Below are 57,671 nucleotides of genomic sequence, written 5' to 3'. Positions count from 1 at the left end.
ACCAAAGAAATCAAAGTCGATGTTCGAACTATCAGTGCAACAAACAGAGATCTCGAAAAGATGGTAACCACCAAAAAATTTCGCGAAGATCTTTTTTATCGCCTTAACGTTCTTTCGATTAACATACCACCGCTGCGTCACAGGATTGAAGACATTCCCTTATTGGCCAAACATTTTATTGCTCGCGCTGCACAGCAAATTAGATGCCAGGCTCCAAAAATTTCTCCTGAACTTCTTGAACTCCTCAATAGCTACGCTTGGCCGGGAAATATACGGCAAATGGAAAATCTTTTGTTTCGTGCCGTCTCTCTTTGTGATGATAACATCTTGCACCCCAGAGATCTTGAGCTACACGATCAGGAAAAAGAGACTATAGGAGCGGCAAAAAATAACTATCTGACTTCAGAAAAAATCTCAACACCAACCAATCCAAACACAGCGCCTCCTCATAGTTATAAAGAGGCTCTCGAAAACTTTGAGAAAAAGCTCTTCTCTGAACTCTACCCTCATTACCCTAGCAGTCGTAAACTCGCACACATCCTTAATGTTTCACACACAACCATTGCCGATAAACTTAGGAAGTATAAGATAAAACCTTCAGAATAAGGGCTAAATCTTCAATAAATTTCTCAACAACAACCATCGTCCGAGTTCTTCTTGTCTAACGTCGCGATTGGTACAACTAGTGATCATTCCTGCTACGCTGTATCAATCACCAAAAGCAAGCGTGTTTCTCCGGTCCCATCAATTGGTGGTGACCTGTGAACGATGTAAGGATAATCTGCTTTTGTCCACATTCTACCACGAAAAAACCCAACGTATCCAACAGGCAATTCTTCTATAGGATTTGGATCGTTGTCTGGCTGGAATACACCAAACTGAGTACCCCGACCACGGTATGTACAAAGCATTCGCGCCTTAACATTGTCGAGATGGAATTTCCGACAGGCATTACCGGTCACAACATCCAGCCGGATCTGAACCATATCTACCTCCATTACCCGTGCAAACATCGTTGCTAACGCCGCAATATCGCCTTCAAGCATACGTCGTCCAACTCCCCCGGGCATACCGATACTGTCAAATGAGATTTTAAGCGTACCTTTGACTGTCTCCGGTGACAAAATAACACGCATGTTCGGGAGATTTTGTGGTGGCAGTACATCAATCCAGTTCTGGAACCATGTACTAGGCCGCCGTTGCCAGATCGCTACCGCACAGTCAGGCGACAGAATTTCATTAAGAATTTCCGGTTCACTCCCCTCTACAACAGAACTGGTAATTTGCAATTTATTCGAGATGCCCACCATTATGCCACCTCCCGAATAGGATTCCAGCTTGGGAAAGGGTCTGGAAGGCTTTTCCAATCCGTGGGGACAAACTTTTCCTCGCCCTCAACTAACGCCGCATTCAAACTAGACGTAATGGCAGCCTTATCCATATCAGAACCAATAAATACCAATTCCTGCCGTCGATCCCCGAAAGGTTCTGCCCAATGACGTTCAAGGCAAGCGATAGCTTGGGGTTGATCTGGCCATAGCTCTTTCGGAACTGTAGCCCACCACTTACCCATCGGCTCTAGGCTGTACAAAGTTCCAGCAAGAGAAAATTCGGCAAGCCAATCAGGCCGGGTGGCTATCCATAAATGTCCTTTTGCTCGGATTACTCCATTCAAAGAACTGTTAAGAAAGTCGTGAATCAATTGCGGATGAAATGGACGGCGCGCCCGGTACACGAATGAAGAAACACCATATTCTTCGGTTTCTGGAATGTGATCAGCAAACCCATAAAGTTCTTTCGCCCATAAGGGGTGCTGATGTGCTGTTTCGAAGTTGAAGAGTCCGGTATCAAAAATTTTGTCATGTGGAACCTGACCAAAGTCCACCTCTATGATTTGAGCGTCCGAATTTAAGGATGTGATGATCTTTCGGGCTTCGACAAGTTTAGCCAAACCTGCATCACTGACCTTGTTAAGAACAATAACATCTGAGAACTCAATCTGATCGACGAGTAGATCCACAAGGGTTCGTTCATCTCCATCCCCCATAGTTTCACCTCGGTCTTTCAAAAAGTCATGGCTACTATAGTCATTAACAAGGTTTACCGTGTCTACGACAGTTACCATCGTATCAAGTCGCGCGACGTCTGCGAGGCTCTTCCCCTCCTCGTCACGGAACTCAAAAGTTGCTGCCACGGGTAAAGGCTCAGAAATACCTGTAGATTCGATAAGTAAATAATCGAAGCGTTTCTCCTCCGCCAGACGGGCAACCTCAATGAGGAGATCATCACGTAGCGTACAACAGATGCACCCGTTGGTCATCTCAACCAACTTTTCTTCTGTATGACTAAGTCCAGCACCTCCATCTCGAACGAGGTCAGCGTCAATATTCACCTCACTCATATCATTGACAATGACCGCTACCTTGAGACCATCACGATTGTTGAGTACATGGTTTAGAAGTGTCGTCTTCCCGGCCCCAAGAAAACCGGACAATACGGTAACAGGTAATTTTTTGATCATAGAAGTATAACCCAAAGATTGAGATTAACGCTCAGTACTGATGCACCCGAGCATGACATTGTTATTCGGTATGGCAGTGAAGGCTGAAAACAAGTCTAAAAAAGTTAAATAAATCTGTTTTAAGGCTTCAAATTTCTTTAACGAAATGTTATAACATAACATAATAAGATAAAATTATTAATCAAGTATAATTTTCTAATCCTTCAAAACATGATTTATTGTAAAGAACCGTTGACATAATTTTAGAATTAACATTTTTCGTAAGAAGTCAAAGTATCACTATTTTTAAGAGGCTGTTGACATTTATTCTCCCATCCTCATCTCTATTGATCACTCTTCTTACGTTCTCCCTTCGACCTAAATGTATTTTTCACCTTAAATTACGGAACTGCTCAATGGAAAAGATGCGCCTCATAATTGGCAATAAAAATTATTCTTCTTGGTCTTTGCGTCCATGGCTTGCCATGAAAGTTGCTGGTTTGGATTTTGATGAGGAAATCATCCCCTTATTTGAGCCCAACACAAAAACAAAACTATTAACATACTCACCCGTTGGTACCGTGCCTGTCTTAATGGACGGCGAACTCACAGTAAGCGACAGCCTCGCTATACTGGAGTATATTGCTGAAAAATACCCTGAAGCCCGACTTTTACCGCAAAACCCGTCTGATCGTGCCAAGCTGCGTTCGATTTGTTGTGAGATGCATTCAGGGTTCTTCCCCATGCGTGGCACTTTACATATGAATATGCGCAAGAAAATTCCCCTGAAAATCCCCGTAGATGTACAAGCCAATGTGGACCGCATTAAAAATCTATGGCAGACCTGTCGCTTAGAGAATGCAAGCAAGGGTCCTTTTCTTTTTGGACACTTCACCATTGCCGATGCCATGTACGCCCCCGTTGTGAGCCGTTTTAAAACCTATGGCATTGACCTAGGTGACATTTGCGAAGAATACAGCCGCACCATACTGAACCTACCCGAGATGCAAGCCTGGTATCAGGATGCGTTAAAAGAAACGTGGATCATTAAGCAAGCTGAGATCAATTAACAGCTCTAATCATCTATCTAAAATAGTAAAAAGGCTGCCTCGTATGGGCAGCCTTTTTACTATACTAAAGAATTTTGATATTAAGAAGTTGCCCTAAATACCTTTTTGCAACTGCATATCAGCAGGATCGATACCCGCAACTTCAACAGGTTTGGTCATTGCATCTCGGCGGAAAGGCTCTCCCAACTCCTGATTTAAAATGACCTCAATAAAGGTAGTAACGCCATCTTTCTGCGCTGCAGTTGCTTCTCTTAAAGTCACTGTTAATTCTGCCTGAGTATTAACAGTTACACCTTTAAGGCCACAACCCTCAGCAACTTTCGCATAACTCAAATGCGGGTCCAGCTCTGTACCAACAAAATTATTGTCATACCAAAGTGTCGTATTGCGCTTCTCTGCGCCCCATTGGTAATTACGGAAAATGACCATTGTGATAGCAGGCCACTCTTCACGACCAACAGAAGTCATTTCATTCATACTGATACCAAAAGCCCCATCCCCAGCAAAGCCAACAACTGGAACATCAGGACACCCAATTTTTGCACCAATAATAGACGGGAACCCGTACCCACAAGGACCAAATAAACCAGGAGCTAGATATTTACGCCCCTGTTCGAACGTTGGATAAGCATTACCAATGGCACAGTTGTTACCAATATCACTGGAGATAATTGCATCCTGGGGCAAACCTTCCTGTATCGCGCGCCACGCCATACGCGGAGACATTCTATCGGCATCACGGCTCCGGGAATCAGCATTCCATGTCGTTCCGGGATCATCATCTTCATGATCCATACTACTCAGAGTTTGTAACCAGGACGATTTGGTATGATGGATAAGTGCTTTCCGCTCTTCACGTCCATTATCACCAGCCGTCGAACTAAGCTGAGAGAGAATTTGCTGCGCAACCTGCTTTGCATCACCACAAATACCAACAGTAACTTTTTTCGTTAAGCCAATTCGATCCGCATTAATATCCACCTGAATAATACTTGCTTCTTTTGGCCAATAATCAATGCCATACCCCGGTAATGTCGAAAACGGATTAAGCCTTGTGCCAAGAGCCAAAACAACATCGGCCTTTGCAATCAATTCCATCGCAGCTTTGGAGCCATTATATCCCAACGGACCTGCGGCAAGAGGATGGCTTCCCGGAAAGCTATCATTGTGTTGATAACCGCTGGCAACAGGGGCATCCAGACGCTCAGCCAAAGCCTGACAATCTGGAATAGCACCACCGATAACAACACCTGCACCAGATAGAATAACCGGGAACGTTGCAGAAGACAAAAGCTCCGCTGCTTTTGAAATAGCATTGGCTCCACCAGACGGCAATTCAATATTTACCCGTTGCGGAATCTCAATATCAATTACCTGTGTCCACATATCGCGTGGTACGTTAATTTGCGCTGGAGCCGATCCACGAATAGCTTTTTGAATAACTCGGTTAAGGACTTCAGCCATCCGAGATGGATCACGAACCTCTTCCTGATAACAAACCATATCCTTAAACAGGGCCATCTGTTCAACTTCCTGGAAACCACCCTGCCCAATTGTTTTGTTTGCAGCTTGGGGAGTGACTAAAAGCATTGGTGTATGATTCCAGTAAGCGGTTTTTACTGGCGTAACAAAGCCTGTGATGCCCGGCCCATTTTGAGCAATGCACATGGCAATTTTGCCTGTGGTGCGCGTATAGCCATCACAAATCATCCCGCCGTTGGTTTCGTGAGCAACATCCCAAAACTTAATACCCGCTTTTGGGAACAAGTCTGAAATAGGCATAAAAGCAGAGCCGATAATCCCAAATCCATGTTCAATACCATGCATTTGCAGAACTTTTACAAAGGCTTCTTCTGTCGTCATTTTCATTTTAATTATTCCTTATTTCAAAAATTATCCCCTGCACGTAAAGAATGACAGCAGAGAAAATTCTTAAATGCCCAAATAAATTCTGGGTACAGATCCAGTTACTTTTTTGTCCGGCTTTTGCTTCTAAAGCCCTGACCAATCTCTCCAATTAACAAGCTTGAGAACCAGTCAAAGCGAATGCCCGTCCTGAAGTTAGAAAAGCAACAAATCGCGCGAGTTCATAGGTCCAGAAAAATTGATCAATGAGGCCAGATTTTCATCCCTGTACCATGCGTGCTTTACGATATTTTTTTTGTATTTTTAAATATTCGAAATTCCCAATAGCAGAAAAGTTTACCATATCTGGTAGGAAGAAAAACGGGCCCGACCCTTTAAGATCAGACCCGTTAGTCACAAGGAAAATATCGCTGAAGCTTTTTTTAAAATCCTTTTTGATAAAGCTCTTTGGTGAACCTTCTTTCTTGTAAAAGCTTACGAGCAAATTTTTGTCAAAGCATTATCAATAGCCGCAACAATTTCATCCAGCTCTACTTTCGAACAAATCAATGCCGGACTCAGACATAAAGTATTATTGAACTCTGTGAAGCTTCTGTTCGTGGCTCCGATAATTACGCCTTGGGACATACAATCCGCAACAATAGCTTGGGTAATGCTTTCATGAACAGGCTCTTTCGTGTCTCTATCCACAACAAGTTCCACGCCGCAAAACAACCCTTTACCTCGAACATCACCAACGATTTGGTGCTTATCTTTGAGCTCATAAAGCCGATCAATAAGATAGGCCCCCATTCGCGTCACATTTTCGAGAAGGTTTTCTTCCTCAATAATTCGCATATTTTCCAGCGCCGCAGCAGGCCCCGCCGTACAACCGCCAAACGTTGAAATATCACGAAAATAACTCATGGAATCAGAAGGATCGTTCTTGAAATGATTGAAGACCTCTTCAGTTGTTACTGTACAGGAAATCGCCGCATATCCAGACGCAACCCCCTTCGCCATTGTCACTATGTCTGGTTTGATCCCATAATGTTGATAACCAAACCACTTCCCCGTACGCCCAAGTCCACAAACGACTTCATCAATATGAAGTAAAATGTCGTATTTTTTGCATATTTCCTGAACCTTTTCCCAATATCCTTCTGGAGGTGTAATCACACCTCCACCTGCCGTTATTGGCTCAAGAACAATGGCTCCAACCGTATCCGGTCCTTCACAAAGAATGACTTCTTCAATGGCAAGTGCTGCTTTTATGCCATAGTCATCACATTCACCATACTGGGAACGGTACTCACAACAATGTGGAACCTCCACAAAACCCGGAGTAAAGGGCCCATATTGGGCTTTGCGTTGTAACTGCCCAGTAGAACTTAAAGCCGTGATGGTTGTGCCGTGATAATCACGATCACGGTACAAAATTTTGTGTTTCTTACCCCCGTATTTATTGTGAGCGATTTGACGGACAATCTTGTATGCCTTTTCATTCGCTTCCGATCCGGAGTTTGAATAATACACCCGGCTCATTCCCGGCATTTTATCAATCAGGCTCTTGGCAAAATTCGCGCCCGGAATAGATCCGGCTGAATTAGCAAAGTAATTCAATTTTACAAGCTGCTCACGAACCGCGTCAGCAATCGTCTCACGTCCATAGCCCACATTAACCGTCCAGACGCCACCAGACACCGCATCAAGGTACTTCTTGCCCTTGGCATCCCATACATTCATCCCCTTACCTTCGATAATCACCATAGGATCCACGGTTTCATATCGCTTGTGTTGACTTATATGGTGCCATACATGGGCGCGATCATTTTCGATGACTTCACTAAAGTCGTTTGTATGTTCTGTTAATGTCATGATTCACTTCCAACACAACAGGTTCCAGACAGTCTCAACGCCAAATGGCGTAAACACAAAAAGACTTTGTAAAACCTGAATATTTATTGATGGTTACTATTCGAAGTTTCACACAAGTTTTTAAAAATCGGATAGTTCCAGTTTGATCAAATTGATAAACCCACTTTAGATTTTAAAACTCAAAAGATCATTATTCTTGTTCACAAAAATTTAAATAATTTCAATATGATACATAGCATCAACAAAAAACAAACCCATCAACCAACTAACAGATGTAAGGCACACGGCAGATCCACAATGAATAATTTGGTGAGTCCAGTTTTCAGACACCTTGGTCGAAAGCACTCATACGTGATAAGATCGGCTGCTTATAAATATACGCCTTCCGAGATGTATCAGAGGCTTCTCTTTGATAGAGTTCACGAAAAAAATCTGTTTATGAATACTCATATCGTCCAACAAGAAATTTCCATCAACCGAAATGGGGACGAACGACTACAGAGGACGGATCCATGATGCCAACTACAGTACACAGTATCTCTAAATACACAGTTCAAATCCTTAACACCAAATCAACCCCAGATAATCCTAAAGCCCAAATTATAATCAGAATTATGAATGCAAAAGGCAAAGATTGTGGGTTCGCTGTATTTAAAGATTACGGTGATAAAAATGCTCAAAACCCTCATGGAGACCATAAAAAAGGTACTGCGACTGCCTATTTCGACATCAAATATTACCAACCATTTGTCGAAGTACTTAGGTTAGAAAAAGAACTATTTTGGAAAATCGCCTGGAAACAAACTGGACCAACAAAAACAGTTTCAGATGTCTCCCTAGATACTAAAGAAGAGATTATTGGTGATCATTTTGGAAATGGTGGAGCATAATTCCTCTTCCCAAATTAGTCCAAATCCAGAGCAAAACACATGTAAAAAAACGGCAATAGAGACTATCTCTACCGCCGTTTCATGTAATCTCTATAACAACCTGATAATCAGCTAAACTGGCGCCATTGCCTTATCAGCTAGATGTGCCGCACGTTTCGCGGCCTCAGCGGCCAGCTCATCTTTACGAACTTCTCTACGGCGATAAATTTCATGGAACGTAACACCCACTAAGGTGATACCAACAATAACAACAGCCAAAGCACTTAAAGAAGGATCAGTCCCCAACCGAGCTTTACTTGCCAATGCCGTTGTTAAAGTTTTTCCTTCTGTCATGGTAAAAACAGTCGTGTTGTAGTTTTCAAAACTTGTCAAAAAGGCCAACACCGCCGCAGAACCAATTGCTGGCTTTAAAAATGGTAACATTATTTTTTTGAAAACTTGAACATTTGTCGCTCCCAAATCCAATGCTGCTTCTTCCAATGTCCGATCAAATCTTTGCAATCGTGATAAGAAAATCAACATGCAATAGGCAGAAACAAAGGTCGATTGACCAACAATCGTTAGAAAGTAAGGATTATAGTAAAATGCTTCATAATCTTGTCCTTGAATTGTGCCAACCTTGTCCCAGAAAACCAGCGTAGATATACCAATAATAACGCCAGGTGTTAAAAGAGGTGAGACAACAATCGTATAGTAGATTGGTTGTACTTTTCTATGGACCTGAGACATCAGTAATGCTGCTGCCAAACCAATCGGCACAGACAAACAGATAACCCCTAATCCAACCAGCAAAGAATTCTGAAGTCCCTCAAGAATAGTCTTGTCATTAGCCAAGACAGTAAACCATTCAAGCGTACCTTCTTTAAAAGGTATAGCTGTTGGAAACTTTGGTGTATTAAATGCGGTTGTCCCCATAAGGATTAACGGGCCAAACAGATACAAAAAGAACATCGCAATATAAAATCGCACCATGTACTTTTGAATAAGATCAGAAGTCATTTAGCTAGCTCCCCTAAATTAACCTTGAAGAACTTCATGACTGTAAGGACAAACACAATACACGATAACAAGAATAAAAATGCGTATGCAGAGCCACGTGTCCAATCACCAAGATTAAACCAGTTCGTTATGATTTGCGTAAACCACAAGCTACTTGGTCCACCAAGGATTTGCGGTGCAGCCAAGGCCCCAGCCGTAAGCATAAAGACCATCGTACAGCCAGACGCAATACCCGGTTTAGCATAAGGCATTACAACCCGGTAATGAATGCGTGACCAAGAAGACCCAAGGTCTCTCGCCGCTTCAATTTGATTGTGATCCAAACTTTCAATCGCGTTATAGATCGGAAAAATCATCAGCAAAATATATGCATAACTCAAACCTGCATACATCGCGATATCGGCTTTTATGAAATCAAATGGCTCATCCATTATACCACTGCCGATCAAGACAGAGTTAATCACGCCACTGGATCCAAACAAAATTCGAAACGCAAAGGCTCTCAGGATTTCGTTCACCCAAAAAGGTAGCACCAGACATATTAAAAGTAACCGTACAGTCCCGCCTTTAGCAGTCTGAGCCATATAATAAGCAATAGGATAACAAAGCACAAAAGCGAGTAATGTAATACAAACTGACGCAATTATGGTTCTCAAAAAAACCTTTAAATGCAGTACATTAAACAGACTTTCATCACTACCACTCCCAAATATTACATAGCCATAATTATTAAGCGTGTAGGGAGTAAGTGAATAATCATAATTCACATCAGCAGCAACAGTGCCATCATGAAAAGAAAGCTCAACCATAAAGAATTGTGGCGCAACAATCATCACGACGACCCACAGTGAAACCGCAATCACAATATATGTTGAGACGACGATACCATTTCGCTCAATAAATTTAACTTGTTTTAGATAGTCCCAGGTGACGGATATCCCCCTTTGAGCTGGCGCTAGCACCAAGAGTGATGACAGAACAGCTAGGAAGAATGTCAAAAAGATAGCGAAATATGGGAGATCCAAATTTTGCAGTTGATCACTCATCAGCAAGATCTCCTTCCGGGAGCACAATCGCTCGATCTACATCAAAGCAAATCTTGGTGGTATCTCCAACCTGCATTTTAGACCCTGTACCATCATTGCTAATAGAAAGCGCGATCTTTTTTGCCGTTTCACCCTCGAGATGAATATGGATTGAATGACCTTCAAATTCTTCAGATAAAATTGTACTTTCGATTACATTTTCAGCTGGTTCATCTCCGCTTACAAGGGAAAGTGCTTCAGGACGAACGAAGAGGATAGCAGAATCTCCTTCACTTAAACCCTGAGTATTTCTACCGCGTAACAGCCCAAACTTATTTTGTATCTGCGCATAATTATCATCAGCTTTAACAACTTTGCCAAAGAAGGGATTATTTTCCCCTACAAAGGAAGCGACAAAAGCCGTTTCCGGTTCGTTGTAAATTGTACTGCCGTCACCAACTTGTTCGATAATACCAGCGGACATCACGGCGATACGATCCGACATGGTCAGCGCTTCGCCTTGATCGTGTGTGATGTAAATGAAGGTAATGCCGACGCGTTGCTGGATATTACGAAGTTCGCTGCGCATATGCTGGCGCAACTTCAAATCAAGTGCAGATAGGGGTTCATCAAGAAGTAATACTTCCGGCTCGACAGCAAGCGCTCTCGCAATCGCAACGCGCTGCTTCTGCCCACCGGAAAGTTCGGAAACCATTTTATCGCCCTGCCCCGAAAGCGCGATAAGATCTAACAATTCTTCGGCCCGACGGCGGCGTTCGACGTATTTCACGCCTTCAACCTCGAGACCAAAGGCAATATTATCAGCGACAGACATCAAAGGGAAAAGGGCAAGGTTTTGAAAAATCAATGCCGTCGGCCTTTTATTCGGCCCAATTCCCTGCATATCATTACCATTGATACGCACTGTTCCTTCTGTAGGCTCATTAAAGCCTGATACAGCCCGCAATATAGTTGTCTTTCCACAACCGGACGGACCCAGAAAACTAAAAAATTCACCTTTTTTAATTGACAAATTTGCATCGTCGACAGCGGTGAAATCCCCAAAACGAATTGTCACATGTTCTAAATCTACACCTGAGCTCATGACGACCCCACGACCACTCTCTCGGGCATCGAACTACCCGGTTTATTTAAGGAAGGTGAGGAGCACAGGCGAAAACCTGTGCTCCTATAATCGAGATCGACTACAGGCTATGCAGCGACAAATTTATCCCGGAACTCAGTACGAAGCTGAGCATACCAAGTTGGCTCTGCAGGCCACGCAAAAAGATTATCCAAGGCGTCACCAGGATAGGCTTCCGAGAAGTTTTTCTTCGATGCATCGGACAAGTGTGCATCTGCGCCAATAACAGCAGAATTATATCCTGTCAGATTGGCCGTTAAGCCACCATTTTCTGGGCGATAAGAAAACTCTAAGAATGCATAAATTTGATCGATATTTTTCGCACCTTTAGGCATAGCAAGGCCATCAACCCAAGCTAGCGCTCCTTCTTTTGGAGCCTGATATTGAACAGGATTACCTTCACCTTTAAGAGCAAGAATTGGGCCATCCCAAGTCTGTCCCATGATCACGTCTTCTTGCATCAGGCCATTCTTTTGACCATCAGCATCATTCCAGAATTTTTTGACGTTGGCTTTGCGATCGATACAAAATTTGGTAATTTTTGACCAAACATCTTTCATATCTTCTTCGCTTTTATAAGCGCGTTTGACATCACCGACAGCAAGTTCACCAATGGTTTCCATATAGAGACCAGCCCCCAACATCATCGAATGCGGACGTCCCATCATGGTATTCTCGCCACCATCTTTCCAAAGGTCCCCATAACTTGGAACACCGCCTTCTGGTGTCCATTTGTCAGTCCGCCAAGCAACAGCTTCCGTACCCCAAAGTTGAGGAAGCCAATGAGAGCCCTTACCTTCAAAGTTCCAGTCTGTTTCACCAACTTTTGCCATTGATGCATTCACACGATCAACATGCGCTTTGTTCATGTCAAATGGTTGCAACAAATTCAACGGCTCCCACTGTTGAGCACGCATGTTTGTTGGCGAGATTACATCAAATCCACGTCCACGAGTGGCACGTAACTTATTGATAATCTCTTCATTCGAGCCAATACCTGTATGATTGATAACAATACCGGTCTCTTTTGTGAATGCTTCTTTAAATTCTTCCGGCAGGTAATCAGACCACATCATAACGTTGAGTTCACCTGAAGAAGAAAGTGCGTTTTTGATAAACGCGGGTGCCGCTAAGGTAGATGCGCCAGCAATTGCAGCGCCTTTAAGAACTTTACGACGACTTAGTGATGTTGTTTTCAATATAGTCATATTTAATTCTCCCAAACTCCTTCACCTGTTCAATGAGGAGTGTCCCTATTTCACAGTCCATTTTACAGTTATCTGTAAGTAGGCTGTTTTGATTTTTGTTTGATATTTACTGACATTTTTTAGGACAAGTTGATCGAGACACCTCCCTGACTTGAAGTAATGATGAAACTGAACTGCTTAAACGGTCAGTTGCATTTACAAGTTACGTAAATTGGAATGGCATTGAATCAATTAAAACCTATTCCTACTCTAGTTACCTTTAAACGATTAATCCCAGGAGCAATAAAGCTCTATAAAACCAGGTATTTAAACGCTTCACTACGATTACATTTTCTTCAAGTATTTATTTTGAAAATCAAAATTAAAATTTCCTGATTTGAAAATTTTACAAGTAAACTTTGAAATTCAGCCTCTAAAATACATCATTTTAAGATTTTATCCTAATGCATTTAATATTCACGGAATACAAAATCTTATGCATATTAATAAAACCCCATAACTCCCAACAGATGATTGTAATATAAAAAACAAATTCAGAACAGTAATCAACATAGGCTTGATTTACATCAATTCATCAAAATCATCTGATAAGAATTTCTTACGAAAAATGAATGCAACTCCCCTAAATAAATACTTGAAGTAATACGGTAATCGAAATACAGATTGAATATAGTACCAACCAGAAAAACTCTATGAGTCCAATATGGTCATAAATACTGCCCCCACTTGAACAATCAACACGTAACTAAAGTTCCACTAAGGATTGTAAATTTTCAATATAAGCGATGATATCATTTGCGAATAACAGCCATAAACTCATCAACCTCTAAAGACAGAGATTCGAGATCATTTATTAACTGTTCAGAAGATGACAAAACGATACTGGCGGCTGCACCCGTCTCTTTCGATGCTTTCATTACATCTTGAATATTTTCTGACACACGGTTGGTGCCATCTGCAGCCAAGCGAACGTTTCGTGACATTTCTCCTGTCGCAGAGGATTGTTCTGTCACTGCAGCCGCAATACCTGCAGTAATCTCATCCATGTTACCTACGGCCTGAGTTACTTTTCGAATGGCTTCAGCCGCTTGCTGTACGGTACTTCTAATTGCAGAAACCTGTTCAGAGATATCGTCTGTAGCTGTCCCTGTCTGTGTCGCAAGGCTTTTAACCTCAGAGGCGACAACAGCAAAACCTTTGCCAGCATCTCCAGCCCTTGCTGCTTCAATTGTCGCATTTAAGGCGAGAAGATTCGTTTGATCAGCAATTTCACTGATAAGATCAACCACCGCGCCAATTTTTTCAGCCGCATCAGAAAGACTATCCACTGCTCGATTGGTCTCCTCGGCGTCCGTGCTAACTTCACGCGAAGCCGTTGCCGCCATTGAGGTTTGACGACTTATTTCTTCTATCGATGCAGATAGTTCTTCAGAAGCAGCAGCAACAGATTCAACGTTAAGAGAAACATCTGATGAAGCCTCAGATGCTAGTGAAGATTGGTTTTGTGCCTGAGTAGCAGAAGAGTTCATATCTTCGGCTGTGCCTCCCAGCTTGGAAACCGATGCTTGCACGGTTGAGACTATCCCCTTCACCCTTAAATTAAACTGGTCTGCAAGGGCAGCCATGTCCGATTTCCTTTGCTTCTCCGCGCTCTCTTTTGCTTCTTCACGCTCCTGCCTTAAACGTTCAACGTGTTGAGAATTCTCTTTAAAGATATTCAGAGCATCAGCCATTTCACCAATTTCATCTGACGGGCCAGTCTGCACCTCAATGGAGAGATCTCCTTCTGAAATTTGCTTCATAGCATCAGACAAAGAAACAAGACGCGTAATGATCATCTTTCCAACAACGAAGTACATAATCGCCGAGGCCAAAATTACAGAAAGGATTAAGATTACCAAAAGCCAAATTTCACCATCCGTGATCGCAGTGTTTGAGAGGATAACGGAAGAAACAGCTCCCTCTTCAGCCGTGACGGCAACCTTATTCACAAGATCTTTCAATTCTTGCGATAGTTCGGAATTCTTAAGAATTAAGCCTTTAGAAGTTTGTATTTCGGCAAGCGCCTGCTTTCTTAAAGAAAAGACTGTTGCATCCGCCGTTAATAATTCAGATATTTCCTTACCGAGGCCACGAATTTTAATCGCTTCTTGGGAAATATCATCATTAATTAAAGAAATATTCTCTTTATTTCTCTTGATCGCTTTAATGATTTCCTCTTCTGACGCAACGATCTGATCAACCTCAATAGCAGAAGTAACCTCTGCCAGTTGCGCAAAAATTAAGTTTGTATCCACCTGCATCGAAGAGGAAACTTGGCTACGAGTAACTGAAATAAGTATTTCAATAAGTTGGTTAGTCACATCAGAACTTCCAAACGCTTGATCAATCGTATCCTCAACAGCTCGCCTGGCTGCCTCTTGATAAGGAGTTACAACACTATCAAAATCGCGTTTTATAATCTGGAGGCCAGACATCATCTCCGCAGTACGTGTTTCAAGTTCCAGCTGAAGCGTTACCGAATTATTTAATTGCGATAGATTAGATTTAATTTCCGCTGAGACCTGCCCTAACCGATCGCTCGTAACTTGATCAAAATCACTGGAGCGAAGCGTTTCTGTCAATTTATCCAGACTAAGTTCTCGACTTTGCAATGACTGGTAAACTTTATTTTTCTCAACGATATCTTTGGCAGAAGTAAGGGCCGGAGCAGTCGCCGCAATTGAAGTGCCAATTTCTGAGAGCTCTAGGGCAATACTCATTTGAGGAATACTGTGGTTCGATATCTGATCGAAAGCCTTACTTACCCCTTCGAAAGACAAAAAACCCACAAGTCCAGCAAGTAAAGTTGTCGAGACAATACTCCCAACAGCAAGAAGTAACTTGGTTTTCACCCGAACTCCTTGCTTATCTTTTACAGAACCTTCTTTAATGCCCCCGAATTCCGTGGATAGATCCTTTTCCTGGGACGCCTTATCCATAAATACCTCTTCTGGAGTGTCGGCAATCGACGGATCAATTACATCGCCCTCGACCTTTATTGTGTTAACTTCGGTTTTAGACACAATCTTCTCCCACAGGATACTTACAACAACATCAATTAGTTTTCGCTATTATTTGAAGTCACCTCTCATCCATATAGGACCAACCTAATATAATGATGAGTCCAGTTGAGAAGCGTGTTATGCTTTTCCAAAAGATGTCATAGATTAACTACTAAAGATTAAAGCCCCGTAACCGTAAGGAAACACCCCTTTGGCAAGTGACATACTCTTCCACTTAGAGAAAAACAGTAGAGAATCTCTTCAAAGCCAACTGCGCCGCGCCATACTTAATGCAATATTGAATAGCACTCTACCTGCGGGTTTCAAGTTGCCATCCAGTCGAAAATTGGCGACCGATTTAGGAATATCAAGAAACACTGCAATCCTCGTATATCAAGGACTTACAGATGATGGGTACCTCGTCACGAGAGAGCGAAGTGGCATTTTTGTAAACGAAGATTTTGTGAATGGCATAGAACAATCTAAGCTTTCTTCTGATCGTGCACCTGCGCCAAAGCCAGACGATCTAGAAAGCCCCGACTGGAATAATCGATTATATCTTCGTCCTTCAGAACGTCATTATCTTAACCTTCCAAAAAATTGGAGAGACATCCCCTATCCTTTTGTATACGGGCAACCAGATAGGAGATTGTTTCCCTTAACGGCTTGGCGTGAATGTAGCCGACTGGCTTTGAGCACCCGAGATATGGCTGATTGGATACATGATGACAAAATCTACGATGACCCACAGTTGGTCGAACAAATAAGAACAAGATTATTACCCGCCCGCGGCATCCATGTTTCCAGTGATCAAATTCTCGTCACCTTGGGGGGACAAAACGCGCTTTTTTTACTCGCTGGACTTTTGGTTCGAAAACAAACACGAGTTGCCATCGAAAACCCCGGCTACCCCGATGCTAAAAACATCATGCAACTCTTTACTCAAAAACTAACTTCGATCCCTGTCGACGAAAAAGGGATGATTGTTGACGAACGCCTCAACAATTGTGATTACGCCTTTGTCACCCCCAGTCATCAATGTCCAACGACAATTACAATGCCGCTCACACGCAGAAGAAAACTTCTGGAAAAGGCTGAAGAGCAAGACTTCATTATCATTGAAGACGATTACGAAAACGAGATTAATTATTTCAAATCTGCCAGTCCGGCCCTCAAAGCACTCGATAATAATGACAGGGTGATTTACACCAGTAGCCTTTCCAAAACACTTTTCCCCGGCCTTCGGGTCGGTTACGTCGTTGCGGCCCCCGAATTGATCGAAGAACTGAAATTTTATCGCCGTCTTGTTGTGCGTTACACGCCGAGCAACAACCAACGGACAGTCGCGTTATTTCTCTCTCTTGGTTATTACGACAGCCTGATTTATAGCCTCAAAAGACGTTGGCATAATCGATGGAACGCCGTTCACAAGGCATTACGCACATATATTCCCGAGTGTAGTTATTCTCACTCCTCTGGTGGAACATCCTATTGGGTCAAAGTCCCAGAGGGAATAAGCGCGAACCGACTGGTCAAAGAAGCCTATAAAGATAGCGTTTTGATAGAGTCAGGGATGCCATTTTTTATGGAAACTCCGGCTCCCGACACTCACATCCGCATTGGCTTCACCTCTATCGAGAATGCAAAGATTGAACCTGGTATCAAACGCCTTGGCAAAACCATTGATCGAATGATGGAAGAACGCCCCGCCGTAGAATACGATCGGATTCCTGAAAAAACATAAATCTTCTATAATATTTTTGGACCCATCGAATGGGTCCAAATGGAGCTATGGATAAAAGCGTATACAGATAAACAATTACCTCACAACACATTTTCCTGAAACGGCTTTGTGTGCGCAATTGATCTTTAGAAAACCTCTATTGCTTTGGCGGACGCTTTGATGGGCCTAAACCAACGACAGGGAATTCTTTTTTTTGTGATCGAGGTATACGTTAATGTTGAGCCAACACCCGATTGAATGCCCCAATATGTTATTGGACATTGCTGCTCAATATTCTCCCGCTAGAACAGCTATCGTAAATGCAACAAGCTTGATCGCAATGGAAAGCGCATACCTTGCAGCCCGCGCCCATTTAATCGAACCAATTCTTGTTGGCGATCGCGGTATTATTACTCAGCTCGCCTCGGAACTTGACTGGGACATTGCCCATATAGAAATCCATAACGCGGACGATGAAAAAGCAGCAGCCTATCTGTCTGTTAACCTTGCCAGAACGGGACAAGTTAACGCCATCATGAAGGGGCAAATTCACACAGATACCTTCATGAGAGCTATCGTCGACAAAGAGGCGGGTTTGCGTACAGGACGAAGGTTGTCACATGCATTTTACATGTCAGTACCTGATTCTGATAGAGTAATGACAATTACGGACGCTGCAATTAATGTTGCGCCTGATCTTGAGACCAAAAAAGCTATTATCCATAACTCTGTCGATATGATGCATGCTTTAGGCATAAAAAAGCCAAAGGTTGCCGTTCTTTCAGCCACCGAAGAAGAAAACCCACAAATTCCATCTAGTGTTGAGGCCGCCGAACTTACCCGCTGGGCCATTAAAGAAGTAAACGAGGCCGATGTATTTGGCCCCATGGCTCTGGACAATGCTATTTCACCAGAGGCCGCAAGAATTAAGGACATTAAAAACCCTGTTGCAGGGCAAGCCGATATATTGGTCGTGCCAAACATCGAAACAGGAAATGCCATGTTTAAACAAATGGTGTACTGCGACAGCGCATGCGCAGCAGGGATTGTCCTCGGCGCCAGTGTACCCATTGTTCTCACCAGCCGTGCGGATCCTCCAGCGGCCAGATTAGCAAGCATGGCAATTGCTACCATCGTGGCTCATTCTGCTTAAAAATCAGTATATTGAATAAAATATAACAACATGTACTATTAAAAATAAAATCTAATAAAATAATAAGTTACATCAGGGTAGCGGTAAAATGGAGATGATGAATGGGCTTCTTTCCCACGTCCAAGCAAGAGGACATTGATACGTCCCCACATGTGTCGGACGAAGTTAAGACCACAACCTGTTATATGTGTGCTTGTCGTTGCGGCATCAAAGTGCACTTACGTGGCGATCAGATCCGTTACATCGAAGGCAATCCAGACCACCCGGTAAACAAAGGTGTCCTCTGCGCTAAAGGATCTGCTGGTATTATGCAGCATAATTCTCCCGCGCGATTACAAAAACCTCTTTTACGAACAGGCGAACGTGGATCAGGCGAATTCAAGGAAATTGAATGGGATGAAGCTCTGGAGCTTGCAGAGGATTGGCTTGGCAAAACAAGGGCTAAAGATCCATCAAAACTCGCCTTCTTTACAGGGCGTGATCAATCTCAAAGCCTTACAGGTTGGTGGGCCGCCAAATTTGGTACGCGCAACTTTGCCGCCCATGGTGGGTTTTGTTCGGTCAACATGGCAGCTGCTGGTCTCTATAGTGCCGGGGGGTCATTTTGGGAATTTGGCGAGCCAGACTGGGATTTAACAAAATACCTTTTGATGTTTGGCGTGGCTGAAGATCATGATTCAAATCCGATTAAAATCGGTCTAGGTAAACTAAAAGGCCGTAAGGGAACCAAATTTGTATCCGTGAACCCAGTACGTACAGGGTATTCCGGCATTGCAGATGAATGGATTGGCATTCGCCCCGGAACCGATGGACTATTTGTTTTTTCCCTCATACACGAGTTGCTTAAAGCAGAGAAAATCGATTGGCACTATTTATCACGCTACACCAACGCACCATGGCTTGTCATACAAGATCCCGGCGCCGCAGATGACGGCCTGTTTGTGCGCGATGCGGAGGATAATCCTCTTTGTTACGACGCGGATAAAAAAATACTGATATCTACAAATAATCCAGACACCACCCCCTCTTTGGCGGGCAAATATACTCTTCCCGATGGTCGCAAAGCCGTTCCTGCTTTTCATTTAATGGCCGAACGGTATCTCGATACTCAATATTCACCTGATGCTGTGGCGGATCAAATTGGCTATAGCGCCGATAACATTCGACGCATTGCAGCCGAGATTGCCCATGTCGCCTTTGAAGAACAGATAGAGCTTGATGTCGCGTGGACCGATTGGGCAGGCCGTAAACAAGACAAAATGATTGGTCGTCCGGTTTCTATGCACGCCATGCGAGGTATATCAGCTCATTCCAATGGATTCCACACCTGTAGAGCAATCCACGTTTTACAGATGCTCTTAGGCTCCATCGATGTTCCCGGTGGGTTCCGCCACAAACCACCGTTCCCGCGCCCCTGTCCTCCCGGCCCTAAACCTGCTGGACATGATTCCATCGCCAATACGCCACTCCCCGGCATGCCTCTTGGATTTCCAACCGGGCCAGAAGATCTTTTGGTTGAGCCTGACGGGACGCCCAAGCGTATTGATAAAGCTTACAGCTGGGAATATCCCCTTTCCTCTCACGGTATGATGCACATGGTCATACATAACGCCTGGAAAGGTGATCCTTACCCGATTGATGTGCTTTTCATGTACATGGCGAATATGAGCTGGAACAGCTCAATGAACGTGCAGGGAACAATCAAATATCTGACCGACAAAAATGACGACGGCAGCTATAAAATACCGAAGATCATATATTCAGACGCCTATAATTCTGAGATGGTCGCTTATGCCGACCTGATTCTCCCAGACACGACGTATCTGGAGCGGTGGGATGCGATTTCTCTATTAGACCGCCCGATCTGTAGTGCCCACGGCCCAGCGGATTCAATCAGGCAACCCGTTATCAAGCCAGATCGGGACGTCCGCGCGTTCCAAGAGGTTCTTCTTGATCTTGGCGCCAGATTGGGGTTGCCCGGTATGGCCAATGAGGACGGCAGCCCGACTTATCCCGGTGGTTATGCTGATTACATCACAAACCATGAACGTACCCCCGGCGTCGGGCCTCTCGCAGGATGGCGCGGCAAAGAAGGTGATCAAAACGGCAAGGGAGATCCGAACCCGGATCAACTTCAACGCTACATTGATAACGGATGTTTCTGGTCCGAAGAATTTACCCCCGAACAGTCCTACTACAAGTTTGCCAATAGATCCTACCTGGATCGGTCTCAAGAAATGGGATGGATCCCCAAAGCTGAACGCATTGTTATGCATATCTATTCAGAGCACATGCAGAAGTTCCGTCTGGCGGCACAAGGACATGGCAAAAATCAACCGCCTGATGTTTTGCGTGGCCGTATTGAAGAGACCTTTGACCCGCTTCCGATCTGGTATATGCCGTTGGAAGAAAAAGCTTACGACGGCAATGAATACCCCCTTCATGCCATCACCCAACGGCCCATGCATATGTATCACTCTTGGGGATCTCAGAATGCGTGGCTTCGGCAAATCACAGCCCAAAACCGTCTCTTTATTAACGAGGTAACCGCACAAAAACAGGGTATTTCTGACGACGATTGGATCTGGGTTATCTCGCCCCACGGCAAGGTCAAAACCCAAGTCAAACTGATGTCCGGGGTGAACCCTCATACAATCTGGACCTGGAATGCCATTGGTAAACGCAAAGGCGCCTGGGGGCTGGACGATAAAGCACCGGAATCCAACAAAGGGTTCTTGCTCAATCATATCATCTCTGAACTCTTGCCGCCGCGAGAAGATGGTTACCGCTATTCCAACTCTGACCCGGTGACAGGACAGGCAGCTTGGTATGATCTCCGCGTTCGCATCGAGAAATGTGATGCGTTAGAAGAAGGTCTGACCGAACCAATGCTGGGTGCTGTTGCTGCTCTGCCCAATGCCCCAGAACAAATTGCGGTGCTTCGTTACGGGGCAGATTTTTCAGAACCTAAAAAACTACCACCTCAAACAACCAAAGTGGGGGATAAAGCTCAAACCTCACTTCCTGCAAACAACAAACTCCTGGGAGAAAAACCATGACTTGTCTCCCAATTCCCACCTCTAGCCCACAGAAAAAACTTGGCCTTGTCATTGATCTCGATATTTGTGTTGGTTGCCACGCTTGCGCGGTGAACTGTAAGGAATGGAATACGGGTGGACACTCTGCGCCTCTCACCGATATGGATCCGTACGGCCAAGACCCAAACGGGGTTTGGTTTAACAGAATACACAGCTTTGAAGTCGTTGATGAAGATAACGACAGCCGGACCGTACATTTCCCAAAAAGCTGCCTTCATTGTGATGATGCGCCTTGCGTGACCGTCTGCCCTACCGGGGCTTCGTACAAACGCGAAGAAGATGGTATTGTTTTGGTCGATGCCGATAAGTGTATTGGCTGCAAGCTTTGTTCCTGGGCCTGTGCTTATGGCGCGCGGGAATACGACGAAGACGCAGGGATTATGAAAAAATGTACGCTCTGTGTTGATCGTATTTACAACGAAAACCTGCCCGAGGCCTCTCGTGTTCCCGCCTGTGTTTCGACCTGCCCGGTTGGGGCCAGAAGCTTTGGTGATTTGAATGATCCCACTTCGGATGTCAGTATGCTGGTTGCTGATCGTGAAGGGTTCGATTTGATGGCAGAGTTGGATTACAAACCAACCAATAAATACCTGCCCCCGCGTCCCAAACAAAACGAACACACGGTTTCGGCTTCAAACAAGCCGGTAACCCTCACCCCCGTATCCACTGAAAAAGCCGGATTGTTAGCCAAGTGGGCTGACAAGGTTTTGTCACTTTAAGTTTGTAGGGAGTTACAAAATGCATCCGGCTAAATCAGTCATCCTGTTTACAACAGCTTCCGGCGCAGGATACGGGCTGCTGTTTTTATTAATTACAGGCCACATGTTCGGGGTCTTTCCGAGTGATAGCACTCTCGGCTACAGTGGATTTGGTACAGCATTCCTGATGATAAGCATCGGCTTGCTCTCCTCCACTTTTCATCTCGGCAGACCAGAACGTGCCTGGCGTGCGTTAACCCAGTGGAGATCATCTTGGCTTAGCCGAGAGGGCATTTTGGCTATCGTCACTTTTATTCCAACAGGTATTTATGGCCTTTGTTGGATATTTGCGCCCAATACATCAATATCTCTGCTGTTGATCATTGGCATAGCGGCACTCCTGCTTTGTTCTGCCACCGTTTACTGCACATCAATGATTTACGCCTGCCTCAAGCCCGTCGCCGCTTGGCATAACCGTTTCGTTCCAGCATGCTACCTTGCTTTATCCCTTTCCACAGGGGCGTTGCTTTTAAATGGTATTTTACACTTGCAGGGCAAGAACGCGCTCCTCTTCGACATGATGACCATCACCCTTATTTTCGTGTCGGTTATCATAAAATTCTACTATTGGAATCATATAGGCGAAACCAAGGGTATCAGTACGGTTGGTAGCGCAACAGGGCTTGGCTCAAGAGGCAAGGTACGCCTGTTAGAAGCCGCCCATACCGAAGCAAACTATCTCATGAAGGAAATGGGATTTCAGATCGCCCGTAAACACGCAAAAAAACTACGCAACATTACCTTTATCTCAGGTTTTATCCTGCCAGTATTTTTGATCTCCCTAACCGGGATAACCCAAAACACTAGCATCGGAAACCTTGCTGTCATTTGTTCTATCTTTTTTGGTGCAATAGGAATTGTCACAGAGCGTTGGCTCTTTTTCGCAGAAGCCAAACATACCGTCAGTCTCTACTACGGGGCTCAATCGGTATAGTGTTTACGAGATAACAAAAATCCCCGAAACAGATATTCTGCTTCGGGGATTTTTTTTAACAACTTAATCAGGCAACTATTTGGTCTTGTTTGCCTTTTACACCAATTTTGGCAGCACTATTAATTTTTTCCTGCGCAACGAGATCCGCAATGTCACTCGTTGATCCATTTTCCTTGTCCGCGCGCTCAAAAATATCAATCAGCACATCATAGATTGCAGCAACTTTGCTATCGACCCACTTGCGATCGTAATTACCTTCAATTTCAGCGGCAACATTGATAATACCACCAGCATTGATGACATAATCCGGGGCGTAAAGAACATTCTGTGAACGGAGTAGGTCACCATCTGACGCTTGAGCCAGTTGGTTATTCGCCGCACCTGCAACAACGGAGGCCTTTAGCAAAGGAATGCTTTTCTCATTTAGAACAGCACCCAAAGCACAAGGTGCGACAACATCCGCATCACTGTATAAAATCTGATCACAGGGTACGGCCGTCGCACCAAATTCTTGTACTGCGTGCTGTACGACTTCATCATTGATATCAGCGACCAGAAGGCTCGCGCCTGCATTATGTAGCTCTTTACAAAGGTGCCATCCGACATGCCCAAGTCCCTGAACAGCAACTTTCAAGCCACGGACATCGTTTTTACCTAGCCGATATTTAACCGCAGCTCTAATACCATTAAAAGTTCCGTGAGCGGTAAAGGGAGAGGGATCACCGCTCGCGGCAAGTCCAGAGTTTAACCCCGCAACATGAGACGTTTCCTGGGAGACAACTTCCATGTCCGAAACTGAAATACCAACATCTTCAGCGGTAATATACTTACCCCCCAAGCTATCAACAAAACGACCATAGGCCCGAAAGAGATCTTCGGATTTATCAGTCTTCGCATCACCAATGATAACAGCTTTACCGCCGCCGAGATTTAATCCGGCCATAGCGTTTTTATAGCTCATGCCTTTTGAGAGGCGCAAAGCATCACAAAGGGCGAGATCATCATCACTATATGCCCACATACGGCAGCCACCAGCGGCAGGCCCCAGCGCTGTAGAATGAACAGCGATAATCGCTTTAAGGCCTGTTTTCTCGTCATTACAGAAAACAACTTGCTCGTGATCGGCAAAGGCCTCGTGATTAAATACACCCATTATTTTGTCCTCAGATCGGTTCACGATCACTTTAAATATCAAGTTCGAAAACGACGGCTCAAAAACGGTGGGCAGTAAAAATCTTATTGTACAACGCTTCTGTCACTAAATGATGAAAGTGCATTTAAACAACTTGGTTAAGGTAAGATCGCGGCAAAATTCATCGTTCGAATATGTCCGTGCTCGCTTCCGGTTACCCAGAGACAGCTGTTCCTCGTTCTCTCCCAGAAAGTCTTGATTTCCCTGAATTTTACCACCGTCGTTTATTGTTTTTATTTCGACTGCAAACATTGTGACAAAACCGTGGAGGAATATTCTTTCTATTTTCACACCTTATCATTTATTATGGCAATTCTATTTTAAGTATATTCATTTTTGAGAAATTATTATGCCCATAACTATCGATACTACGGATAAAAAAATCCTCCGGCTTTTGCAAAAGGATTCCGATATCAGCAACGCAGACCTCGCAGAACACGTCGGGCTTTCCGCAGCGCCCTGTTGGCGCAGGGTTAAACGGCTTGAAGAAAAAGGTATCATCAAACGACGGGTCGCAATCATAGACCCCGATAGCCTTGGCCTTGAAATCGTCGTCTTTACAACCGTTAAGATATCCACCCAAGCTCAGCATGGTTTAGAAGATTTTGAAAAGCGCGTGGTTCGTTTTGATGAAATTACAGAATGCTACACGGTCAGCGGCGGCATGGATTATATCCTACGCGTGGTGACCACAGATATGCGTGCTTATGAGCGCTTTTTACGCGATCACCTTCTTCAACTCCCCAATATAGCAGAAGTCCATTCTCGGTTTGCAGTCTCACAAGTAAAATACACCACCGGGTTACCCCTTGATTTGGTAAAGACAAAAAGTACCTAAATCAGTGTAATTATTTTCTGGATTGTATTCTGGATTTTTTTATTTTATGGTCTGCGCAAGGTACATAGGGGTGCCTATCCGCCAAAAGTCATCACACCCTATCGCCACGTTGTTCAAGATAACGATGCAAGATCACCCAAAGAATTCTTCTGGATCGCATGGAGCGGAAAAGATCCGGTATTTAGGAGAAAATCTATGGCTGATATTATTCATGCGCTAAAACACAAAGCCCGTATCCTGCACCGCAATGTCTCAACCGGGAAACAGGCAAGCCTGGACTTTGTCAAAAAACACCCCGATCTAAAATCATGTTCTGACGAGACCCTACCGTCAGAGACCAAACGTAAACACTGTCTCTCGCAAATAGCCAAAGCCCTTGGTTTTAGCGGTTGGTCTCATCTTGTCAAAATCCTGCAGTCACAAGAACTGCCTTCTGTCCCTGTAGGGCGTTCCAATCTGGACTATGGCAAACTTCTCTCTCCTCCCCGTTGCTATGCTTATACCAACGTCTGGTCAGTATTTTATGAAGAAGCGAAGGAAGTACGGGATCAAACCAATGGTTTTCTTTTGACTTATGGAACCCAGTACCTGGTCACTGAAGAAGACTTCATAACAACTCTGGGCTTGGATCCGAAAGATGAGCATTGGGAAAAGATAGGAAGAGATTGGGCAAAACCAACCGATTTCAATGCAAGGGATGAACTTTATCGACAACTGATAAATCACACTCTTAAAGGTTTTCTTTGGTTATAGCCTGATGTGAGGCATTGTTTTATTTTTGACAATGCCTCATCCTTTTTTCATCCCAAACTTCTCAATTCTCTTCGAATAATTTTACCTGTGGTGGTCATGGGCAACTCGTCAACAAAAGCCACTTCGCGAGGGTATTCGTGGGCTGCCAATTGTTTTTTTACAAAATTTTGAATTTCTTTTGCCAGATCATCTGTTCCTTCATGGCCATTATTAAGGACGATAAAGGCTTTGACGATTTCGGTGCGCTGCGGGTCAGGCTTACCAACCACACCTGCCATTCGCACAGCGGGATGTCCGATAAGACAATCTTCAATCTCACCTGGGCCAATTCGATAACCTGATGAGGTGATCACATCATCATCCCGTCCCACAAACTGTATCCAGCCCTGTCCATCCAGAATGCCGGTATCCCCGGTTAAGAGCCACTCGCCCGCAAACTTGGCTTTGGTTGCTTCTGGATTATTCCAGTATTTCAAAAACATCACCGGGTCTGGTGACATCACTGCAATATTACCAAGTTCGCCTTGAGGCAAGACTTCTCCTGCATCACTAACAATCGCAAGCTTATGACCAGGAACCGGACGTCCCATCACCCCCGGTCTTGCGTCCATAATCTCGGCGCAGGAGGATACGATCATATTACATTCTGTCTGGCCATAAAATTCATTGATGGTCAGACCAAAGGTTTTACGACCCCAGTCGAGAAGCTCCGTTCCAAGAGATTCTCCGCCCGAAGCAATCGAGCGCATCTGAAGGTCCCAACGCTGTTCAGGGTTGGGGATAGAACGCATCATCTTTAAAGCTGTTGGCGGGATAAAAGCATTGCGTATCCCCTGTTCTGCGATCAGTTGAAAGGCAGCTTCTGCAGTGAACTTTTCAAAGCGTCGCGCAACAACGCAAACACCGTGATGCAAGGCTGGAAGCAGCACATCGAGCAATCCGCCGATCCATGCCCAGTCCGCAGGCGTCCAGATTTTATCGCCGGGTTGGGGAAAGAAGTCGTGAGATATCTCTACGCCGGGAAGATGTCCAAGCAACACTCTGTGTGCATGTAATGCTCCCTTGGGCTGCCCTGTGGTACCAGAAGTATAGATAATAACAGCAGGATCATCAGCCTTGGTCTGAACGGGGATAAAGTTCTCTGATCGTCCTGATAGCTCCCCGTGGAGATCGTTTGCCCCTTCTATCGGCCCATCAATACAATAAACCTGTTCCAAGTCAGGTAAGCGGTCGCGAATTTCAGATATTTTTTTCACACCGTCCGCGTTGGTGATAACAACTTTGGCCCCTGAATTCGACAAGCGGTATTCAAGTGCTTCAACGCCAAAAAGCATGAAGAGCGGAAGAGCGATGCAGCCCATTTTATAAGCGGCGATATGCGAAAAAGCTGTCTCCAAGGATTGCGGAAGAAGGATCGCGACCCGATCCCCTCGTACAATTCCCGCAGAACCCAGTAGATTTGCCAGTTTGTTGGAATAGTCTTTTAAATCGCCAAAGGTATACTCAGAAACCTTTCCTGCCGTATCAATAAAGCAGAGCGCAAGCCTGTCTGGCTCGCGCTCTGCCCATTTGTCACAGACATCTACACCAATGTTGTAGTTGGCGGGTATTTCCCAATTAAAAGCCTCTTGTACTTCTTCGTAACTCGACCTTTGGTCCAGCATGATTTTCCCCGCAATTAATTATGCCAAAGGTCTGAAACTTAAGTGTTATTAGATTTCAAATGGTAATTTACTTTTCACCTTTGAGAAACTTAATAATACCAGAAAAATCAGTCCCACTGCCCCCAGCATCATTAAAGCTCTGATACAGTTCTTCCGCATGAGACCCTAAAGGTGTGGAAACCCCACTGGATTTTGCGGCATCTTGTGAGAGTTTAAGATCCTTGAGCATCAGGGCTGCAGCAAACCCCGGCTCGTAATCATTGTTCGCCGGACTGGTTGGAACCGGGCCGGGCACGGGGCAATAGGTATTGATCGACCAGCACTGACCAGAAGACGTCGAAGCCACATCAAAAAGGGCCTGCTTATCCAAGCCCAATTTTTCTGCCAGATTAAAAGCTTCCGAAGACGCAATCATCGAAATTCCGAGGATCATGTTGTTACATATTTTGGCAGCTTGTCCATTTCCGTTACCGCCACAGTGAACAATCTTGCCTCCCATAACATCCAGCAGTTCATGGGCTTTATCGAAAGCTTCTTTTGAGCCACCAGCCATAAAGGTTAAAGTACCTGCTGTTGCGCCGCCGACACCGCCGGATACAGGCGCATCAAGCGACAGCATGCCAGCTTCATCCGCAGCGATGTGTGCAGTGCGAGAACTATCAACATCAACAGTGGAGCAATCAATGAACAGTGTCCCGGCTTTGGCAGTTTTCAGGGTTACCTCGTAAACACTCAAGAGATGTTTCCCTGCGGGCAACATGGTTATGACAGCGTCGGCTACATCGACGGCTTCTTCGACAGTCTCGACAATTTCGACACCGTTTTCTCTCGCATGCGCCTTGGCATCATCAGAGAGGTCAAAGCCTTTAACACTGTAATTTGCTTTGGCAAGGTTCGCGGCCATAGGCCCGCCCATGTTGCCGAGGCCTATAAATGCAACAGTTTTCATTTTTTTATCCTTCTTTTTCTCGGTCCTTTGGGAACAACCGGATTTAACGGATTATCCCAGTAGACAGACCAGCAGCCAGACCGAGTTCTTTATCGCCAAGACTTTCAAAACAGCTCGTCACCATATCGTTAGATACACCTTCAAGAGTTGCAGGATTCCATTTTGGATCGCCCGTTTTATCAATAACGGCCGCCCGAACACCTTCTGAAAAATCACCCCGCGCAAACATCCGTAAGGCGAGGCGATATTCCATATCAAGATCTTCTTCTATCCCGCTCAGTGTGGCTGCTTTTCTAATCGCAGCTAGCGTGACCTTCATGGAGTGAGGCGCACGTTCAGAAAGACCTTTAGCAGTTTTGTCACCCCAATCTGTGCCAAGTTTTTTTGCAGCGTCTACAATGTCTTCCACACGATCACATGAAAAAACGTTATCAATTTCGCCACGTTGTACCGCAAGAGCTGCTTGCCCGCTGGCAATCGTAAAACTCCGCAAAATTGTATCAACATCAGAGTGTGCATTGCCGCCATAATCAGCAGCGGCCAACATATCAATCAGGGCTGGTAAACGCTCACTTGAAATCTCAATATCCGCAAGCCCCGCATAGATGGCATCTGACGCCCCAACCCGGTGTCCGGTCAGACCTAAGAACGTTCCAATTTCACCCGGCGCATTAGCAAGCAACCAGGTACCCCCGACATCAGGGAACAAACCAATTGCGGTTTCCGGCATAGCGATCATGGATCGTTCGGTAACGATGCGATTGCTTCCATGTGCAGAAACACCAACTCCACCGCCCATCACGATGCCATCCATAATGGCAACATAAGGTTTGGGATAGTTGGCAATCAGTGCGTTGAGTTTATACTCATCTGCCCAAAATTGCTGAGCAATACCATCTTCTTCTTGTGCTGATTTGTACAAGGCACGAATATCACCGCCGGCACAAAGACCACGCTCACCAGCGCCATCAACAATGATGAGGCGAACGGTTTCATCCGTTTTCCAAGCCTCGAGTGCAGCCAACATACCATGCACCATATCCAGTGACAGCGCATTTAAAGCTTTAGGCCGGTTTAGAGTAATACGTCCCGCAGATCCTTCTTGTTGAACAATCAGTTCTTCAGTCATGCTGCACCGCCTTTGAGCAAATCACGTGAAATAATCAGACGCATAATCTCATTTGTTCCCTCAAGGATCTGATGCACCCTAAGGTCCCTAACAATTTTCTCAATGCCATAATCCGCGAGATAACCATAGCCGCCATGGATTTGCAGGGCTTCGTTCGCCACCGTAAATCCAGTATCAGTCGCAAAACGTTTTGCCATAGCACACCAACGTGTTGCGTCGTGAGTTTTAACATCAAGTTTTGTCGCTGCTGTATAGAGCAGTGTTCTCGCGGCTTCCAACTCAGTTGCCATATCAGCAACTTTGAACTGAAGGCCCTGGAATTGAGCAAGTGATTTTCCAAACGCCTTACGTTCGCCCATGTAGGTGACAGCTTTATCAAGAGCAGATTGTGCTCCGCCGAGCGAACAAGCACCAATATTGAGACGCCCACCATCAAGCCCCATCATCGCTATTTTAAAACCCTGCCCCTCTTCACCGATCATGTTCTCGGCCGGGATACGAGCATCTTCCAGAATGACGGTTCTAGTCGGTTGAGCCTTCCAACCCATTTTTCTCTCATTCGCTCCAAACGAAACACCTCGGGCATCTTTGGGCACTAAAAAACATGAAACACCTCCAGCGCCCTCACCACCTGTACGGGCCATTACCAAGTAAAGGTCAGACGTACCAGCGCCAGAGATAAACTGCTTAGAACCGTTGAGTACAAACTCATCGCCATCACGAACCGCTTTGGTCTTAAGCGCTGCCGCGTCTGATCCTGCAGATGGTTCGGTCAGGCAATAGCTGGCAATTAGATCCATGGTCATCATCGACGGCAGCCATTTTTGGCGCTGTTCTTCTGTGCCAAAACGATCAATCATCCAAGACGCCATATTGTGAATGGAGATAAAGGCAGAAACCGCAGGACACCCCGTGGAGAGCGCTTCAAAAATCAGCGCGGCATCCAAACGGCCAAGTCCCGTTCCGCCCACGTCGTCTCTCACATAAATTCCGCCCATACCGAGGGTCGCCGCTTCACGCATCACATCGACGGGAAAGTGTTCTTTTTCATCCCATTCCAACGCAAAGGGAGCGATCTTATCGCGCGCGAAATCCTGGGCCATCTCTTGGATTGCACGTTGTTCTTCGTTCAGTTCAAATTGGCTCATGAGCTTATATCTTCTCGTTACCGGAAAACGGATCGGGGTGATCCCCTGATTACCTTGAACAGTAATTTGGAACCACCCCGTATTCTCAGTATCAATCCATCGTTGGGATTGAGAACTCTGCACCTTCTTTAACACCGGAAGGCCAGCGTTGTGTTACTGTTTTGGTCTTGGTGTAGAAGCGGATCGCATCTGGACCATGTTGGTTCAGATCACCAAAGCCCGAACGTTTCCAACCACCAAAAGTGTAATAGGCCAGCGGCACAGGAATTGGCACGTTTACACCAACCATGCCCACATTAACCTTGGTCATGAAGTCACGAGCCGTGTCACCGTCGCGGGTATAAATCGCAACACCATTACCATATTCATGTTCACTTGGCAGACGAAGGGCTTCTTCGTAATCCTTGGCACGAACGACACAAAGTACCGGGCCAAAAATCTCTTCTTTGTAAATACGCATGTCATCAGTGACGTTATCGAACAAGCAACCGCCCATGTAGAAACCATCTTCATAACCCTGCATGACAAAATCACGCCCATCAACGACAAGGTCCGCACCTTCTTTTAGGCCAATATCGATATAACCTTTGGTGCGCTCTACGGCTTCAGCGGTTACCATTGGACCAAAATCAGCATCAGGATCAGTTGAAAGACCAATTCTCAAACTTTCAACACGCGGTTTGAGCTTTTCAATAAGGCGGTCTGCGGTTTCCTCACCAACAGGTACGGCAACAGAAATCGCCATACAACGTTCCCCAGCAGAACCATAACCCGCACCGATCAAAGCATCCGCAACCTGATCGAGATCGGCATCCGGCATAATGATCATGTGGTTTTTCGCACCACCAAAGCACTGCGCGCGTTTACCCTGAGCGGTCGCCCGGGTATAAACGTATTCCGCAATCGGTGTAGAGCCAACAAATCCGACGGCTTTGATATCTGGATCATCAAGGATCGCATCAACAGATACTTTGTCACCATTAACAACGTTTAGAATACCCGCAGGAAGACCAGCTTCGAGCATCAATTCGCCAAGGCGAAGCGGCAAAGACGGATCGCGTTCTGATGGTTTCAGAATAAAGGCATTGCCGGAAACAATTGCTGGCGCAAATTTCCACATCGGGATCATCGCCGGGAAGTTAAACGGGGTGATACCCGCAACAACACCCAAAGGCTGACGCATGGAGAACATGTCGATGCCGGGACCAGCGCCCTCTGTGAACTCACCCTTTTGAAGATGTGGAATACCACAGGCAAATTCGACAACTTCAAGGCCGCGCTGAATGTCGCCTTTGGCATCGGGAATTGTTTTACCGTGCTCACGAGAAAGCATTTCGGCCAACTCATCATAATTCTCTTGTGCGAGATGAAGGAATTTGAGCATGACACGGGCGCGTTTTTGCGGGTTAGTCGCCGCCCATGCAGGTTGAGCCGCTTTTGCATTTTCAACAGCAGCCCGCATTTCAGCTTCGGATGCCAAAGGAACCCTTGCAGCAACTTCACCGGTCATTGGCCAGTAAACATCACTAAAACGACCAGAAGTACCTTTTACTTTTTCACCACCAATAAGATGATAGAGTTCAGCGACCATATCCGCATTTCCTTCATTGTAAGAAGCCGAATTGAAACAACGCCCTAGAAAGCGATTTTTCATCGACATATATTATAGAAAGCACAGTTTTGTTAACCGCAATGGCGAAATAGAATCGCCAGAGCAACCGAACTGGCTCTTTGATCCTGAACATAGACTTGCATTGTTTTTTTTGCACAGCTATAGCTAATAGCAACAAACCATTGTGCGAAAATACATTATGAACCCGACTTTTGACTGGAACGACCTCCGCCCTTTCCTCGCCGTTGCCCGGACAGGAAAGCTGACGATTGCGGCAAAACGCCTGAAGGTAGATCACACCACGGTAAGCCGTCGTATCCAAGCATTGGAAACGGCGTTGAACGCCACCTTGTTTGAGCGTGGCCCCCAAGGCTATGCCCTGACAGAGATCGGCCTTCGTTTACTCGGCGCTGCTGAGTCCATGGAAACAATGGCAATGGGCGTTCAAAATGAGATCGCAGGTGCCGACCTTGATCTAACAGGTGCCGTGCGAATTGGTGCTCCCGACGGCTTTGGCAGTTCTTTTCTCGCAACTCGAATTTGTGATCTCTGCCGCGCCCATCCAGGCCTTGAAATAGATCTTGTTGCCATGCCTCGAATGTTCAGCCTCTCCAAACGTGAAGCTGACATTGCCATCGGCCTGAGCCGTCCAACAGAAGGGCGCTTGAGATCGCGCAAGCTTACGGACTACAGATTAGGACTTTACGCTTCCCCTGAATACCTTGAACGCCGTGGGCAGATCACAAATAAAGACCAGCTTCAAGGACACAGAATGGTTGGCTATATCGAAGATCTGATTTTCTCTCCAGAGCTGAATTACGTTCCCCAACTTGGCAAAGAATTACGGCCACAGCTTCGCAGCACGAACCTTATTGCTCAAATGCAGGCCACCTCCACAGGTGCCGGAGTTTGTATTCTCCCCTGCTTTATGGCTGATCAACAACCCAATCTGGTACCTATCTTACGAGATGATGTAAAAATCATGCGGACCTTTTGGTTAATTTATCACGCTGATTTACAAGGATTTGCACGCATAAGAGCAACCGTAGATTTTATTGTCGAACAGGTGACCGCTGCACGAAAACTATTTTTACCTGACACCTAGCAAACTGAAGGCTCCAACCTAACGATTGGAGCCTTCATAATGGTTCTTATACAATAACTTTTAGATATACTTGATAGTTATTGGTTTACGAGTAAGCTATTTACCGGACCAAGGTTCAGGAACAACGTTTCCCCAGTAGAATCATCCACACCATCATTGTCTGTTACGGCATAGAGCGTTCCATCTGCAGAAACCGTAAGACCTTCCAACTTATCTGGTGTCCAGCCTTTTGCCTGTTGAAGGTCCGACAGAACATCTCTCATCAGAGTTTTGCGCAGGACAGGGATTTCTTTCGATTCCAAAGGTGCTGCTGCCGTGTGTCGGACGGAGACACGATAAATTCGTTTGATAGCCGCATCCGGCCCGCCTTTGTTATCACGTTCAACAATAGCAAGGTCACCGTCGCCAAGACTGACGATTTCACTGAGACCAACCCAACCGCCAGCAGCACTTTCCGGTTCATCCAAACGATAGGCGTTCACACCCCACGCACCTGATTTAAGGTTGTACGAGATAATCTTAGCATAGCCTTTTTTATCATCCTTCCACGCCCGTTGAACCGCAATATAAAGCGTATTTCCTTCAAGCGCTATACCTTCAAGGCCATGCTTTTTCATCTGGTTTTCCAGCTCAACCGGCAGCGCAATTTCCCGAACAACTTGACCCGTCGGCAGGATATGCAGGATTTTACTCTCGCGTTTTTCGGGTTTACCCTCGGACACAACCCAGAAGGAACCATCAGGCGCAGCAACGATACCTTCCAGATCCAAGTTTTCAACAGCAACACCGTCTTTTGTTATGCGACGAGAGGCCACGATACGCGCTGGCTGTGCTGAAACATCAATAGTGAAAATATCGGCCTTGGAATAGAAGCTATCGTTCACTGCATATAGAATTGTAGGGTCCGACGGGTTAGCGGCAAGACCAGAAAGCGCGCCCCACCCTATAGGGGTGCCGTTCGCACCATCAACAGAAACGATCTGTGGTAAACTGACCGTTTTATCCCCTTGTTTGTAAATCGTGATGTTAGAACGATACCCGTCCTTGATATCGTCTTTTTCATTGGCAATGACGAGAAGCCCTCTCTCAGGAATGGTCACCAAGCCCTCAGGACCAACACCACCAGAAGGAAGTCCCTGAACAAAATCAAAGCGATTGTTCAGCTCACTTTCTGTTTTAACATCGTAATAAACACCGATGAGGTTCGCGCGTTCCAAACCAACGAACACTAAACGATCAGTGCCAAAGGTTCCAACCGTTACGCCCTCTGGTTCCGTTCCCTTTTTATGAGATCTTTTCTCTGGATAATGTCCCATGGAAACCGCAAGACGTTCTGTTTGTGCACCGCTGTCAAAAAGAACGTCACCTGCTTTTGAAAAGACTGTAAATCCTCGTGACCCGCCCTCGTAATCACCTTCATTGGCAATAACAAAGCGATCATTATCCAACCAGCTAACAGCATCTGGTTCTCGCTTAAGGTTCGTAAGGCTTTCCACCAGGGAGATGGTTTTATCTTTTGTATTATCAACCCCAGTAATGGAAGATGTACCAGCTGAATAGTGAGCCTGAATTGTATTATTTTCCAGATCGACAATAACGATGTGGTTGTTTTCCTGAAGCGTGACAACCGCCTGATTTAGCCCGTTGATAGAAACAAATTCCGGCTCAGGATCAGAAGGCGCAACCTTCGCAAGCCCCGTAAGGTCCGTGATCTTAGCCTGCTTACAATTCGATAACATACCCTTGTCATCGAGAATAAAGGTCGCAAGGTGCCCGGCAGGTGCCTGTGGAAGAACACCGTCGTTCAGATCTTCATCGCGCTCGTTTTCAATCGCAACCGCAAGGAATTTACCATTGGGACTAAGGGCAACACTGTCGGGTTGGCCAGAGACATCACATTTTGAAACAATCTTATTATTTACGAGATCAACAATTGCCATGTAACCGGATGGCTTTACAAAGCTCTTGGACGTATTGACCCCAACGTAGGCGTAATTCCCTTTTACGGTAACCGACGTTGGTTCGCCCCCGACCATCACTACGCCTGCAGGTTTTGGATGTGCTGGATCGAAAATATTTACTTTCCCAATCGCTTCCAATTCAGAATCTGTATAAACTAACATCGTGCCGTTCATAGCAGAGGATACGATTTCAGCTACAGTCTCGGTTGCTTTGTCTTTTCCCTTGGGCAGGTTTTGATAAATTGGAAAAGTGGATAGACGACCAAATGGCTCAACAGCAAGTGCGGAAGTTGTAAGACACATCGCAACAACGGCCAAGCTCGCAGATTTTCCAAGAGTTTTCATTTTGAGGTTCCCGATAATGAAGTAAGTGTTCTCCTCTTGCTATGCCGCTTTCAGATTTCAATTGAATGACAGTTCCGTGTTGTTTTCGGGTCATTTCCGGGAAGTTTTTATCCCTTGGCATTGCTTTCACGCCATTGAGTATGCCTCATGGCGAAAACAAGCTCGTCGGTCCACTCCCCCTTTGCCCATACGTTTTCGATTAAATGCGCCTCCTGCTCCAGGCCTAGCTTTTGTAAAAGACCCGCAGACGCAATATTACGGGGGTCACACCTCCCCGTAATACGGTGAAGTCCAAGCTTTTGAAAACCAAACCTCAAAATTTCGTTCGAAGCCTCATATCCATATCCCTTGCCGTGAAAATTCGGATTGAAAACAAAGCCGATTTCCCCCTGACAGGAAGCTTTATCCGTCAAAATCAGGACGAGATCACCAACAAAAGCGCCCGACACTTTTTCCTCAACAGCCAAGATCAATTTATCTCCATCCTTGTCGAGGGTCGTCATCTTCAAACGTAAATCCAAAACCTCTTTACTTTGTTCTAGGGTATGTACCTCTCCGTAGAGATACCTAACAACGTCGTCTTTTCGGCGCAGATCATAAAGCACTTCTAAATCGCCCTTGGTAAAACTCCGCAAGATCAGTCGTTTCGTTTCAAATCTGACGTCACGAATATCAACCTTAGAAATTTCAGGGGCACGCTCGACAAACGCCATTTTTAGACCTTCCCTTTTGGTATATTGGCTTCTCGTCTTTCTAACCTACCCGATAAGAACAAATTCTCAAGGCAAGTCAGATTAGGTACAAAAATTATCAATTTCTGAAAAACTACTAAGCTAACTAATTAAAATTAAACATATTAATTAATTATATTGACGTTTACGTAAAATGCGTAAAAAATATATCCATGATAGAAAGACGCTACTACACAATTACCGAACTCACGACTGAGTTTGCAGTTTCGACCCGTACTCTTCGGTTCTATGAAGATGAGAACCTGCTTAATCCTGAGCGGCAAGTTCGCAAACGTCTTTATACTCCCCGAGATAGAACACGCTTGAAGCTTATCCTACGCGGCAAACGGTTGGGGTTTTCTTTGGCTGAGATCCGGGAAATTATTGAAATGTACGACCATTCCCCAGGAGAAAAAGGACAGTTACTACGTCTTCAAGGTCGCATAAATGAGCGCAAAGCCGAACTGGAACAAAAACAAAAAGACATTCTGGAAACACTTGAAGAACTAAGTGTCGTCAATAATTCGATCCACCAACGTTTGAATGAGTTAGAGAAAAATAAGCATAAAAAACACAGGGAAGATAATCAACATGGCTAAGACAAAATTTGAACCTCGTAATCCAAATTATGCTGAACTAATCAGAGATAGTTATAGCAACACAGGATTTGGTAAAACACTTGGGGCAAGCCTAACAGTTATCGAACCTGGTTATGTAGAGATGGAGCTCCCTTTCCGAGCAGAGCTTTCTCAGCATCACGGTTTTTTTCAAGGCGGAGTTATCGGTGCGTTAGCAGACTATGTAGGTGGTTATGCAACTTATACTCTGATTGAAGAAAACGATTCCATCCTGACGGTCGAATACAAAATTAACATGATGGCCCCCGGGGCAGGTGAAAGTTTAATTGGAAAAGGAACCGTCCTAAGAGCAGGTCGTCGTGTTACAGTAGCACGCATGGATGTATACGCGCGTCAAACCGATGGGAGTGAAGTACATGTTGCGGCGGCGCAAGGCACTTTTATGCGCATGGAAAACAAACCTGATGTCGCAGCTACAATTGCAAAGATTCAAAAGACAAACTCGCACAGCTTAAGTCAGTAAAACCAGAAAACCCTTTCTATTGAGTTACCCACTATTGCGTAAGCGGAGATAAATACAATGAGTACCGGCCATACCTTCCCCAGTCTGAACTTTAATCTCGGTGAAGAAATCGACATGCTACGCGATAGCGTAAAGGCTTTTGCTGATGCAGAAATTGCTCCTCGTGCTGCAGAAATTGATGAAACCAATGAATTCCCAATGGATCTTTGGCGCAAGATGGGTGACTTGGGGTTGCTGGGCATTACTGCAGATGAAGAATATGGCGGCAGCGGGATGGGATACTTGGCCCATATTGTCACCATGGAAGAGCTTAGCAGAGCATCAGCCTCTGTCGCGTTGTCCTACGGCGCACATTCCAACCTTTGCGTAAATCAAATTAAACGTAACGGTTCTGCAGAGCAAAGAACAAAATACCTACCCAAGCTTATTACAGGTGAGCACGTTGGTGCTCTTGCCATGTCAGAACCCGGTGCAGGATCTGATGTCGTTTCTATGAGATTAAAGGCTGAGAAGAAGGGCGATAAATACGTACTCAACGGAACCAAAATGTGGATCACCAATGGTCCTGACGCAGACACACTTGTTGTTTATGCCAAAACTGACCCAGAAGCAGGTGCCAAAGGGATTACCGCCTTTATCATTGAAAAAGACTTCCCAGGATTTTCTGTAGCCCAAAAATTGGACAAACTTGGTATGCGGGGCTCTAACACTGGTGAGTTAGTTTTTCAAGACTGCGAAGTTCCCGAAGAAAATATCCTTGGCGCTCTTAACGGCGGTGTACGTGTTCTAATGTCAGGCCTGGATTATGAACGCGCGGTTCTTTCCGGCGGCCCACTGGGCATCATGTCCTCCTGTCTGGACGTTATCGTTCCTTACATCCATCAACGTAAACAGTTTGGTAAAGCCATTGGCGAATTCCAGCTGATGCAAGGAAAAATTGCTGATATCTATGCAACCTGGACCGCATGCCGATCTTATGTCTACGCTGTTGGTCAGGCCTGTGATCGTGGGGAAACCACACGAAAAGATGCGGCCGGTGCTATTTTGTATTCGGCAGAAAAGGCGACATGGATGGCTGGAGAATCAATACAGGTTCTCGGCGGAAATGGCTATATCAACGACTATCCGACAGGTCGCTTGTGGCGTGATGCCAAACTTTATGAAATCGGTGCCGGAACCAGTGAAATACGTCGTTACCTGATCGGCCGGGAACTCTTTGGGGAGACTGCGTAATGTCTGTCATTCGTTCCAAAATTTCCCCGAGATCGGAAGAGTTCAAAGCCAATGCCACCCATATGCAAGGCCTTGTTGATCAACTCAACAACGTCCTGGGGGAAACAGCAAAGGGTGGCCCTGACCACGCACGCGAGAAGCATCTATCGCGGGGTAAAATGCTTCCACGAGAACGTGTTGAAACCCTACTCGATCCCGGTTCACCCCTCTTGGAAATAGCACCTATTGCTGCACACGGCATGTATGATGCAAACATAGCAGCAGCTGGTGTAATCGCTGGTATAGGACTGATATCTGGCGTCGAGTGTATGATCCTCGCCAACGATGCCACTGTCAAAGGCGGTACCTATTATCCTATGACGGTGAAAAAGCATCTACGTGCTCAAGAAATTGCACAAGAAAACCGTCTACCCTGCGTCTACCTTGTTGATTCCGGCGGCGCCAATCTACCCAATCAGGATGAAGTCTTCCCCGATCGTGATCACTTTGGCCGGATCTTCTACAATCAAGCACAGATGTCTTCAATGGGCATCCCGCAAATCGCTGTCGTTATGGGGTCTTGTACAGCTGGTGGTGCTTATGTCCCAGCCATGTCTGATGAAACCATCATTGTTAAAGAACAAGGTACCATCTTCCTTGGCGGCCCTCCCCTCGTTAAAGCAGCAACAGGCGAGATTGTTTCCGCCGAAGATCTTGGTGGTGCCGATGTTCATACACGGCTTTCCGGTGTAGCTGATCATCTCGCTGAGAATGACGCCCACGCCATAACTATAGCACGTCACGTCGTGGCAAACCTGAACTGGCAAAAACCTAACCAGCTTAAGTTATCTAAACCAGAAGAACCGCTCTACGATCCCAAAGAAATATACGGCGTCGTACCCACGGATTTAAAAACACCATACGATGTACGTGAGATTATTGCACGTATCGTTGATGGTTCTCGCTTTGATGAATTTAAAGCCCGGTATGGCACCACTATTGTTTGTGGTTTCGCTCATATTTGGGGATATCCCGTTGGGATTGTAGCCAACAACGGTATTCTCTTTTCTGAAAGCGCCCAAAAAGCTGCACACTTTATAGAACTCTGTGCGCAACGCGGTATTCCACTGGTCTTCTTGCAGAACATCTCAGGCTTTATGATCGGTCGAAAGTATGAAACGGGTGGTATCGCAAAAGATGGTGCCAAGATGGTTACCGCTGTTGCCACTGCCAATGTACCAAAGTTCACGGTCTTGATTGGTGGTAGTTTCGGTGCTGGAAATTACGGCATGTGTGGACGCTCTTATCAGCCACGCTTTTTATGGATGTGGCCAAACTCACGCATATCCGTCATGGGTGGAGAACAGGCAGCGTCGGTGATGTCGACACTCAAACGCGATAATATCGAAGCGAAAGGGGAGAGCTGGTCCAAAGAAGAAGAAGCCACGTTTAAACAGCCCATGCTTGATATGTTCGAAGAACAAAGCTCTCCTTATTACGCCTCTGCACGACTTTGGGACGATGGCGTATTTGATCCCGCACGGACACGACGTGTTCTGGCACTCGGCCTCTCCGCTTCCCTCAACGCACCGATAAAAGACACCAAATTTGGTGTTTTCAGGATGTAATGACATGACATATCAAACACTTGAAATCGAATTTAAATCAGGCGCTGTCAGAATCTGGATGAACAGACCCGAAGTACACAACGCCCTTGATGAAATCATGATCGCCGAACTCAACGATGCCTTTACAAAATTTGGACAGAACACCGATGTCCATGCAATCGTTCTTGGGGGCCGCGGTAAAAGCTTTAGTGCGGGTGCCGACCTTGGTTGGATGAAACGCGCTGCAGATTTCACTGAAGAAGAAAACCACGAAGACGCTCTTAAACTGGCCCGGATGTTACAAGCTATCGCAGAATGCCCCAAACCTGTGATTGCGAGAGTTCAAGGTGCGGCGTTTGGTGGCGGTGTCGGGCTAACGGCAGCCGCTGATATCGCCATCGCTGGTGAGCACGCTAAATTTTGTCTCTCCGAAGTAAAACTCGGCCTCGTACCCGCGACGATTGCGCCTTACGTTGTTAAAGCAATGGGAGAAAGACAAGCCAGCCGATACTTCCTCACGGCAGAAATTTTCCGATCAGAAAAAGCGGCCGATATGGGCTTCGTCCATGAACACTGCACAGATGCTCAGCTCGATGCAAAGATTGAGGATCTACTTTTAGCTCTCAATCTTGCCGCTCCAGATGCTCTCGATACCGCCAAAGGCCTCATTCGATCCGTAAGTAATCGCCAACTTGACGAAGAGCTTATGAACGAAACCGCTGAACTGATTGCGCGCCAGCGCCTTACTCCCGAAGGACGCGAAGGTCTCGCAGCCTTTTTTGATAAACGCAAGGCTTCCTGGGTTGCCTGAATTTGAGAAATACGAGTTGGAAAAAATCTGATGTTTAAAAAAATTCTCATAGCAAACCGTGGTGAAATCGCCAGACGCATTATCCGTTCTGCCCGTTTGATGGGTGTAAAGACCGTGGCGGTCTATTCCGATGCTGATCGGGATGCCCCATTTGTCGGCGAAGCAGATGAGGCCGTCCACGTTGGCCCCCCAGCCCCGGCCGAAAGCTATCTCCTCACCGATCGTATTCTGGAAGTCGCCAAACAAACCAATGCTGAAGCCGTTCATCCTGGCTACGGTTTTCTTTCTGAAAATGCTAAATTCGCAGACAATTGCACGAAGTCTGACATCGTTTTCATCGGCCCCCCTGCCTCATCCATCATTGATATGGGAGACAAATCAGCCTCCAAGCGCTTGATGCGCAATGCAGGTGTTCCCCTGTCACCCGGATACGAAGGCGAAGATCAGGACGGTACATTCCTATCAGAACAAGCCGACAAAATCGGCTATCCTGTGATGATCAAAGCCTCATCAGGCGGGGGCGGCAAGGGTATGCGAATTGTCCATGCACCCTCTGAATTTAATGCCGCGCTTGCATCATGCCAACGCGAAGCCAAGGCCGCTTTTGGCGATGACCGGGTTCTTATTGAAAAGTTCATTGAAAACCCCCGCCACGTGGAAATTCAGGTTTTCGCCGACAATCACGGCAATACAATCCATCTGTTTGAGCGCGATTGCTCATCACAGCGACGGCATCAAAAAGTCATTGAAGAAGCCCCGGCCCCCGGTTTAAGTGACAAAACCCGCGCTGCCATGCACAAGGCCGCAATTGCCGCAGCCGAAGCGGTTGGTTATCGCGGTGCAGGTACTGTTGAGTTTCTGCTTGCCCCCAATGGCGAATTTTACTTTATGGAAATGAACACCCGCTTACAGGTTGAACACCCTGTAACCGAGATGATCACGGGGCTGGATCTGGTAGAATGGCAACTTCGGATCGCATCCGGCGAACCCCTTCCCGCCCAACAGAACGAAATCACCCTTACAGGTCATGCCTTTGAGGCTCGCATCTATGCCGAAGATCCTGACAACGATTTTCTTCCTGCAACGGGGGATTTGATCCGCCTGTCTTTCCCCAAAGCTTCAGAAAACATACGCGTTGATGCCGGGGTCGAAGAAGGTGGAACGGTATCCCCTCATTACGATCCAATGATCGCCAAATTGATCACCTGGGATGAAAACCGTGAAAAAGCGCTTGAAAGATTATGTTCTGCTCTGGATGACACACATATCGTTGGCTTAACGACTAATGTTGCCTTTCTATCCCGGCTCGCCAATGTAAAACCTTTTAAATCTGCAATTCTAGATACAGGCCTGATCGAACGCGAAAAGGATGCTCTTTTTCCAACCAGCACCCCAATCCCAGATCACGCCTTGATCCTTGCCTCTCTCGTCGAGCTTCTTGGATACAAACCGCAAGTTCCAGACACCGATCCTTTCTCTCCATGGGGAGCACAAGATGGTTGGCGTCTTGGCGGCCGTGCAAACCGAAAACTAAATTTCGTCAAAGAACAACAAGAATACCCCGTAAATGCTCTCTATAATGCTGAAGGTTTTTCTCTCGAAATCAGGGGGAGAAATTACCACGTCACTGGCAAGGTTAATGGTGATCAGGTTGAAGCAAACATAAATGGACACGCAATTAAAGCATCTGTGATCGTCTATGGTCTGGAACGTCATATCTTTGTTCATGGCGCCCACTATCAACTGGAACTTTTTGATCCGCTCGTTGCCGCAGAAGACCTCGGTGAAGATACTGGTGGTTTACGCGCGCCGATGCCTGGAAAAATTATCAAACTCTTTGCTGCAGTTGGTGATGAAGTCATGCCAGGCGATCCCCTGCTCGTATTGGAAGCCATGAAGATGGAACATACGATTGTTGCCCCAAACAAAGGGAAAATTAGTTCCTTCCTTGCTCAGGAAAACGAACAAGTCAACGAAGGTGATGTCCTGGTCGAATTAGATGTAGAGGGATAACACAATGGCTCAAACCTCTCCCAAACATGTAAAAATTGTAGAAGTCGGTCCACGAGACGGACTACAAAATGAAAAAGAACTGGTGCCAACCAAAGCCAAAATAGAATTAATCAATCGGCTTTCAAGCACCGGGTTAACAACCATCGAAGCCAGCGCCTTTGTTTCCCCCAAATGGGTGCCACAAATGGCGGACGCGAGTGACGTTCTGGCCCAAATAGAGAGAAAGCCTCATATTAGTTACCCTGTTCTCACACCAAACATGAAAGGGTTGGAACGAGCGATCGCCTCTGGTGTTAAAGAGATCGCCGTTTTTGGGGCAGCATCCGAAAGCTTCTCGCAAAAGAACATTAACTGCTCAATCAAAGAAAGCCTTGAGCGTTTTACCCCCGTTATAGAAACGGCTAAAAAAGCGGATATCAAAGTACGTGGGTACGTTTCTTGTGTCCTTGGCTGCCCTTATGAAGGTAATATTGCACCAGAAAAGGTCGCCGAGGTCTCACAAGACCTCTTTGATATGGGCTGTACCGAAATAAGTCTCGGCGATACCATTGGCGTTGGAACTCCACTATCTACCCGACGTATGATTGAAGCCGTCACCAAACGCGTTCCGCTTGAGCATATAGCGGGCCATTACCACGACACCTATGGTCAGGCCCTCGCCAATATCTATGCCTCATGGGATATGGGCGTTTCAGTGTTTGACACTTCTGTGGCTGGACTGGGGGGATGCCCTTACGCAAAAGGTGCCTCTGGAAATGTTGCCACAGAAGATGTTGTCTACATGTTTGATGGCATGGGCGTCGAAACTGGCGTGGACCTCAAAAAGCTGGTTGAAGCTGCCTGGTACATTGCAGGCGTCCTTGCCAAAAAACCCAACTCAAAGCTCTCACGGGTCATGGAAATATCAGGCAGTTAGCCTGCTATCCCGGCCCCATTAAAAATAGATTGTTGCAAGAGGAAGAATGAAATGAAGTTATCTGGTATTACAGCGCTGATCACTGGCGCAGGTTCCGGACTGGGCGAGGCCGTCGCCCGTCACCTTACATCAAAAGGCGTCCAGTGCGGTCTTATGGATCTGAATGACGAAGGCGTGAACCGGGTTGCAGCAGAACTGGATGCTATAGCCGTTACGGCTGATGTCACAGACCCTGACGGCGTTCGCTCTGCGATCAAGGTCATCGAAGATACCCTTGGTCCTATTCGAATTGTTGTTAATTGTGCCGGTATTGCTCCGGGAGCCAAATTAGTCGGTCGCGAAGGTGCACACGATTTGGAGCTCTTTCGTAAAACGATTGAAATCAATTTAGTCGGCGCTTTTAATGTCATGCGCCTGGCCGCTGAAAAAATGGTAACCTATGACGAGATCGAGGGCGAACGCGGAGTGATCATAAACACAGCCTCTATTGCCGCCTGGGAAGGTCAGATTGGACAAGCCGCTTATGCCGCCTCAAAAGGCGGCGTGGCCTCTCTCACGCTTCCTCTTTCAAGAGAGTTGGCACGCAGTGCAATCCGTGTCATGGCCATCGCCCCCGGAATCATGGAGACGCCGATGATTGCCGCCATGTCAGATAAGGTGAAAGAAGCCTTGATCGAAAAAAGCCTTCACCCGAAACGCTTGGGACAACCGGAAGAATTTGCCAGCCTTGTTGCCCATATTTGCGAGAACGCTTTTCTTAATGGATCAACCATCCGACTTGATGGGTCGGTTCGTCTTTCCTAAAGCAAGAACACAGACAGAATAACCACCTATTAACTGCTCAGATATAAACCAGAGCACAATCACTGGAAAATAACATGACAGACCCTATCGTAATTGTATCAGCCGCCCGAACTCCCATGGGATCTTTCCAGGGAGTTCTATCCCCCCTCTCAACAACTGACCTCGGCGCAGTCGCTATTAAAGCTGCAGTCTCACGCGCAGGAATACCGGCTGAAGACGTAGAAGAAGTAATGATGGGCTGCGTTTTACCAGCAGGCCTTGGTCAGGCACCTGCACGCCAGGCTGCCATTAAAGGTGGCCTGCCTCTATCTGCAGGTTGCACCACCGTGAATAAGGTCTGTGGATCAGGTATGAAAACAGTCATGCTTGCTCACGATGCCATCAAGGCAGGGACTGTGGATATCATTGTTGCGGGCGGCATGGAAAGCATGACCAATGCTCCTTACATCTTACCAAAAGCACGCGGCGGAATGCGTATGGGGCACGGCACTGTGATTGACCATATGTTTATGGATGGGCTAGAAGACGCCTACTTCGATAAAGGTGGACTCATGGGAACTTTTGCTGAAGCCACAGCAGACAAATACCAAGCCACACGCGAAGATCAGGATGCTTTTGCCATTGAAAGTCTGAATCGTGCAAAAAAAGCCACTGAAGCTGGACACTTTAAAGAAGAAATAGAACCACTCACGGTTAAAAATCGTAAAAGTGAAACTTTGGTTGAAACTGACGAACAACCTTTTGCTGTAGATACCAACAAAATCCCCAAGTTGCGTCCCGCGTTTCGTGCCGATGGTACTGTAACTGCGGCTTCATCATCATCCATATCCGATGGTGCGGCAGCTTTGGTTTTAATGAAAAAATCTGAGGCCGATAAACGCGGCTTAACGCCTCTCGCATCTATCAATGCCCACGCAACCCACTCTCAAGAACCGTGTTGGTTTACCACCGCCCCAGTCGGCGCTATCAATAAAGTATTAGGCAAAGCAGGTTGGAATAGCGAAGAGGTTGATCTTTATGAAATCAACGAAGCCTTTGCAGTCGTTACCATTGCTGCAATTAAGGATCTTAATTTATCCCCAGAGAAAGTTAATGTAAACGGTGGAGCCTGTGCATTAGGGCATCCCATTGGTGCATCAGGTACGCGCTTGATTGTAACACTCCTGCACGCCTTGAAACGTACGGGTGGTAAAAAAGGAATTGCAAGCCTCTGTATTGGTGGAGGTGAAGCAACGGCTATGGCCGTGGAGCTTTTATAGTTTTAAGTTACACTATTTAATAACAAATACTTAGCTCGAAGCATTATTTTGCTTCGGGCTTTTTTGTACTTCAAATAATCAGTTAGTTAATAACCTCAACCAGAAAACAACCTGTTTTACTAATAATTAAACTTTATATACCACCATAGGTAATCATATTACGCAAATTTTGTCGCAAGGGTAATGGTGATGTGTTCGAATGAATCCCCCACACTAGTTTCTTTTTTATTCACTAATTCATTATACGCGTCACACCAGGAGACGGATTTCGATAATACTTATATTAAATTATTTTTATAGGGGATAAACGGTAATGAAAGGTGGTTTATATAAGATTGCTGCCACGACATTTGCGCTGTCTCTTGGCTTAATACTTGTTTTTGCATATGTAGAATCAAAAAAAATACACCCCGTCCATATGCAAGAACTAAGTCTCATGTTGCACAAACTAAAGGCAAATGAGACCTCAATGACAGAAACTATCTTGAAATCACAAATGGCGTCCTTGCCAGATTTTACAGAACTCAAAACCGCAGACAGTATTATCACTAATATAATGAGTACTCTGGAAACGGATTTTAATCATCATGATGAAATAAAGCCCCAAACAAGAATTCTATTAAATAACTACCTTACCAATCATACGAAACGAAAAATATTAATTGAAACGTTTGAACAGCAATTTGTCTTATACCAAGACAATAATCAATCACTTCAAAAAGCTCTTGTACAATTTTCACAAAACTACAAAACAACAAATGAAAACGCATGGCTGCTTGATAGAATTTTAAATCTCTACTTAATGATCAATTCAAACGATGTTGATAACCCACGAATTATAAGTACCGCGATCTCATCCATAAAAGAAGATATTTCTTCAATTTCTCCCTCCTTGGCAGAAGGACATCTCACAATCCTCCGGGCCATCCTTAAACATGCAGAGGAAACGGTAAAAACGAAAGTTCGCTTAACGAGTTTGACGACTAAACTTACCAATATTGGAAATATCAGTATATTAGCAGAATTGAGTGAGAGCCAAAATAAACAATTCAAAATTTATTATGAAGAATCAGAATTTTATACTCAAATAATGTTTGCGGCTACTTGTATCCTTCTCCTTGGAATTGCTTTTGCGTTTTACAAACTCTTTAAAACAACCTCTTCCTTGAACAGAACTAAGTCACTACTCGAAACCCGTGTTTTACACAGAACTGCCGAACTCGAAAATGCAACAAAACAAGCGGAATCTGCTAACCTCGCGAAATCTAGATTTCTTGCTTCAATGAGCCATGAAATTCGAACACCTATGAACGGTGTTCTTGGTATGGTCAGTTCATTACTTGGCACTAAACTCACAAGCGATCAGCATAATAGTGTATTTACTATCAAAGAGTCAGGCGAAGCCTTGCTTTCACTACTTAATGATATCCTTGATCTTTCAAAAATTGAAGCCGAAAAAATTGAACTTGAGGAAATAGATTTTTCCCTGTCTAAAGTATTAGATTCCACCGAAGCTCTTTGGGAATCACGTGCCAGGGCTAAAAATTTAAGATTCCAGGTCCTCTATTCTCCAAGTAGTACCGACATCATAAAGGGCGATCCAGGACGGGTTAGGCAAATTCTTTATAACTTAATTGGAAATGCGATCAAATTCACCCAAACTGGAAAAATTTTAATTATTATAGAAGAAGTTGCCACGCAAAATAACAGGCTAAAATTCAGGTTTGAAGTCGAAGATAGTGGTGTGGGCATTACTCGAGAAAACCAAGAAAAACTTTTTCAAGCCTTTACCCAAGCTGACACGACAACAACCAGAAAATTTGGAGGCACAGGATTAGGCCTTGTGATCTGTAAACAGCTAACGATGTTAATGGATGGCGATATCGGTGTCGAAAGTACCGAAGGGCTTGGTTCTACTTTTTGGTTCACCATAGAAGTTGAAAAGGGAGATCCAAAAAAAGTTAAAGAAGTAGAAGACGCAGAAGCCCTGCGAAATAGACCTCCGGAGCATATAGGAAAGTCAATTAAAATACTGGTAGCCGAAGATAACAAGATAAATCAAAAGGTAATCCAATCTTTACTGACACCCTTGAACTGTACCTTACATATCGTTGAGAATGGTCTTGAGGCATACATCGCAGTACAAAAACAGCCTTATGATGTCATTCTGATGGATGTGCAAATGCCACAAATGGATGGTCCAACGGCCACCCAACGAATAAGAGAGTTAAACGCGCCCACAGCCAAAATTCCAATTATCGCACTTACAGCAAACGCTATGAAAGGCGATAGAGAATATTATCTTGCTTGTGGTATGGATGACTATGTTTCGAAACCCATTGATCAACGAGCACTAATTGGCGCCATCTCCAGGTGGGTTAGCGCTTCAAGCATCTCTCAATCCATAAATTCAGGTCTTAAAGCTGTTGAAAAACCAAAAGAGTTAAGTAAAAAAGCTAAATCTGAAATGCAAAAACTTCAGAATGATCTCGAAAATATTATGAACGATCTCCCTTAAAGGTCTTTCGTTACTGTCTTAGCTTACTCCCCCACTTCGAGTATCATTAATGACCTTTCCATCGTTCGGTAAATCACCGACAGTTTTGAAAATAACTTCACCTCTTAATCGGCATTCAATCCTGATCGTTTCCGATATTTGTCTCTCAAGTTCAGGGATATTCTTGATATTTAGCACTTCACAATGTAAGACCATGTTGTCTTTACCATTGAGATCTGAAACCTCTAAACGTGCTTTGACAATTTCGGGATGTTTTTCAACAACCCGTCCGACCTGTTCTGGATGGATAAACATACCCCGGACTTTCGTCGTTTGATCGGCACGTCCCATCCAGCCTTTGATCCGCCGATTGCTTCTGCCACAAGGACTTTGTCCTTCCATAATTGCAGAAAGATCACCTGTTGCAAATCGGATGAGAGGGTAGTTGGGATTAAAACAGGTCACAATAACTTCGCCAACCTCGCCTTCTGGCACCAGATCCCCGGTTCCAGGGCGAACAATTTCGACAATAACATCTTCATCGATTATCATGCCCTCCATCGCACTGCTCTCATAGGCAATCAATCCCACATCAGCAGTGGCATAGCATTGCCGAACATGGATACCTTTTTCTTGATAGTAATTCCGTAAATCTGGAAAAAGCGGCCCGCCTGTAACAAGAGCTTTGTCTATGGAAGTAATAGGCGTATCCAAACTCTCTGCTCTCTCCAGTATAATTTTTAGAAAGTCAGGGGTTCCCATGTAGGTATCGGATTGAAAGCGATTAATCGCTTTAACCTGATCCTCAGTTTGCCCAACGCCTCCTGGAAACACGGCACAACCCAGTGTACGCGCAGCATAGTCAAACATGATCCCCGCTGGCGTGAAATGATATGCAAAACAATTATGTGCAATTCCACCTCTACGCAAACCAACAGCATGAAGAGCGCGGGCCACCCGCCATATGTCCTCGTCTTTACCTTGTGGTTCAACAATGGGGCCAGGCGATAGAAACAAGCGCGCCATTTCACCGGCAGGAACCATACCAAGTCCGCCAAAAGGTGGCGCAGAACTTTGTAATTCAATCAGTTCAGACTTTCGAACAATTGGAAGGGCAGCAAGATCAGATAAACCTTTTAGACTCTCAACCTTAATCTGCTTTAGGGATTCACGATAAAAGGGCGACAATTCTTTAGCTGAATTAATTAAACGACGTAATTTTTCAAGATGATCATTTTCGCGCTCAACTTGGCTGCGTGTTTCTTTATGATCAAAATAGTCACTCATTTTACAGTATTCCAAATTTAACAAAAATCAGGGCAATCTAGGCCTAATCAAACAGATCTAAATAAAGTCGGCGTTTAGAGCCAACGTTTGCGACGTTTAAAGGATTTAATATTTTTAAAAGACTTACGCTCGCTCCCTCCTCCACCGAGATAAAATTCTTTTACGTCCTCATTATTCATTAATTCTTCAGCAGTCCCGTCTAATACGATTTTACCATTCTCCATGATGTAACCGTAATCAGCTGCTCTCAAAGCCATATTGGCATTCTGCTCAACAAGAAGAACAGAGATACCAAGCTCCTTGTTCATACGCTTGATGATACCAAAAACTTCTTTCACCAACAGTGGGGATAACCCCATCGAAGGCTCATCCATCATAATCAAATCTGGGCGCGCCATAAGAGAACGTCCAATGGCCAACATCTGCTGCTCACCCCCAGAAAGATATCCGGCAAGACCTGTTCTCTCTTTCAACCGTGGGAAATAATTGAAAACCTTCTCGATATCTCCAGCTACGTTTTTTTGTGGTTGAGTAAAAGCTCCAAGCCGCAAATTTTCAAGCACCGTCATATCATGGATGATGCCGCGCCCCTCCATAACCAGAAAAGTGCCATTTCTAACACGCTTTTCTGGCGGCATTTTTGTTATATCAGTACCGTTATAAATGATTTCTCCCCGGCTAACTTCTCCGTCTTCAGACCCGAGTAGACCAGCGATGGCTTTTAGTGTGGTGGATTTACCCGCACCATTAGCCCCGAGAAGAGCCGTAATCTGTCCGCGTTTCGCACTTAGGTTTAACCCACGCAAAACCAGAATAACTTCATTAAAGACAACCTCGATATTATTCACCGAAAGAATAGTGTCATCTTGTGGCTGAGTTTGCAGTGTTGAAACGGTACTCATGTTCAGAACCCTTAGTCACGGAAAACAATAGTAGTAAAAACAGGCCCATCCTTATGAACGGGCCTGCCTTAGAGCTAATTAATAGCCAACCCAATCATCACGACGGGGCAGTGTCATCTCGGCAATGCGTTCAATGTTCACAGCACCATCGTCAAAAGAGCCCTTGTTGATAGAAACAACAGTACTTCCACGGTGATCTTCTGGCGTCCAGGTGGAAGGCAAACAAACACCTTCAAGACCTTTTGGTACCCAATCTTGATTTACGTACATGCCTTTTTTGATATTTTCACCTGTAATACCGCCGTTCGCTTTGGCCCATTCCATAGCTTCTTTCATATAAAAAGCAGAACAAACACCACGGATGTAATGGTGAGTCGGCTTGGAATCCTTAGCAAAACCGCTCATATCAGCAATTTTGTAAACCAGTGCCATACCATCAGCTGCCGCATCCCAAAAAGGTGTTGCCGTTGGGAAGACGTAATTCTGAGCTTCTGCGGCTTTAATAGTCAGGTGATCACCCGCCCAAACATTCCCCATATAGGTCACATCCGCACCAACAGTATTACAAGATTTCAAAAGAGAAATCACAGAGCCTCCAAGATTTCCAACATAAGCATAATTAGCACCAGATTCTTTAATCGTCAGGCATTGTGCTTTAAAGTCTCCAGGACCAAGGGGCACCACAACTGGTGGCAACACTTCAAGGCCCAGTTCTGCTGCATATTCAGCACAACCTTCTTTTGGCGCGTTCGGGTAAGGGTGATTATCCCCTGTATGAACAAACTTAGGATCGCTCAGACCTTTTTCCTTGGCATCACCGGCAGCCCATTGAACAAGTGCACGGCACGCATCTGTGTAAGACGGTCCGTAGAAGAAGTTATACGGCGCAGGCTTTTTGGTCTTAGGATTTTTACCCGTTGGATCAGTTAAGTGTCCAGAATAAGACGCAGACCAAACTGGCACCTGATCTTTGGCGACAAAGCCTATCAGCGCTTCAGTATCACCGGTGCCCCACCCCTGTAGAGCTATCATGCCCTTGGATTTCCATTTTTTATAATTGGCGATCGCTTGAGGAACCTTATACGCGTAATCAATGGTTTCCATTTCAATCTTCGTGCCATCGATCCCGCCCGTTGAATTGATGTAATCAACGGCGTCACGGACACCTGGTCCATAGAATTTACTAACAAATGATGTCGGCCCTGTGTAATCGACAAGATGACCGACAAACACACTATCTTCTGCTAAGGCCGGGCTGCTTGCTGCCGCCAGGGCCAATGTTGCGGCGAGAATGCGCTGCTTCATGTCTTACTCCCTATTGGCGGCCTATTATTTTATCATCTCTACCCCGGCCGCCGCGGAATAAAGGCTTCTCTCTTAATGAGAGAATGGATAGAGTTTCCAGCTGGCCCTTATTAAGCGCCACCGATGAATTAATCCATCTGGTTCAAAGATCAAAAATAGAATGATTACAGCGCCAACCGACATTTCCTTGATGTAGGCTTTACTTTGTTCGATACCCGGGAAAATAACGGCCACACCGCTTGCAGCATCTTCCATGAATTGAGGTAATAATAGAATAAAAGCAGTCCCGAGAAGCGTGCCGGCAATAGAACCCATCCCACCGATAATAATCATGGCAAGGAATTGAATTGACAGCAGGATCGTAAAGCCTTCTACCGAAACATATTGCAGATAATGCGCATAAAGTGCGCCACCTACACCCGCAAAAAAGCTCGATACACCAAAGGACATAATACGGTAATGGGTAAGATTAATCCCCATGATCTCTGCGGATAAGTAATGGTCACGCACAGCAACCAAGGCACGTCCATCACGAGAGCGACGAAGATTGCTAACCGCAAGGAAAGAGACCACAACCCAGAAAAGTACGAGGTAAAAATACTTTTGATCGGTATCTAGGTCGATACCTAGAAAATTGACAACTTCTGCTGAAGACCCATAGGCACCACCGGAGAACCAGTCTGCGCGGGAAAAGAAATCTTGCAAGATAAACTGTGACGCAAGCGTCGCAATTGCAAGATAAAGCCCTTTCAAACGTGCCGCAGGAATACCAAAGATCATGCCAATCGCCGTGGTCATAAGACCTGCGAGAGGAATACAAATAAATACAGGAATTCCTGTTGTATTATTCAACCAGGCCGAGGCAAAAGCACCGAAGCCAAAAAAGGCAGAATGGCCAAGGGATATTTGTCCGGTAAAGCCCACAAGGACATTGAGCCCAAGTGCAGCAATCCCGTAAATACCAATAGTGATCATCTGGCTAAGGTAATAATCATTTAAAAAGTATGGCGCGATTAACAAAGCAGCAATACCGATATAAACAATCCAACCTTCTACTTTTGTACGGAACAACGATGTATCATCGCTATAGGTTGTTCTGAAATCACCACAAGGGCGCGGATGAGGAACATGTGACATAACTTAAACCACTCCCTTTTAAATACGTTCAATATCTTTGGTGCCGAACAACCCATAAGGCCGGATCATTAGAATAAGGATCAACACGTAGAATGGAGCGACGGTATAGAGGTTGCCAATGTGAAGGAACTGACCATCAAAAAACTCTGCCATATTTTCCAACACACCAATAATCACGCCACCGATAACCGCTCCGATAATAGAATCAAGCCCGCCAACAATAACCGCTGGAAAAACCTTAATCCCAATAATCGCCAGAGAGTTAGATACCGCGTTCACCAGCCCAAGTACGACCCCTGCAATACAAGAAACCAGTGCAGAGATCGCCCAAGCCATGGCAAATACCTGCTTCACTGAAATACCTAAACTTTGTGCGACCTGTTGATTAAAGGCTGTTGCCCGCATGGCCAGGCCATACTTGGAAAATTTGAAGAAGTAGTAAAATAGCCCCATGACAAGTAGAGAAAGAACCAGCGACATAAGGTACGCCATTTCCACTTGTAGCCCGCCGATCATGACGGTTTCCTCTCCAAACACCGATGGAAAACTCTCTGCCGAATTCCCAAACACCCAGTTCATCAAGGCTTGCATAAAGATTGAAAGACCGATGGTTACCATAATAACCGATATAATCGGCTCCCCGATTAATGGCCTGAGGATGACCATTTGCACAAGAATGCCAAAGACCGTCATGAAAGCCATAGAAAACAGAAAGGCGACAACAAAGGGAAGTTGCCATTTCATGACAAAAAACCAGCAAACCCAAGCACCAAGAACAAGAAACTCGCCTTGGGCAAAGTTAACCACCTGCGTTGATTTGTAGATAAGAACAAAACACATGGCGACCACGCCATAAAGCATGCCGACAATGATGCCATTTATCAAAAGCTGGAATAAAAGATCCCAATTCATATTACTCTCCCCCTTCCAGCGTTTCTATTTTTAAGGACGTAACCACTCGTTGTTTGGAGCCATCTTGAAAGTGAATGACCGTATCTATATCAACGTGATCATCACCGGAATAAAGTGTATCAATAATCTCGCCGTACTTATCCGCGATCACGCCACGGCGGACCTTACGGGTACGTGTTAGCTCTCCATCATCGGCGTCTAGCTCTTTGTAGAGCAGCAAGAACTTCTTGATTTGTTGAGCTGGAGGAAGTGTTTTATTGACCATTTCCACTTCGGATCTCAACTGCTCATAAACAGCAGGTTGAGCGGAAAGATCCGTGTAGGTAGTAAAGCGTAAACGTCGTTTTTCAGCCCATTTCGACACGATAGGATACCGAATACAGATTATCGCCGTCAGATATGGTTTGTCAGATCCCAGAATGACTGCTTCAGCCACATAAGTTGAAAATTTTAATTTATTTTCAATGTACTGCGGAGAGAATTTAATCCCTTTTGAAGTCTTCGCCAGATCCTTGATACGGTCGATCACAACCAGATGACCATCGTCGTTAAAGTAACCAGCGTCTCCGGTTAAGAACCAACCGTCATCTCCAAAGGTTTCTTTCGAAGCTTCTTCATTTTTATAGTAGCCCCGCATCATGTTTTCGTGATTGACCACAATCTCACCGAGACCTTCTTTGTCCGGATTATCAATCCTAAGCTCAACGCCAGGCATCGGAGATCCAACGCTTTCATGGTTAACATCATCTCCTTTGTGGATGGTATGTGCCCCGAGAGATTCTGTCTGCCCATAGAGCTGCCGAAGCGGTATCCCCATCGAAAGGAAGAATTTGAATGTATCTGGTCCCATTGCCGCACCACCAGTAGCAGCAGACTTCAAGTTTTTGAAACCAAGTCTATCTCTTAAGGCCCGCATCAACAACCATTCTGCAGCGACTGACTCTTTACCTTTATCGAGAGCTGCGAGACCTTTTTTAGCACCCCACTCATACATTTTTTGTTTCCAGATACTGGAATCCATCATACGCGCACGAACATCAGCGGCAATCGTTTCCCAAACCCTTGGGGCAAGAAGAACAAAACTCGGACCGACTTCTCGTAAATCCGCCATAACGGTTGACTGTGCTTCAGGAAAATTGACACGCATACGAGCGATCAAGTTCCACGCAACGGAATACATTTGTTCCATCACCCAACTAAGAGGTAACACAGCAAGATATTCGTCTTCTGGCGTTTTTGGATCAGCACGTAGATAAGAAGCTGCATGCCCTAAAAACGAACGGTGTGGCCACATCGAAAGTTTTGGATTGGATGTGGTCCCAGAGGTTGTACAAAGGACAGCAACATCATCAGTGTCCGTTTGCTCTACCATTTTTTCATAGGCAGAAGCGTCTTCATCTAAAACGCTTTGCCCAAGAGCCTCAAGTTCTTCCAAAGCCATCAAGCGAGGATCATCATACTTCCTCATTCCACGAGGATCGGTATAAATAATATATTTAACGGATGGAATTCTGTCTTCCAAATTCAGGAACTTATCGACCTGTTCCTCGTCTTCCGCGATAATAATTTTCGGTTCAGTATAATCGGTTAAATAAGCAATCTCGTCTTCAAGGGCATCACGATATATTCCCATACTCATTGCACGACAACTATGCGCGGCAATCTCTCCCCAAACCCATTCCACACGATTGTCACCGATCAGAACCACTGTATCTCCTGATGTAATACCGAGTTTGGCCATCCCCAAAGACATCCGTGAAACGTGATCGTAGAAATCTTGCCAAGTGAAGATATTCCAAATTCCAAATTCCTTTTCCCGTTGCGCAACATCGTTTGCAAAGCTCTTTGCGTTGTACGAGAGAATTTTTGGAAGAGTATCATAGACTGAAACATCAGCTGAATTTTCCGGAGTTGGCGCCCAGGAGATTTGATCTCCATGAATAGAAGTACGGCTTAGCCCCTGAGCGATATTTGTTGTACTCATTGTGCAGTTGCCTCCGCGTCTTCGTCATGAAGCATCTCATCTTCTTCGCCAAGATATGCGTGACGAACGTGTTCATTTTCCATGACTTCATCAGGCAGGCCGGCAGCAATTTTCTTGCCAAAATCAAGTACCATGACACGGTTAGAGATATCCATTACGACCCCCATATCATGCTCAATCATCACGACTGTGACACCGAGCTCTTCATTGAGGTCAAGGATATAACGCGCCATATCTTCTTTTTCTTCGAGGTTCATCCCCGCCATTGGTTCGTCGAGAAGAATAAGGTCGGGATCAATTGCAATGGCACGCGCAAGCTCAACACGCTTGCGCAACCCATAAGATAACGTTCCTGCGGGCTCATTACGGACGTGTTGGATTTCCAGGAAGTCGATAATATCTTCAACATCCCGTCTATGTTTAAGCTCTTCTTTGCGCGCACCACCAACCCAATAAAACATTCCAGTCAGAAAATTATTTTTGAGAAGATGATGTCGACCAACCATAATGTTGTCGATAACTGACATGTGGCCAAATAATGCAAGATTTTGGAAGGTACGTCCGATCCCCATAGAAGCTCTATCATTGATAGATCTTCCAATCAGGTTCTTACCATTATAAATGATTTCACCTTCTTGAGGCTTGTAACGCCCCGAAATACAATTAAGCATGGATGTTTTCCCGGCACCGTTTGGTCCGATAATAGAAAACACCTCCCCCTTTCGAACTGAAAAACTAACATCCGTCAAAGCACGAATGCCCCCAAAGCGAAGGCTAACACCTTTCGCTTCGAGCAATATATCGCCCGATTGAACCAAAATTTTTCTCCCTGTCCCCAGCGACAATACACGGTTTTAACCGCTTATACGTGTCCGTCGGACTTACAGACCTTACTGTTGTTATTCCTTAACGGAACCAGCAATTAGCCAGCCATCCTTTGACGGTGTCACAGACCGTTCTACCTCTTTTCAGACAGGGAAAGCTTCGACGAGAATTTTCTCAACTCACCAAGACGACCAGCAGCAACAGCTTCTACTTCAGACATTTCAAGAAGAATATCGTCAATATCCTGCCTCTTAGCCTTAAGTTGCGCCCTGTGCTTGGCAATACACTCCAACAAGCGTCGGATTTGCCCATCTTCGCCAGGTGCCAAATCATACATCTCAATAATTTCGCGAATTTCTGCCAGAGAAAAGCCTAACCGTTTGCCTCTCAAAATCAGAATTAA

At 45.3% G+C, this 57,671-nt stretch carries 45 protein-coding genes and 1 pseudogene (2 of these 46 running past the window's edge); 21 read left to right on the top strand and 25 right to left on the bottom strand.

Annotation, left to right across the window (positions count from 1 at the left end; translation table 11 throughout):
* On the top strand, positions 1-606 hold the end of the coding sequence (locus tag ACFSKO_RS06570) for a sigma 54-interacting transcriptional regulator (RefSeq protein ID WP_380249701.1). Its footprint begins 993 nt before the window's first position; 606 of the gene's 1,599 nt are visible here — the last part of the coding sequence; its start codon lies beyond the left edge, outside the window; it ends in the stop codon at positions 604-606.
* 92 nt (positions 607-698) lie between these two features.
* Here ACFSKO_RS06570 and ACFSKO_RS06565 read toward each other — a convergent pair whose 3' ends face one another.
* Complete coding sequence (locus tag ACFSKO_RS06565) at positions 699-1,310, bottom strand: DUF1826 domain-containing protein (protein ID WP_380249699.1); 612 nt, start codon at positions 1,308-1,310, stop codon at positions 699-701.
* Positions 1,310-2,521 (bottom strand): zinc metallochaperone GTPase ZigA, encoded by a 1,212-nt coding sequence (zigA, locus tag ACFSKO_RS06560; protein WP_380249697.1) that lies wholly within the window; start codon positions 2,519-2,521, stop codon positions 1,310-1,312. Before zigA ends, ACFSKO_RS06565 begins: the two co-directional genes overlap by 1 nt.
* A gap of 395 nt (positions 2,522-2,916) precedes the next feature.
* Here zigA and ACFSKO_RS06555 point away from each other — a divergent pair, with 395 nt between their 5' ends.
* Positions 2,917-3,570: a glutathione S-transferase family protein gene (locus ACFSKO_RS06555; protein WP_380249695.1), complete on the top strand. Its 654-nt coding sequence runs from the start codon at positions 2,917-2,919 to the stop codon at positions 3,568-3,570.
* A gap of 93 nt (positions 3,571-3,663) precedes the next feature.
* Here ACFSKO_RS06555 and xsc read toward each other — a convergent pair whose 3' ends face one another.
* Both xsc and ACFSKO_RS06545 read right to left on the bottom strand, forming a co-directional pair.
* Positions 3,664-5,439: a sulfoacetaldehyde acetyltransferase gene (xsc, locus tag ACFSKO_RS06550; protein ID WP_380249693.1), complete on the bottom strand. Its 1,776-nt coding sequence runs from the start codon at positions 5,437-5,439 to the stop codon at positions 3,664-3,666.
* Between the two features lie 471 nt (positions 5,440-5,910).
* Positions 5,911-7,293 (bottom strand): aminotransferase family protein, encoded by a 1,383-nt coding sequence (locus ACFSKO_RS06545; protein WP_380249691.1) that lies wholly within the window; start codon positions 7,291-7,293, stop codon positions 5,911-5,913.
* A gap of 512 nt (positions 7,294-7,805) precedes the next feature.
* Here ACFSKO_RS06545 and ACFSKO_RS06540 point away from each other — a divergent pair.
* Positions 7,806-8,183, top strand: coding sequence for a hypothetical protein (locus ACFSKO_RS06540; protein WP_380249689.1), 378 nt, complete (start codon positions 7,806-7,808; stop codon positions 8,181-8,183).
* A gap of 111 nt (positions 8,184-8,294) precedes the next feature.
* Here the strand turns inward: ACFSKO_RS06540 and ACFSKO_RS06535 are convergent, their stop codons facing one another.
* The 5 genes from ACFSKO_RS06535 to ACFSKO_RS06515 all read right to left on the bottom strand — a co-directional run bounded on the left by ACFSKO_RS06535 (position 8,295) and on the right by ACFSKO_RS06515 (position 15,624).
* Complete coding sequence (locus tag ACFSKO_RS06535; RefSeq protein ID WP_380249687.1) at positions 8,295-9,182, bottom strand: ABC transporter permease; 888 nt, start codon at positions 9,180-9,182, stop codon at positions 8,295-8,297.
* Positions 9,179-10,228: an ABC transporter permease gene (locus ACFSKO_RS06530; RefSeq protein WP_380249685.1), complete on the bottom strand. Its 1,050-nt coding sequence runs from the start codon at positions 10,226-10,228 to the stop codon at positions 9,179-9,181. Before ACFSKO_RS06530 ends, ACFSKO_RS06535 begins: the two co-directional genes overlap by 4 nt.
* Positions 10,221-11,312, bottom strand: a complete 1,092-nt coding sequence (locus ACFSKO_RS06525; protein ID WP_380249683.1) for an ABC transporter ATP-binding protein — start codon at positions 11,310-11,312, stop codon at positions 10,221-10,223. The genes ACFSKO_RS06530 and ACFSKO_RS06525 overlap by 8 nt, the downstream gene beginning before the upstream one ends.
* Before the next feature lie 107 nt (positions 11,313-11,419).
* Complete coding sequence (locus ACFSKO_RS06520) at positions 11,420-12,559, bottom strand: extracellular solute-binding protein (RefSeq protein WP_380249681.1); 1,140 nt, start codon at positions 12,557-12,559, stop codon at positions 11,420-11,422.
* A gap of 791 nt (positions 12,560-13,350) precedes the next feature.
* Complete coding sequence (locus ACFSKO_RS06515; RefSeq protein ID WP_380249679.1) at positions 13,351-15,624, bottom strand: methyl-accepting chemotaxis protein; 2,274 nt, start codon at positions 15,622-15,624, stop codon at positions 13,351-13,353.
* A gap of 190 nt (positions 15,625-15,814) precedes the next feature.
* Between ACFSKO_RS06515 and pdxR the strand changes: the two genes are divergently transcribed.
* The 5 genes from pdxR (at position 15,815) to ACFSKO_RS06490 (ending at position 23,269) form a co-directional block, all read left to right on the top strand.
* Positions 15,815-17,347, top strand: a complete 1,533-nt coding sequence (gene pdxR / locus ACFSKO_RS06510; protein WP_380249677.1) for a MocR-like pyridoxine biosynthesis transcription factor PdxR — start codon at positions 15,815-15,817, stop codon at positions 17,345-17,347.
* A gap of 214 nt (positions 17,348-17,561) precedes the next feature.
* Entirely contained in the window at positions 17,562-18,479 is a 918-nt protein-coding gene (locus tag ACFSKO_RS06505; RefSeq protein WP_380249675.1) for a bifunctional enoyl-CoA hydratase/phosphate acetyltransferase, read from the top strand.
* Between the two features lie 101 nt (positions 18,480-18,580).
* Entirely contained in the window at positions 18,581-21,538 is a 2,958-nt protein-coding gene (locus ACFSKO_RS06500; RefSeq protein ID WP_380249673.1) for a molybdopterin oxidoreductase family protein, read from the top strand.
* Positions 21,535-22,296 (top strand): 4Fe-4S dicluster domain-containing protein, encoded by a 762-nt coding sequence (locus ACFSKO_RS06495; RefSeq protein WP_380249671.1) that lies wholly within the window; start codon positions 21,535-21,537, stop codon positions 22,294-22,296. Before ACFSKO_RS06500 ends, ACFSKO_RS06495 begins: the two co-directional genes overlap by 4 nt.
* A gap of 19 nt (positions 22,297-22,315) precedes the next feature.
* A complete protein-coding gene (locus ACFSKO_RS06490) occupies positions 22,316-23,269 on the top strand; it encodes a dimethyl sulfoxide reductase anchor subunit family protein (RefSeq protein ID WP_380249669.1) in 954 nt (317 codons plus the stop codon).
* A 67-nt stretch (positions 23,270-23,336) separates the two neighbouring features.
* On the opposite strand, the gene ACFSKO_RS06485 is transcribed toward ACFSKO_RS06490, so the two are convergent.
* Positions 23,337-24,422 (bottom strand): Glu/Leu/Phe/Val family dehydrogenase, encoded by a 1,086-nt coding sequence (locus tag ACFSKO_RS06485; RefSeq protein ID WP_380249667.1) that lies wholly within the window; start codon positions 24,420-24,422, stop codon positions 23,337-23,339.
* A 388-nt stretch (positions 24,423-24,810) separates the two neighbouring features.
* Between ACFSKO_RS06485 and ACFSKO_RS06480 the strand changes: the two genes are divergently transcribed.
* Both ACFSKO_RS06480 and ACFSKO_RS06475 read left to right on the top strand, forming a co-directional pair.
* A complete protein-coding gene (locus ACFSKO_RS06480) occupies positions 24,811-25,299 on the top strand; it encodes an Lrp/AsnC family transcriptional regulator (protein WP_380249665.1) in 489 nt (162 codons plus the stop codon).
* A gap of 195 nt (positions 25,300-25,494) precedes the next feature.
* Positions 25,495-26,052 (top strand): hypothetical protein, encoded by a 558-nt coding sequence (locus ACFSKO_RS06475; protein ID WP_380249663.1) that lies wholly within the window; start codon positions 25,495-25,497, stop codon positions 26,050-26,052.
* Between the two features lie 47 nt (positions 26,053-26,099).
* Here ACFSKO_RS06475 and ACFSKO_RS06470 read toward each other — a convergent pair whose 3' ends face one another.
* From ACFSKO_RS06470 to ACFSKO_RS06450, 5 genes and pseudogenes are all read right to left on the bottom strand, one after another.
* A complete protein-coding gene (locus tag ACFSKO_RS06470) occupies positions 26,100-27,716 on the bottom strand; it encodes an acyl-CoA synthetase (protein ID WP_380249661.1) in 1,617 nt (538 codons plus the stop codon).
* Positions 27,717-27,783: 67 nt separating this feature from the next.
* A pseudogene (mmsB, locus tag ACFSKO_RS06465) lies at positions 27,784-28,686 on the bottom strand (3-hydroxyisobutyrate dehydrogenase); the annotation flags it as partial.
* A gap of 22 nt (positions 28,687-28,708) precedes the next feature.
* On the bottom strand, positions 28,709-29,794 hold the full coding sequence (locus ACFSKO_RS06460) for an enoyl-CoA hydratase/isomerase family protein (RefSeq protein ID WP_380249659.1): 1,086 nt from the start codon (positions 29,792-29,794) through the stop codon (positions 28,709-28,711).
* The gene (locus ACFSKO_RS06455; RefSeq protein WP_380249856.1) at positions 29,791-30,942 is read right to left on the bottom strand and encodes an isobutyryl-CoA dehydrogenase; all 1,152 of its coding nucleotides are present in this window, start codon (positions 30,940-30,942) and stop codon (positions 29,791-29,793) included. The genes ACFSKO_RS06460 and ACFSKO_RS06455 overlap by 4 nt, the downstream gene beginning before the upstream one ends.
* 91 nt (positions 30,943-31,033) lie before the next feature.
* Positions 31,034-32,533 carry a CoA-acylating methylmalonate-semialdehyde dehydrogenase gene (locus tag ACFSKO_RS06450; RefSeq protein WP_380249657.1) on the bottom strand — a complete coding sequence of 500 codons (1,500 nt, stop codon included), beginning with the start codon at positions 32,531-32,533 and terminating at the stop codon, positions 31,034-31,036.
* Positions 32,534-32,753: 220 nt separating this feature from the next.
* Between ACFSKO_RS06450 and ACFSKO_RS06445 the strand changes: the two genes are divergently transcribed.
* Positions 32,754-33,659 carry a LysR family transcriptional regulator gene (locus tag ACFSKO_RS06445; protein ID WP_380249655.1) on the top strand — a complete coding sequence of 302 codons (906 nt, stop codon included), beginning with the start codon at positions 32,754-32,756 and terminating at the stop codon, positions 33,657-33,659.
* 77 nt (positions 33,660-33,736) lie between these two features.
* On the opposite strand, the gene ACFSKO_RS06440 is transcribed toward ACFSKO_RS06445, so the two are convergent.
* Both ACFSKO_RS06440 and ACFSKO_RS06435 read right to left on the bottom strand, forming a co-directional pair.
* Positions 33,737-35,965, bottom strand: coding sequence for an esterase-like activity of phytase family protein (locus ACFSKO_RS06440; RefSeq protein WP_380249653.1), 2,229 nt, complete (start codon positions 35,963-35,965; stop codon positions 33,737-33,739).
* A 107-nt stretch (positions 35,966-36,072) separates the two neighbouring features.
* Positions 36,073-36,678, bottom strand: coding sequence for a GNAT family N-acetyltransferase (locus tag ACFSKO_RS06435; protein WP_380249651.1), 606 nt, complete (start codon positions 36,676-36,678; stop codon positions 36,073-36,075).
* A 191-nt stretch (positions 36,679-36,869) separates the two neighbouring features.
* Here ACFSKO_RS06435 and ACFSKO_RS06430 point away from each other — a divergent pair, with 191 nt between their 5' ends.
* The 10 genes from ACFSKO_RS06430 to ACFSKO_RS06385 all read left to right on the top strand — a co-directional run bounded on the left by ACFSKO_RS06430 (position 36,870) and on the right by ACFSKO_RS06385 (position 48,937).
* The gene (locus ACFSKO_RS06430; RefSeq protein ID WP_380249649.1) at positions 36,870-37,295 is read left to right on the top strand and encodes a MerR family transcriptional regulator; all 426 of its coding nucleotides are present in this window, start codon (positions 36,870-36,872) and stop codon (positions 37,293-37,295) included.
* Positions 37,288-37,797: a PaaI family thioesterase gene (locus tag ACFSKO_RS06425; RefSeq protein WP_380249647.1), complete on the top strand. Its 510-nt coding sequence runs from the start codon at positions 37,288-37,290 to the stop codon at positions 37,795-37,797. The genes ACFSKO_RS06430 and ACFSKO_RS06425 overlap by 8 nt, the downstream gene beginning before the upstream one ends.
* 57 nt (positions 37,798-37,854) lie before the next feature.
* On the top strand, positions 37,855-39,030 hold the full coding sequence (locus ACFSKO_RS06420) for an isovaleryl-CoA dehydrogenase (protein WP_380249645.1): 1,176 nt from the start codon (positions 37,855-37,857) through the stop codon (positions 39,028-39,030).
* Entirely contained in the window at positions 39,030-40,637 is a 1,608-nt protein-coding gene (locus ACFSKO_RS06415; RefSeq protein WP_380249643.1) for a carboxyl transferase domain-containing protein, read from the top strand. The genes ACFSKO_RS06420 and ACFSKO_RS06415 overlap by 1 nt, the downstream gene beginning before the upstream one ends.
* A 4-nt stretch (positions 40,638-40,641) precedes the next feature.
* A complete protein-coding gene (locus ACFSKO_RS06410) occupies positions 40,642-41,427 on the top strand; it encodes an enoyl-CoA hydratase/isomerase family protein (RefSeq protein ID WP_380249641.1) in 786 nt (261 codons plus the stop codon).
* A gap of 30 nt (positions 41,428-41,457) precedes the next feature.
* On the top strand, positions 41,458-43,440 hold the full coding sequence (locus ACFSKO_RS06405; protein ID WP_380249639.1) for an acetyl/propionyl/methylcrotonyl-CoA carboxylase subunit alpha: 1,983 nt from the start codon (positions 41,458-41,460) through the stop codon (positions 43,438-43,440).
* A 4-nt stretch (positions 43,441-43,444) separates the two neighbouring features.
* Positions 43,445-44,356, top strand: a complete 912-nt coding sequence (locus ACFSKO_RS06400; RefSeq protein WP_380249637.1) for a hydroxymethylglutaryl-CoA lyase — start codon at positions 43,445-43,447, stop codon at positions 44,354-44,356.
* Positions 44,357-44,407: 51 nt separating this feature from the next.
* Complete coding sequence (locus ACFSKO_RS06395; protein ID WP_380249635.1) at positions 44,408-45,160, top strand: SDR family NAD(P)-dependent oxidoreductase; 753 nt, start codon at positions 44,408-44,410, stop codon at positions 45,158-45,160.
* A 74-nt stretch (positions 45,161-45,234) separates the two neighbouring features.
* A complete protein-coding gene (locus tag ACFSKO_RS06390; RefSeq protein ID WP_380249633.1) occupies positions 45,235-46,419 on the top strand; it encodes an acetyl-CoA C-acyltransferase in 1,185 nt (394 codons plus the stop codon).
* Positions 46,420-46,732: 313 nt separating this feature from the next.
* A complete protein-coding gene (locus ACFSKO_RS06385; RefSeq protein WP_380249631.1) occupies positions 46,733-48,937 on the top strand; it encodes an ATP-binding protein in 2,205 nt (734 codons plus the stop codon).
* Positions 48,938-48,955: 18 nt separating this feature from the next.
* Here the strand turns inward: ACFSKO_RS06385 and ACFSKO_RS06380 are convergent, their stop codons facing one another.
* The 8 genes from ACFSKO_RS06380 to ACFSKO_RS06345 form a co-directional block, all read right to left on the bottom strand.
* Positions 48,956-50,203 carry a phenylacetate--CoA ligase family protein gene (locus ACFSKO_RS06380; RefSeq protein ID WP_380249629.1) on the bottom strand — a complete coding sequence of 416 codons (1,248 nt, stop codon included), beginning with the start codon at positions 50,201-50,203 and terminating at the stop codon, positions 48,956-48,958.
* Between the two features lie 74 nt (positions 50,204-50,277).
* Positions 50,278-51,105: an ABC transporter ATP-binding protein gene (locus ACFSKO_RS06375; RefSeq protein WP_380249627.1), complete on the bottom strand. Its 828-nt coding sequence runs from the start codon at positions 51,103-51,105 to the stop codon at positions 50,278-50,280.
* 78 nt (positions 51,106-51,183) lie between these two features.
* Positions 51,184-52,410: an ABC transporter substrate-binding protein gene (locus ACFSKO_RS06370; RefSeq protein WP_380249625.1), complete on the bottom strand. Its 1,227-nt coding sequence runs from the start codon at positions 52,408-52,410 to the stop codon at positions 51,184-51,186.
* A gap of 72 nt (positions 52,411-52,482) precedes the next feature.
* Positions 52,483-53,547: a branched-chain amino acid ABC transporter permease gene (locus ACFSKO_RS06365; RefSeq protein ID WP_380249623.1), complete on the bottom strand. Its 1,065-nt coding sequence runs from the start codon at positions 53,545-53,547 to the stop codon at positions 52,483-52,485.
* Positions 53,548-53,565: 18 nt separating this feature from the next.
* Positions 53,566-54,459, bottom strand: coding sequence for a branched-chain amino acid ABC transporter permease (locus tag ACFSKO_RS06360; RefSeq protein ID WP_380249621.1), 894 nt, complete (start codon positions 54,457-54,459; stop codon positions 53,566-53,568).
* A gap of 1 nt (position 54,460) precedes the next feature.
* Positions 54,461-56,443: a long-chain fatty acid--CoA ligase gene (locus ACFSKO_RS06355; RefSeq protein WP_380249619.1), complete on the bottom strand. Its 1,983-nt coding sequence runs from the start codon at positions 56,441-56,443 to the stop codon at positions 54,461-54,463.
* The gene (locus ACFSKO_RS06350) at positions 56,440-57,261 is read right to left on the bottom strand and encodes an ABC transporter ATP-binding protein (protein ID WP_380249617.1); all 822 of its coding nucleotides are present in this window, start codon (positions 57,259-57,261) and stop codon (positions 56,440-56,442) included. Before ACFSKO_RS06350 ends, ACFSKO_RS06355 begins: the two co-directional genes overlap by 4 nt.
* A 140-nt stretch (positions 57,262-57,401) precedes the next feature.
* Positions 57,402-57,671, bottom strand: partial view of a MerR family transcriptional regulator gene (locus ACFSKO_RS06345; protein ID WP_380249615.1) — the 3' portion only. It continues 153 nt past the right edge of the window; only the last 270 of its 423 coding nucleotides appear in the window; its start codon lies beyond the right edge, outside the window; its stop codon occupies positions 57,402-57,404.

Source organism: Kiloniella antarctica, assembly GCF_042682825.1.
Lineage (GTDB): Bacteria > Pseudomonadota > Alphaproteobacteria > Kiloniellales > Kiloniellaceae > Kiloniella > Kiloniella antarctica.
Note: the sequence above shows the minus strand (reverse complement) of the source record. Positions and strands in the feature narration are given on the sequence as shown.

What these genes read in the sequence shown, in the direction of transcription:
- ACFSKO_RS06425 (WP_380249647.1), top strand. Translation starts at nt 37,288, where the DNA reads ATGGCTAAGACAAAATTTGAACCTCGTAATCCAAATTATGCTGAACTA.
- ACFSKO_RS06530 (WP_380249685.1), bottom strand. Translation starts at nt 10,228, where the DNA reads ATGAGTGATCAACTGCAAAATTTGGATCTCCCATATTTCGCTATCTTT.
- ACFSKO_RS06395 (WP_380249635.1), top strand. Translation starts at nt 44,408, where the DNA reads ATGAAGTTATCTGGTATTACAGCGCTGATCACTGGCGCAGGTTCCGGA.
- ACFSKO_RS06505 (WP_380249675.1), top strand. Translation starts at nt 17,562, where the DNA reads ATGTTGAGCCAACACCCGATTGAATGCCCCAATATGTTATTGGACATT.
- ACFSKO_RS06420 (WP_380249645.1), top strand. Translation starts at nt 37,855, where the DNA reads ATGAGTACCGGCCATACCTTCCCCAGTCTGAACTTTAATCTCGGTGAA.
- ACFSKO_RS06525 (WP_380249683.1), bottom strand. Translation starts at nt 11,312, where the DNA reads ATGAGCTCAGGTGTAGATTTAGAACATGTGACAATTCGTTTTGGGGAT.
- ACFSKO_RS06380 (WP_380249629.1), bottom strand. Translation starts at nt 50,203, where the DNA reads ATGAGTGACTATTTTGATCATAAAGAAACACGCAGCCAAGTTGAGCGC.
- ACFSKO_RS06565 (WP_380249699.1), bottom strand. Translation starts at nt 1,310, where the DNA reads ATGGTGGGCATCTCGAATAAATTGCAAATTACCAGTTCTGTTGTAGAG.
- ACFSKO_RS06410 (WP_380249641.1), top strand. Translation starts at nt 40,642, where the DNA reads ATGACATATCAAACACTTGAAATCGAATTTAAATCAGGCGCTGTCAGA.
- xsc (WP_380249693.1), bottom strand. Translation starts at nt 5,439, where the DNA reads ATGAAAATGACGACAGAAGAAGCCTTTGTAAAAGTTCTGCAAATGCAT.
- ACFSKO_RS06485 (WP_380249667.1), bottom strand. Translation starts at nt 24,422, where the DNA reads ATGGGTGTATTTAATCACGAGGCCTTTGCCGATCACGAGCAAGTTGTT.
- ACFSKO_RS06440 (WP_380249653.1), bottom strand. Translation starts at nt 35,965, where the DNA reads ATGAAAACTCTTGGAAAATCTGCGAGCTTGGCCGTTGTTGCGATGTGT.
- ACFSKO_RS06405 (WP_380249639.1), top strand. Translation starts at nt 41,458, where the DNA reads ATGTTTAAAAAAATTCTCATAGCAAACCGTGGTGAAATCGCCAGACGC.
- ACFSKO_RS06490 (WP_380249669.1), top strand. Translation starts at nt 22,316, where the DNA reads ATGCATCCGGCTAAATCAGTCATCCTGTTTACAACAGCTTCCGGCGCA.
- ACFSKO_RS06475 (WP_380249663.1), top strand. Translation starts at nt 25,495, where the DNA reads ATGGCTGATATTATTCATGCGCTAAAACACAAAGCCCGTATCCTGCAC.
- ACFSKO_RS06520 (WP_380249681.1), bottom strand. Translation starts at nt 12,559, where the DNA reads ATGACTATATTGAAAACAACATCACTAAGTCGTCGTAAAGTTCTTAAA.
- ACFSKO_RS06365 (WP_380249623.1), bottom strand. Translation starts at nt 53,547, where the DNA reads ATGTCACATGTTCCTCATCCGCGCCCTTGTGGTGATTTCAGAACAACC.
- ACFSKO_RS06355 (WP_380249619.1), bottom strand. Translation starts at nt 56,443, where the DNA reads ATGAGTACAACAAATATCGCTCAGGGGCTAAGCCGTACTTCTATTCAT.
- ACFSKO_RS06535 (WP_380249687.1), bottom strand. Translation starts at nt 9,182, where the DNA reads ATGACTTCTGATCTTATTCAAAAGTACATGGTGCGATTTTATATTGCG.
- ACFSKO_RS06375 (WP_380249627.1), bottom strand. Translation starts at nt 51,105, where the DNA reads ATGAGTACCGTTTCAACACTGCAAACTCAGCCACAAGATGACACTATT.
- ACFSKO_RS06545 (WP_380249691.1), bottom strand. Translation starts at nt 7,293, where the DNA reads ATGACATTAACAGAACATACAAACGACTTTAGTGAAGTCATCGAAAAT.
- ACFSKO_RS06385 (WP_380249631.1), top strand. Translation starts at nt 46,733, where the DNA reads ATGAAAGGTGGTTTATATAAGATTGCTGCCACGACATTTGCGCTGTCT.
- ACFSKO_RS06415 (WP_380249643.1), top strand. Translation starts at nt 39,030, where the DNA reads ATGTCTGTCATTCGTTCCAAAATTTCCCCGAGATCGGAAGAGTTCAAA.
- ACFSKO_RS06500 (WP_380249673.1), top strand. Translation starts at nt 18,581, where the DNA reads ATGGGCTTCTTTCCCACGTCCAAGCAAGAGGACATTGATACGTCCCCA.
- ACFSKO_RS06495 (WP_380249671.1), top strand. Translation starts at nt 21,535, where the DNA reads ATGACTTGTCTCCCAATTCCCACCTCTAGCCCACAGAAAAAACTTGGC.
- ACFSKO_RS06470 (WP_380249661.1), bottom strand. Translation starts at nt 27,716, where the DNA reads ATGCTGGACCAAAGGTCGAGTTACGAAGAAGTACAAGAGGCTTTTAAT.
- ACFSKO_RS06460 (WP_380249659.1), bottom strand. Translation starts at nt 29,794, where the DNA reads ATGACTGAAGAACTGATTGTTCAACAAGAAGGATCTGCGGGACGTATT.
- ACFSKO_RS06370 (WP_380249625.1), bottom strand. Translation starts at nt 52,410, where the DNA reads ATGAAGCAGCGCATTCTCGCCGCAACATTGGCCCTGGCGGCAGCAAGC.
- ACFSKO_RS06360 (WP_380249621.1), bottom strand. Translation starts at nt 54,459, where the DNA reads ATGAATTGGGATCTTTTATTCCAGCTTTTGATAAATGGCATCATTGTC.
- zigA (WP_380249697.1), bottom strand. Translation starts at nt 2,521, where the DNA reads ATGATCAAAAAATTACCTGTTACCGTATTGTCCGGTTTTCTTGGGGCC.
- ACFSKO_RS06455 (WP_380249856.1), bottom strand. Translation starts at nt 30,942, where the DNA reads ATGAGCCAATTTGAACTGAACGAAGAACAACGTGCAATCCAAGAGATG.
- ACFSKO_RS06450 (WP_380249657.1), bottom strand. Translation starts at nt 32,533, where the DNA reads ATGGTCGCTGAACTCTATCATCTTATTGGTGGTGAAAAAGTAAAAGGT.
- ACFSKO_RS06390 (WP_380249633.1), top strand. Translation starts at nt 45,235, where the DNA reads ATGACAGACCCTATCGTAATTGTATCAGCCGCCCGAACTCCCATGGGA.
- ACFSKO_RS06435 (WP_380249651.1), bottom strand. Translation starts at nt 36,678, where the DNA reads ATGGCGTTTGTCGAGCGTGCCCCTGAAATTTCTAAGGTTGATATTCGT.
- ACFSKO_RS06555 (WP_380249695.1), top strand. Translation starts at nt 2,917, where the DNA reads ATGGAAAAGATGCGCCTCATAATTGGCAATAAAAATTATTCTTCTTGG.
- ACFSKO_RS06445 (WP_380249655.1), top strand. Translation starts at nt 32,754, where the DNA reads ATGAACCCGACTTTTGACTGGAACGACCTCCGCCCTTTCCTCGCCGTT.
- ACFSKO_RS06430 (WP_380249649.1), top strand. Translation starts at nt 36,870, where the DNA reads ATGATAGAAAGACGCTACTACACAATTACCGAACTCACGACTGAGTTT.
- ACFSKO_RS06540 (WP_380249689.1), top strand. Translation starts at nt 7,806, where the DNA reads ATGATGCCAACTACAGTACACAGTATCTCTAAATACACAGTTCAAATC.
- ACFSKO_RS06400 (WP_380249637.1), top strand. Translation starts at nt 43,445, where the DNA reads ATGGCTCAAACCTCTCCCAAACATGTAAAAATTGTAGAAGTCGGTCCA.
- ACFSKO_RS06480 (WP_380249665.1), top strand. Translation starts at nt 24,811, where the DNA reads ATGCCCATAACTATCGATACTACGGATAAAAAAATCCTCCGGCTTTTG.